This is a genomic window from uncultured Rothia sp. (assembly GCF_916715725.1).
Classification (GTDB): domain Bacteria; phylum Actinomycetota; class Actinomycetes; order Actinomycetales; family Micrococcaceae; genus Rothia.
In genome coordinates this window covers 57,672-115,342 of the sequence record NZ_CAKAPD010000007.1, presented here as the reverse complement: position 1 = coordinate 115,342, position 57,671 = coordinate 57,672, and the positions used below count along the sequence as shown (strand labels likewise).

Sequence of the window (57,671 nt, the reverse complement as noted above, 5' to 3'; positions counted from 1 at the left end):
TCAGGATCTTGTGGGGGCCGAGGCGCTTACCGGTGGCAAGGTATTCGGCGGCGAGGTCGCAGGCGCCCGCGTCGAGGATGGCGGGTTCGGGCGAGTGGAGCAGGTAGCGGTTCTTATCCAGCGAGTCGTGGCTGGATCCTGAGCCGCCTGCCCAGACGGTGACCCTCTGCAGGGCGGGTGCGCCGCTGAAGTAGACGGTTTCGGGGTTGTGGGCGATCATGAGCTGGCGCAGCTCGTGGGAGTTGGCGTTGAAGCGAACCATACCCACGCCGGTGTTGAGAGCGGCACGCACGCTCATGAGGGCTGCGCCGGGGTATTCGAGGCTTCCGGTGAGCATGCCGAGTACGCCGCGGGTGTACTTGTGGGAGTGTTCGTCGGGTACTTCGATAAGCTCGCGGTAGTCTTCGCGCTCGAGGACGCGCAGGGCAGGCTTGTGGGAGTTGAGGGCTTCGGGAACGCCCAGGTCGTAGAGTTTGATGTCTCCGGAGTGGACGCTGTGGCAGGTGCCTGCCGGTAGCTTGTGGCCGATGAAGGTGACGGTGCGATCGGCGCGCAGGGAGGGTTCGTGCACGGTTCCGCGGTTGTTGTCGACTCCGGAGGGGGTGTCTACGGCAAGGACTGCGCCGAGCTTACCGTCGAGCTGCGCTGCACGGAGTACGCCCAGGTATTCGCCGGCGCTACCGCGTACGGCACCGCTGGAGCCGGTACCGAGGATGCCGTCAAGTACGAGGTCGTAGCTCTTCAGGTGTTCCTGTGCTTTGGCAGGGTCGAGCACGCGGGTGCCTTCGCCACCTTCGCGGGCGATGAGTTCGAGGTTCTTTTCACTGGGGTCGAAGATGACGGCGTCAACGCGGTGGCCCTTGACGCTAAGACGGGCGCCGGCGTAGATGGTGTCTGCGCCGTTGTTGCCCGGACCGATGAGCAACAGGATTTTGGCGTTGTCCTTGCCGCGGAGCAGGTCCTGTGCTTCGGCTGCGACGGCGTCTGCGGCGCGTTGCATGAGGTAGCCGTCGTAGTCGGCGGCTTCGATGTAGGGCTTTTCTGCTTCGCGTACCTGGGAAGCAGTGTAGATGAGCTTCATTGCTGTCTCCTTGGGTGGCACCGTGCGGGCCTTAGGGGTTCCCTTGTGGGGTGTTGGTGTGGCTCTGCGTTAGTCGTCGGTGTCGTCGGCATTTTCACCGGCGATGACGCTGAGTCGGTAGCTTTCGGGGTTGAACTTTTGCAGGTGCGCCAGTTCTGCATCGCTGAGGTATTCGGCGGTTGCAATGGCGATGGCCATGGGTTCGTCGTGGGTCAGCGAGAGGTGAATGCGGTTGATGCCAAGTTCTTTGGCTCGGCGGGCGATGGTGCCCTGAATGATGAGGTAGGGCTGACCGCTTTCGGCGGTGGCGACTTCGCAGTCTTGCCAGTTGAGTCCGGCGGGTGCTCCGAGTACTTTTGCGACGGCTTCTTTGGCAGCAAATCGTACGGCTTGGGAGCGCACGTTCCGGGTGCGTTCGTTGGGGGTAAAGACGCGGCGAACGAAGGCTGGTGTTTCGGTGACGATTCGTTCGAATCGTTCGATGTTGACGGTATCTACGCCGATTCCCATGATCATGAGCTTCACCTTCTGCGCTAGGGGTGGTGCCGCGTCCTGTTTGCGGTTTCTCTTGTTTTAAGTCTAGCGAGATTCGTTTCTTTTGGGCGGTTTACCGTCAAATATGACGCCCGGTTGATGCCTGTTTCACAGTGTCCTATTTTTGTTGGACCATCCATGAATAACCGAGTGGTTAAACGACAAGGGCGGTGGTCGAGTTCTCTAAGAACTCAACCACCGCCCTTTCGTTATCGCTGAGGCGATTTCCGAGGAGGTTACTTCAGAAGGATTACTCCACGGTCACGGACTTTGCGAGGTTACGCGGCTGGTCAACGTCCAGGCCCTTAGCTTCTGCCAGTGCGCATGCGAAGATCTGCAGGGGTACGGTCGCCAGCAGAGGCTGCAGCAGCGAGGGGCATGCCGGGACGGTGATGAGGCGGTCTGCGTAGGGCTTGACTGCCTCGTCGCCTTCCTCGGCGATGACGATGGTGAAGGCGCCGCGTGCGCGCACTTCCTGGATGTTGGAGACGACCTTGCCGTGCAGGGAGTCGCGACCGTTTGCGGAGGGAACCACTACGATGACCGGCTGGCCTTCATCGATCAGTGCGATGGGGCCGTGCTTGAGCTCGCCTGCTGCGAAGCCTTCAGCGTGGATGTAGGTGATTTCCTTGAGCTTGAGCGCGCCTTCCATTGCGACGGGGAAGCCCACGTGGCGGCCGAGGAAGATCACGGAGGATGCATCCTTCATTTCGACGCCCAGTTCCTTGACCTGGGTGTCGTTGTCGATGACCTTCTGAATCTTTGCGGGCATGTTCTGCAGCTCGGCGAGGATCGAAGCGATTTCGTCCTTGTACTTGTTGCCGCGCAGCTGTGCCAGGTACAGGCCGAGCAGGTATGCTGCGGTGATCTGTGCCAGGAATGCCTTGGTGGATGCCACTGCGATTTCGGGGCCTGCGTGGGTGTACAGCGCAGCGTCGGATTCGCGGGGCAGGGTCGAGCCGTGGGTGTTGCAGATGGAGATAACCTTTGCGCCCTGTTCGCGTGCGTGACGCACAGCCATCAGGGTGTCCATGGTTTCACCGGACTGCGAGAGCGCCACGATGAGGGTCTTCTCGTTCACGATGGGGTCGCGGTAGCGGAACTCGTGTGCGAGCTCAACCTCGGTGGGGATGCGGCACCAGTGCTCGATGGCGTAGCGTGCCACCTGGCCTGCGTATGCTGCGGTACCACATGCGACGACGATGATCTTGTCAATCGAGCGAAGCACCGAGTCGTCGATGTTCAGCTCGTCGAGGGTCAGGTTGCCGTTCTCGTCGAGGCGGCCCATGAGGGTCTGCTCAACAGCTGCGGGCTGCTCGTGGATTTCCTTCTCCATGAAGGAGTTGTAGCCGCCCTTTTCGGCTGCTGCTGCGTCCCACTCGATGTGGAAAGGCTTGCCCTCTGCGGGGTTGCCTTCGAAGTCGATGATGGAGTAGTCGGTGCCGGTGATGGTCACGATCTGGTCCTGACCCATTTCAACGGCTTCCTTGGTGTAATCAATGAACGCGGAAACGTCAGAGCCGAGGAAGTTCTCGTTTTCGCCCAGGCCGATGACCAGCGGGGAGTTGCGGCGGGTTGCCACAACGCGGTCCGGGTGGTCGGCGTGGATTGCCAGGATGGTGAATGCACCTTCGAGGCGGTTGGATGCTACGCGTACTGCCTCGGTGAGGTCACCGGTGCCGAGCTTGTTGTAGATGCTTGCGATGGTTGCTGCAGCTACCTCGGTGTCGGTCTGAGATGCGAACTCTACGCCTTCGGCGAGCAGTTCAGCACGCAGTTCTGCGAAGTTTTCAATAATACCGTTGTGTACGACGGCGAGGCGGCCGTTGTCGACAACGTGGGGGTGAGCGTTGTTGTCAGTGGGTCCACCGTGGGTTGCCCAACGGGTGTGACCGATACCAATCTGGGAGTCCGGCAGGGGGTGTTCCTTGACCTCGTTCTCAAGGTTCAGGAGCTTGCCTGCCTTCTTACGGAATACGATGCCGTCGGGGCTTACAACTGCCACGCCAGCAGAGTCATAGCCGCGGTATTCCTGGCGGCGCAGACCTTCGAGGACCACATCGTACGCGTTGTGATCAAACTTGTTACCGTCCGGAGCAGTGTCCAGACCTACATATCCTACGATTCCACACATGCTATAAGTTTATCCCACAAGTATCCGAATATGCGCACGGTGAAATACCGTTATGCATCACGTTTAATGTGGCTTTCCTAGCTTTTTCGGGTTTTGCCCTTTTCTTTCCATAAATTTATTTCTTCGGACAAACCGTGAGGATAGGTATTTTCCCCGCGGACTGAAAGTTCGTACACTTAGATAAATGAGCACCGCACCGTATTTTTCTGGCGATGACCGTTTCATGCATCTTGACCGTTCCCGTTGGTCGCACCTAGCCGATGAGATTTCTGTCCCCCTCAGCGCTGAGGAGATTGAGTCTCTTCGAGGTCTGGGTGAAACTGTCGACCTTGAGGAGGTGCAGCGTATTTATCTACCTGTTTCTCGTCTTCTGAATCTGTATGTGACGGCTGCGTCTTCGCTGAACCATATGACGAATGATTTTCTGCATGTGTCTCAGCGGCGCGTGCCGTTCATTATTGGTGTGGCGGGTTCTGTTGCGGTGGGTAAGTCGACGACGGCTCGTATTTTGCAGGCTCTTTTGAGTCGTTGGCCTTCTACTCCGAAGGTTCAGCTGGTGACTACGGATGGTTTTCTATACCCGAATGCTGAGCTTCAGCGTCGCGGCATTATGCACCGTAAGGGTTTTCCTGAGTCGTATGATCGCCGTGCTCTGTTGAATTTTGTGTCTCAGGTGAAGTCTGGTGCTGAGCGTGTGGTGGCGCCTAAGTATTCGCACCTGTATTACGACATCATGCCGGATGAGCATATTGAGGTCACGGCACCGGATGTTCTGATTCTTGAGGGTTTGAATGTTTTGGCGCCTTCTCAGGCTGAGGGTCCGGAGACTTCCGATCTGACACTGAGTGATTTCTTTGATTTCTCTATTTATGTGGATGCCCGCACTGAGGATATTGAGCGCTGGTATGTAAATCGTTTCTTGACGCTGCGTTCCTCGGCTTTTGCTAATCCGGAGTCCTATTTCAAGCGTTATGCGGAGCTGAGCGATGAGCAGGCGGTTGAGGTTGCGACCGGCATTTGGAAGAGCGTGAATGAGCCGAACCTGGTGCAGAATGTTTTGCCGACTCGTGCTCGTGCGCATTTGATTCTGCAGAAGGGTGCCGAGCATACCGTGGAGCAGGTTCTTCTGCGTAAGAATTAGAGGCTTTTTGGGCTTTTAGTGTTCGTGTGCGACTTTTAGCCACTCGTGTCACGCATTTGTGGTGCATTCTAGAAGAAGGCGCCGGAGGCTCCACTCCCTCGCGGGGTGGGTTTAGGCTTCCGGCGCTTTTTGTATGCACCGTTACGCAGCACGATTAGGAGTTATTGTGAATTCCCCGCACCGCACATCCGATTCTCAGGCCTCTTGTGAAAATTCTGTGGTGAACCGCCGCACTCTTTTGGGCGCCGCTTTGGGCGTTGGCGGTACCGCTTTTTTGGCGGCCTGTGGTTCGCAGGGTCAGGGTGCTTCTTCTTCGCCGTCAGCTTCTTCTGCATCTTCTGCAGCTTCTTCCTCAGCTGCCTCCTCGCCCTCGGCGGCAAGCGCTTCGGCTTCTGGTATCCCTTCTCCCACCAGTGTTGCCTCTTCGACTGTTCCCTCCCCCACCGCTTCTGCGAGCGCTTCGGCGTCTGCTAGCGCCTCGGGGTCGGCAACGCTTGCTCCCGCTCAGCCGAGTGTTGAGGCTCAGCCGGACTCGCTGCGTTGTCTTGTGAATAAGATGCGTCCCTTTGCGCAGCTGGATTGGGAGCCGAGTGATCTGGTGGAGTTCTACGGTCATCAATTGCGCGCTGAGGCGGCAAAGGCGGCGGATTCGATGATTGATGCGGCGGCGACCGACGGCGTGACTCTGCTTGTGTCTAGCGCGTATCGTTCGTATGCGGTGCAGCAGCAGACCTATCAGTATTGGGTTTCGGTGAACGGTCAGCAGGTGGCGGACCAACTGTCGGCTCGTCCCGGCTATTCGGAACATCAGACAGGTTTGGCGATTGATTTCGCTTCTCCTGAGGGGTGCCGCCTGGAGGAGTGTTACCGCGATACGCTGGCTGGCCAGTGGTTGGCGAAGAATGCTCCGCGTTACGGATATATTTTGCGTTTCCCTGATGGCCGTCAGTCAGTGACTGGCTATCGTTTTGAGCCATGGCATTACCGTTATGTGGGTGTGCAGATTGCTCAGGAGTATGTGTCTTCGGGTGCGAAGACTTTTGAGGAGTTTATCGGTACGGGTGCGGCGCCCGATTATGCAAGTGCGAACTAGGCTCTGGGCTAAGCTTTCGGCTTTGCCAGGTGCGCCGAGTGGTGATGTGTATCGTCTTTCTAGATTCTGTGCCGGAAATAAATAGGCACAGTAGATGCATATTTTTTTGCGTACGCACCTTGTAAATCCGCGGTTTTTCGTAGGTTTCAGAGATTTTTACTCACCTTTATGTGACCTAGACCTTAAGTATTGGGTGCCACAGAACCACTGTGAAGAAAAACACATGCTTTACAACGAAAATTTTCTCAGAATATGGCATTTTCTGAGCTGAAAAGGCGCTATTCTATATCTCATGCTTAAGGGTTTTAAAGATTTTCTGATCCGCGGTAACGTCATCGACCTCGCAGTTGGTCTGATCATGGGTACCGCCTTCACCGCTGTGGTGAACGCACTCGTCCAGTCCGTCCTGATGCCCGCCATCTCGATGCTGGTGAAGTCCCCCAACTTCGACGAGTTCCTGGTCTTTGACCAGATCAAGGTTGGCGTGTTCCTGACCGCTGTTGTTAACTTCATCCTAATCGCAGCTGCTGTGTACTTCGCAGTTGTTCTGCCCGTTCAGAAACTGACCGAGCTGGCAGCAAAGAACAAGGCTGAGGAAGAGGAAGAAGAGGAAGAGACCGAGATTGCACTCCTCAAGGAGATCCGCGACGCTCTGGCAAAGAAGTAATTTCTCTGCTCTCTAACACTAACTTTCGAACCCCCGTATCCCCTGTGGATACGGGGGTTTTCCGTATCCTCATCCCCCTCCCCCGCCCAAGATAACGAAGAAGGGCTGGGCAGGTGTTACCTTCCCAACCCTTTCTCTATCCTCCACTGCGGTCTTCGCACCGGAAGAATACGTTTAGAGTGCCAGTTCCTTAGCCACAACGTCAGCCAGCTGCTGAGCAACTTCGTCAGCCTGCTCCTGGGTTGCAGCCTCAACCATCACGCGCACCAGAGGCTCGGTGCCGGATGCACGCAGCAGCACGCGGCCGCTCTCACCCAGTACGCCTTCAGCCTCGCTCACAGCGGTAGCGAGCGCCTCGTTGGTCTTGACCGCCGCACGGTCAACGCCCTTGACATTGATCAGGCGCTGCGGGGTGGGCTGCATGCGGGATGCCAGCTCGGAGAGAGTCTGACCGCTACGAGCCACCTCTGCGGCCAGCTGGATGCCGGTCAGCACGCCGTCACCGGTGGTTGCGTAGTCGCTCATGATGACGTGGCCGGACTGCTCGCCGCCGAGGTTGTAGCCGTGCTCGCGCATGGACTCGAGGACGTAGCGGTCGCCAACAGCGGTACGGCCGAGGGTAATGCCGTGCTCACGCAGGTACAGTTCCAGGCCCAGGCTGCTCATCACGGTTGCGACGAGGGTGTCCTTTGCGAGCTTGCCTTCGCGTTTAGCGGCAACAGCCAGGATAGCCATAATCTGGTCGCCGTCTACCAGGTTGCCCTTCTCGTCAACTGCCTGGCAGCGGTCAGAGTCGCCGTCGTGTGCGATACCGAGGTCTGCACCGTGCTCAACCACTGCTGCCTGCAGCTTCTCGGGGTGGGTGGAGCCCACGCCGTCGTTGATGTTGGTGCCGTTGGGCTCCACAGCCAGTGCGATGACCTCTGCGCCCAGCGCCTCGAAAGCTGCCGGGGACGCCGCGTATGCTGCACCGTTTGCGCAGTCCAGAACAATCTTCTTGCCAGCGAGGGGCTTACCCTCGGGCAGGGTGGAGACCAGGTGCTTCACGTAAGCCTCGGTACCGTTTTCCAGGGGCTTGACGGTACCTACAGCACCACCAGTCGGGTAGCGGAAGGACTTCTCGCGGTAGACGCGCTCAATAGCGTCCTCAACGGAGTCTTCCAGCTTCTGACCACCACGTGCCAGGAACTTAATACCGTTGTCCGCTGCGGGGTTGTGCGATGCAGAAATCATCACGCCGAAGTCAGCTCCGGTGTGAGCCACCAGGTACGCTGCTGCGGGGGTGGGGACGATACCTGCGTCCAGCACGTCAACGCCTGAGCTAGCGAAGCCAGCCTTCATCGCAGAGACAATAAAGTCTGCAGAGGATCGGGAGTCATTTGCGATCACGGCACGGGGGCGTACGCCCTCTTCTACCGTGTCAAAGCCCAGAACAATAGAAGCCGCCTGCGCGAGCTCCATAGCCAGGGCGGGAGTAATTACATCGTTTGCCAGACCGCGTACGCCGTCGGTTCCAAAAAGTCGTTCAGTCACCCTTTTATTTTACGATGCGCATAACTCTCCTCAGGCGTATACACTGCATTTTCTTCAGAATCAGAAAGTGATTTTCAGCGGCTACATATGTGCTTCATAGCTAATGTTTCTGTAGACGCGTAAAGGCGCCTGCTCTCCGTTCCCAGAGCGGGAAAAGAGAAGCAGGCGCCTTTATAGTGCACGCTGTTTGGCGGTTATATCGCCACAGGGTTGAGTTGTTGCTCGCCCCTACCTATCAACGCTTACTTAACGACCGGGAAACCGTCGGGAGAGTCGCCGGACTCGTCCTCGAAGACGTCAGATGCGGAGCGAACAATCAGCGAATCGAGCTCGCCGACAACTGCCTCATCCTTGGAGGGGTAGTCGAACTGGGAGAGCACGTAACGCATTGCTTCCAGGCGTGCGCGCTTCTTGTCGTTGGACTTGATAACGGTCCAGGGGGCGTCACCGGTGTGGGTATAGAAGAACATTGCTTCCTTCGCCGCGGTGTAGTCGTCCCACTTGTCCAGGGATGCCAGGTCGGTGGGGGAAAGCTTCCACTGGCGGACCGGGTCGGTACGGCGGGAGGTGAAGCGTGCGAGCTGCTCTTCGCGGGTGACGGAGAACCAGAACTTGATGATGTGGATACCGGAGTTCACCAGCATGCGCTCCAGGTCCGGAACTTCGCGCATGAACTCGAAGTACTGTGCCTGGGTGCAGTAGCCCATAACGCGCTCAACACCGGCACGGTTGTACCAGGAACGGTCCATCAGGACGATTTCGCCGCCGGAGGGCAGGTGCTTGATGTAGCGCTGGAAGTACCACTGGGTCTGCTCGATATCGGTCGGCTTCTCCAGTGCCACAACGCGAGCGCCACGGGGGTTCAGGTGCTCGGTGAAGCGCTTAATGGAGCCACCCTTACCTGCTGCGTCACGACCCTCGAAGATGATGAGGATCTTCTGACCGGTGGACTTAGCCCAGAGCTGCAACTTCAGCAGCTCGATCTGCAGGGCGCGCTTTTCCTTCTCGTATGCCTTGCGGCTGAGCTTGGTGTCGTAGGGGTAACCCTTCTTCCATGCCTGCGAGGTTTCGTCGTCCTTCTTACCGCCGAGGGCACGGGTAAGGGAAGCCATTTCGTCCAGCTCTGCCGAGTAGTCTTCAACGACGGAGGTGCGGCGTGCCTGGGGCTTCAGGGCTTCCTTAATGGCTTGTTTCTTCTCAAAACCGGTGTGTGCGTGTGCGCCTTCAGCGGTGTGCTGGTGGGCTTCAGTCTGAGGAGCCTCCACAGCCTTCTCTTCGGGCTGGGTGGAGGGATTCTGCTCTGCCATGAGTACTCTTTTCTTCCTGTCTGCTTTGACTCTTTAACTCTACCGGTGTGCTCTTCGATGAACAAACGTAACAGTTACATGCACCCTATAACCTTGTAACGCTCACGGTGAGTAGATACGCAAAACGCCCCGATTCTCCCGAGGGAGAAGCGGGGCGTAACGCTTCGTGAAAACCAGCGATTAACGCTTGGAGAACTGCGAAGCCTTGCGTGCCTTCTTAAGACCAGCCTTCTTACGCTCGATGACGCGTGCGTCACGGGTCAGGTAGCCAGCCTTCTTCAGTGCGGGGCGGTTGTTCTCGCGGTCGATCTCGTTCAGTGCACGAGCGATACCCAGGCGCAGAGCACCTGCCTGACCGGAGGGGCCACCACCGTTGATGCGTGCGATGACGTCGTATGCACCCTCAAGCTCGAGGAGCTTGAAGGGCTGGTTGACGTCCTGCTGGTGCAGCTTGTTGGGGAAGTAGTCTTCCAGGCTACGGCCGTTGATGGTCCAGTTGCCGGAACCGGGCACAACGCGAACGCGTGCCACTGCTTCCTTGCGGCGACCAACTGCTGCGCCTGCAACGGTCAGTGCCGGACGTGCTGCCTTAGCCGCTGCGGGGGCAGCGGACTCCGAGGTGTAGCTGGTCAGCTCTTCCTCGACTACGATCTGCTCTTCGTTCTGAGCCACGATTTCTCCTATTGTTTCTTCGTAGGCCCGAATTACTGGGCGACCTGGTTGAATTCGTAGGTCTTGGGCTGCTGTGCCGCGTGCGGGTGCTCGGGGCCAGCGTAGACCTTCAGCTTCTTGAGCTGCTGTGCAGCAAGCTTGTTCTTGGGCAGCATGCCCTTAACAGCCTTCTCAACCGCGCGGACGGGGTTGGTCTCAAGCAGCTCTGCGTAGTTCACGGACTTCAGACCGCCGGGGTAACCCGAGTGGCGGTATGCACGCTTCTGCTCGAGCTTTGCACCGGTCAGGGCGACCTTCTCAGCGTTCACGATGATAACGAAGTCACCGGTGTCAACGTGGGGAGCAAAAGTCGGCTTGTGCTTACCGCGCAGCAGGATAGCGGTCTGGCTTGCGAGGCGGCCGAGAACGACGTCGGTGGCGTCAATGACGTGCCACTGGCGCTCGACTTCGCCGGGCTTGGGAGTATAAGTGCGCAAAATATTGGCCTTTGTCTCGAAATGTACATACGGCGCTTAGTTGGGTATCGCGCCTTTTACTTACGTGCATGACGAACACCCGGGTGAGGACCGAGCTGCCGCCCGTTCTGCCCGTACTCTAGACCGCCTTAACGTCCTGCAACTAGACAGCGGTTAGAGCGCGCTCGGGTAGAACACGCACAACATATCAAGACTATACAGGACGTCGAGTGCTTAATCCACCGCTGAAGCCTTAAAAATAGGGCTTTTTTACCTTAAACACATTTTAAATTCCATCCGTGTAATTCACCCGTGGTAGTTGCACTCCCCCGCGACGCTTTGCGGAGCATGCGCAAGATGACGAGGCTCAATATGCACAGGGCGTTAAGCACTCTGTGCTTCGTGCTCTTCGCGCTTTGCTCGAGCACGCTCCGCCTGCGCGCCGTAGAGCTCCGGCGCAGGGTAGTAAATCTCAGCCAGAGCGAGCGCATGCGGAGGCGCCAGAGTCAGCGAAGCCTCGCGTCCCGGGTTCTCAATCCGTTCACGCAACCAGGCAGTGTCGCGTTTGCCCGTACCGTAGAGAACCAGGGCGCCGACGAGTGAACGCACCATATGATGGCAGAAGGCGTCAGCCACCACGCGCACCTCAATCAGCCCGCTTTCAGTGCGGGTAAAGCTCAGCTCCCGCAGCTCACGAATCGTAGTCGCCCCTTCACGCGGCTTGCAGAAGGAGAGAAAATCGCGCAGGCCGAGTAACTGCTGCGCCGATTCATTCAGATCAGCACAATCCAGGTGCTCGGGCACCGCCCAGGTGTAGGTGCGGTGCAGAGGGTTAAGACCGTCCGCCGCGCCATCTGCAATGCGGTAAACATAGCGGCGGCCGGTGGCTGAGAAGCGCGCATCAAAATCGAACGGCACTTCGCTCGCGCGGTGAATCTGAATAGCGCCCTGCAAAATACCGCGAACGTTCTTCGGCAAATTCAACTGCTCTTCCGCATCGTAGAGGCATCGTTGAAGAGCCCCGGTGAGGCGGCGTCCCAGAGCGGCCGTCGGGTCGTCCTCCCCCGTTCGCCCCTGCAGGCGGGTCCAGTCCTCATCACTCAGATCGCAATGCAGGGTCTGTGCTTCCGCATGCACACCGGCATCGGTTCGGCCCGCGACCACTACACGGTGGGGTGCACGCAAAATCAGTTCAAGGGCGTTCTCAATGATTCCCTGCACGGTGACCAGGTTCGGCTGGGCAGCCCATCCGCTGAAAAGGGAACCGTCGTAGGCGCAATCAATGCGCACGCGGTGCGTAGCGATGAAGAGCTGCTCTTCGTGATTCTCTAAAGCAGTAGCGTTATGCATTGTGTGCCTTTCAGCAGTAGCGGACGGTTGAAGACTACGGACCGGCTCTTGGATAGCGAATGCGCAAAGAACCGTGTCCTCTTAAGTATGCAGATACACCAATCCGCCGCCCACAGCAGTGGACGGCGGATTGACGTATTTTAGGCTTAGCCTATATCAGCTAGATTCCGTATTACTCGGAAACCTTCTGTGCTGCTGCGCCACCTGCGGGGGCGTAACCTGCAGCCTCTGCCGACTCAGCGGAGTCGAACCAGATCTCAGCCTTGGTGCTGGAGTACCAGCGGGAACCGGGCACGTGGTACTTCATGGAATCGGCGTTACCCTTAACCTCGAAGCCCTCGGGAGCCTCGCCGGACTCCAGGGGTGCGTGGGAACCTGCGGGCAGGCCCTCAGCTGCTTCAGCCTTGGGAGCCTCAGCTGCCTTCTCAGCAACCTTGGTTGCCTCAGCAACTGCACCCTTGGTTGCAACGGGCTCCATGACGAGCTCGATGACTGCCATGGGAGCGTTGTCACCCTTACGGTTACCGATCTTGATGATGCGGGTGTAACCACCGGGGCGCTCTGCCATTGCCGGAGCAATAACGGTGAAGAGCTCGTGCACGACGGACTTGTCGGTAATGGAACGCAGCACGCGACGGCGAGCAGCCAGGTCGCCCTTCTTACCGAAGGTGATGAAGCGCTCTGCCACCGGACGCAGGCGCTTTGCCTTGGTCAGGGTGGTGGTGATGCGCTTGTGCTGGAACAGCTGCGCCGACAGGTTGTTGAGCATGTGGCGCTCGTGGGTCGGGGAACCGCCGAGGCGGGGACCCTTAGTGGGAGTAGGCATAGTTAAATCTCCATAGTTGCGTTCCCTAACGCCCCAGCAGCGGAGCCTCTTAGGGAATCAAGTTTGACTGATCCCGGTGGAACCGGGTGAACTATTCGGTCGAAATTATTCGCCGGAACCGTCTTCGTCATCAAGCGGGCGTGCAGCAGGCTCGAAACCGGGAGGGGAGTCCTTCAGAGCCAGGCCGAGCTCGATGAGCTTTGCCTTGACCTCGTCAATGGACTTAGCACCGAAGTTACGGATGTCCATCAGGTCAGCTTCACTGCGGGTCACGAGCTCACCCACGGTGTGGATGCCCTCGCGCTTGAGGCAGTTGTAGGAGCGGACGGACATGTTCAGGTCCTCGATCGGCAGTGCCAGATCAGCGGCCATGGACTCGTCGGCGGGCGACGGGCCAACTTCGATACCCTCAGCTGCAATGTTCAGCTCACGTGCCAGGCCGAAGAGCTCGACCAGGGTGCTGCCTGCAGAAGCAACGGCGTCACGCGGTGCGATGGCTTCCTTGGTTTCGACGTCCAGGGTCAGGCTGTCGAAGTCGGTGCGCTGCTCAACACGGGTCGCGTTCACGCTGAAGGTAACCTTCAGAACCGGGGAGTAGATGGAGTCAACCGGAATACGGCCAATCTCGCCATCGCCGACCTTGTTCTGAGCTGCAGTCACGTAGCCGCGACCGCGCTCGATAACCAGCTCAGCGTTGAAGTTTGCCGAGGCGTTCAGGGTTGCCAGGTGCAGTTCCGGGTTGTGGATCTCCACGCCAGCGGGAACCTCGATGTCGCCTGCGGTCAGTTCACCTTCGCCCTGCTTGCGCAGGTAGGCCACGACGGGCTCGTCGTTCTCAGAAGAGATGGAGAGCTTCTTGATGTTCAAGATGATCTCAGTGACGTCCTCGGTCACGCCGGGAACGGTGCTGAACTCATGCAGTACGCCATCAATGCGGACGCTGGTAACAGCGGCGCCGGGGATGGAGGACAGCAGAGTACGGCGGAGGGAGTTACCCATGGTGTAGCCGAAACCGGGCTCCAGAGGCTCGATGGTGAAGCGCGAGCGGTTGGGCGCTACGACCTCTTCAGTCAGAGTGGGGCGCTGTGCAATAAGCACTTTGTTTCCTTTCGGTGAGCTCCGCTATATGAGCCCACAGGTTGGGGAAAACATATCTTAGGAAGCAGACGGGTGTCTGTGCTCTCCGGGTACAACTCCGTGGAGTGTACCCTTCGAGGGATTAGGTCAGGGACCTAATTAGACGCGGCGGCGCTTCGGGGGACGGCAACCGTTGTGTGCAACGGGGGTAACGTCCTGGATCGAACCGACCTCGAGGCCTGCAGCCTGCAGGGAGCGGATTGCGGTTTCGCGACCGGAACCGGGACCCTTGACGAACACGTCAACCTTGCGGACGCCGTGCTCCTTGGCGCGGTTTGCAGCAGCCTCAGCAGCCAGCTGTGCGGCGTAGGGGGTGGACTTACGGGAGCCCTTGAAGCCCATGTCGCCAGCGGAGGACCAGGAGATCACTGCACCGGTGGGATCGGTGATGGAGACGATGGTGTTGTTGAAGGTCGACTTGATGTGAGCCTGACCAGCAACGATGTTCTTGCTAACCTTGCGGCGGTTGGTCTTACGAGCTGCCGCAGCGCGAGTCTTGGGAGGCATTTTTGATTCTCCTACAAAGGTTTACTTATACGTTGGTCGGATAGAGATATCCAACAGAGCAACGTGTCTTACTTCTTCTTACCTGCGACGGTACGCTTCGGGCCCTTACGGGTACGTGCGTTGGTCTTGGTGCGCTGACCGTGAACCGGCAGGCCGCGGCGGTGGCGCAGGCCCTGGTAGGAACCGATTTCAACCTTACGGCGGATGTCAGCTGCAACCTCGCGGCGAAGATCACCTTCAACCTTGTAGTTGCCTTCGATGAAGTCACGAAGTGCCACGAGCTCCTGGTCGGTCAGGTCCTTGACGCGGGTGTCAGGGTTGACGCCGGTAGCAGCGAGGGTTTCGTGTGCACGGGTCTTGCCCACGCCGTAGATGTAAGTGAGAGCAACTTCCACGCGCTTTTCGCGGGGAATATCAACTCCAGCGAGACGTGCCATACTGGCTTCTCCTTGTTGTTTTCCAGAGGTCTATAGCATCACTGCCCGGGTTGTTCTGACCCGGTCCCCGGCCTCTGAGTCCGGAGGTATCCGAAGGCGCCTCGTTGGCGTTGCTTCGGAGCGGTGCCTATGACAATTCCGCCCTCTTATAGGGCGGCTATGAAGTCAGCTGCTAGGGATTAGCCCTGGCGCTGCTTGTGGCGCGGGTTTTCGCAGATCACCATGACCACACCGTGACGGCGGATCACCTTGCACTTATCGCAGATCGGCTTAACGCTCGGCTTGACCTTCATCGCATTCCTTTTGATTGCAACTTGATTACTGGCGAGATAAGAGGTTCCCTCACTTACGTTGGGGAACTGCGTTATCCCTTTGAACACGATTTAAACGCCGCCAGGGGCGACGTTTATCTCGGTTTTACTTGTAACGGTAGACGATACGACCTCGGGAAAGGTCGTAGGGGCTCAGTTCCACTACTACTCGGTCCTCAGGCAGGATGCGAATGTAGTGCTGACGCATCTTGCCCGAGATGTGTGCGAGAACCTTGTGGCCGTTATCCAGCTCAACACGGAACATCGCGTTGGGCAGAGCTTCAACCACAGAGCCTTCAATCTCGATGACGCCGTCTTTCTTAGCCATATCCTCCGCTAACGTCGGTGCCCGTCGCAGGTGCGGCGGGCAAATGTATCTTCTGTTTGTGAGCTCACCGCGGTGAGGTGCTGGGGCGTTTTAAGGCGGACTTAACACTGGCACAAACAACCAACTGTTAACTCTACGGCAAAGAGCAGGGAAAAACAACCGTGATTTTTATGACATCAGGCACTTAAGGTTTAAAAGGAAGAAGCCCCTCCCCCACTCTTAAGAAAGCCTTAAGGACTTCCTTGTGTGGGAAAGGGGCACCGTTTATCGGTCAAAGCTCAGTTGCTTAGTCTTCCTTAGCGGCAAGCTGACCGCATGCGCCATCAATGTCAGAACCGCGAGTATCACGAATAGTCGTCGGAATACCGTGGGCGCGCAGACGCTCCACAAAGTTCTGCTCAACGCCCTTACGGGACGCCGTCCACTTCGAACCCGGAGTCGGGTTCAGCGGAATCGGGTTCACATGCACCCAACCGCGTCCGCGCTGCGCCAGCTTCTTACCCAGCAGATCCGCGCGCCAACCCTGATCGTTAATGTCACGAATCAGCGCGTACTCAATGGAAACGCGGCGGCCGGTCGTACGGTAGTAGTCGTACGCAGCGTCCAGAGTCTCGTCAACCTTCCAGCGCTGGTTAATCGGGATCAGCTCATCACGCAGCTCATCATCCGGAGCGTGCAGAGACAGCGCCAAGGTAATGGGCAGCTTCTCCATCTCGAACTTGCGAATACCCGGCACCAGACCCACGGTCGACATAGTCAGACCGCGAGCAGAAATACCCAGGCCCTCGGGCGAAGGGTCAATCAGGCGGTGCACAGCACCCATAGTTGCCTTGTAGTTAGCGAGCGCCTCGCCCATACCCATGAACACAATGTTGGAAACACGCAGCGGACGAGTATCCTCAGAACCGCCTTCTGCTTCTTCCAGGCCCTTCATCTGCTTCAGATAGCGGGCACCAGCTACGACCTGCTCCACAATTTCTGCGGTGGACAGGTTACGGGTCAAACCCTGCTGGCCGGTTGCACAGAAGGGGCAGTTCATGCCGCAGCCAGCCTGCGAAGAGATACACATGGTCACGCGGTTGTCATAGCGCATGATGACGGACTCGATGAGCGCACCGTCAAAGAGGCGGTGTACAACCTTCAGGGTGTCGCCGCCATCAGCTTCCAGAGTGCGGACCGGGGTCAGAAGCTGCGGCATAGCCTGCGCAACCATCTGCTCGCGGTCCTTAGCCGGCAGGTCAGTCATCTCAGCAGGGTCAGTGACCAGACGCTCAAAATAGTGCTTGGACAGCTGAGAAGCACGGAACGACTGGTAGCCCAGTTCCTTCAGGAACTCACGGCGACCAGCCATATCAAAGTCAGCAATATGCTTGGGCGGCTTCGCACGGCGCGGCGCCTTCAGAGTAATCTGTCCGGGCTCGGGGCGGGTACTAGAAATTTCAACCGGCACCTTAGTCGAAGCCGATGCAGTAGCCTCGCAGCTGTTGAGAGTTTCGCTCATGGAGCTTCTTCCTTCTGATGTAATGCTTTCGGATGCGTCATCGCGCATCGAACCGGGTTCACCGGTTTCTTCGGTGGAGGCGGGTGCCCCTCCCCTATGCCTCGGGGTGGGATTAGGCGGGGATGGGCACGGAGGTTACGCCGAAGCGAGCCAGTTCGCTTGCACCGCCATCTTCTGCGGTCAGAACCCAGATACCTTCGCTGTGCACGGCAACGGAGTGCTCCCACTGGCAGGCATCGGAGCCGTCAACGGTTACAACGGTCCAGTCGTCGGAGAGCACCTTGGTCTCGATGGAGCCGGTGACGAGCATCGGCTCGATAGCGAAAGCCATGCCAGGCTTAATCTTCGGGCCCATGTCACGCACAGCATAGTTCAGCACGTCCGGTGCCATGTGCATCTGGGAACCGATGCCGTGGCCCACGTAGTCTTCAATAAGGCCGTACTTATCGCCGTATTCTTCGGTCACGTACGCCTCGATGGCAAGACCAATTTCGCCGACCTTCTTTGCACTAGCCAAAGCGGCAATACCATGCCACATCGCCTCGTGAGTGACGGCAGAGAGCTCTGCGCGGGCTTCGCTCACATTGTCACCAACCAGCACAGTACGTGCCGAGTCACCGTGCCACTGGCGGTTGGTGGCGGGGTCGATAACGTACGCGCCGCCGTCGATAGAGAGGATGTCGCCGTCCTTGAGCACGTAGTCGCCGGGGATGCCGTGAACGACCTCGTGGTTGACGGAGGTGCATACGGTTGCCGGGTAGTCGTAGTAGCCGTAGAAGTTGGAGGTGCCACCCAGTTCCAGCATGGTGCGTTCAAAAGCGGCGTTCACCTCTGCGGTGGTTACGCCGGGGCGAGCTGCCGCCACTGCCGCATCGAGCGCGCGGCTGGTGATGACGCCTGCACGAGCCATCTGCTGAAGCTGTGCATTGGTTTTAATTTCGACTCGTGCCATTCTGGCTCCTTAGGTATAGGGGGCGGTGCGCCCAAGCTTAGAACTCTACAGACAGCACTGTACCCCCGCAAGTCTTTGTGATGCATCATGCACCTCAAATTGCGGGGGTACAGCAGAAGATTACTTCAGAGCGTCGAGGATGCGCTCGGTGACTTCAGCAATCTCGCCGAGGCCGTTAACTTCCTTGACAATGCCGCGTTCGCGGTAGATTGCGATCAGCGGTGCGGTCTCTTCTTCGTAAACCTTCAGGCGGTGACGGATGACCTCTTCGTTGTCATCGGTACGACCCTGCTCTGCTGCGCGGTTGAGCAGACGCTCGACGAGTTCGTCGTTGTCTGCTACCAGCAGGAGAACGCGGTCGATCTTCTCGCCCTTGGCTTCGAGGATGGAGTCCAGCTCGTGCACCTGGGAGGTGTTGCGGGGGTAGCCATCGAGCAGGAAGCCGTTGACGACGTCGCTTTCCTCCAGGCGTGCGCGCACCATGTTGTTGGTGACGGAGTCGGGAACCAGGTTGCCGGAGTCGATGTACGACTTCGCTTCCTTGCCCAGCTCGGTCTCTTCCTTGATGTTCTTGCGGAAGATATCACCGGTGGAAATCGCGGGAATCTTCAGCGCTTCAGCGATCTTGACGGCCTGGGTGCCCTTACCTGCACCGGGAGGGCCGACGATGAGCAGACGGTTCATCGGAGCAGTCCTTCGTAGTTTCGTTGTTGGAGCTGAGCGTTGATCTGCTTGAGAGTATCAAGACCAACACCCACCACGATCAGCAGCGAGGCGCCGCCGAACGGGAAATTCTGGTTTGCGTTGAATAGGATAAGCGCTACCAGGGGAATCATGGAAATTACACCCAGGTAAAGTGCGCCAGGCAACGTAATTCGGTTGAGTACGTAGCTGAGGTAACGCTCGGTGGGCTTGCCGGCACGAATACCGGGGATGAAGCCACCGTACTTCTTCATATTGTCCGCTACTTCCACCGGGTCGAAGGTGACCGCCACGTAGAAGTAGGCGAAGCCAATAATCATGAAGAAGTAGAGAGCAATGTACAGCGGGTGGTCGCCACGCACCAGGTATGCGTTGATCCAGTTAACCCAGTCCGGCGGGGTGGAGCCGTTGGTGGGGGTGTTGAACTGGGCAATCAGACCGGGCAGGGTCAGCAGAGAGGAGGCGAAGATCAGCGGGATCACGCCGGCCATGTTGACCTTCAGCGGGATGTAGGTGCTGGTTCCGCCAATGGTGCGTCGACCAATCATGCGCTTTGCGTACTGCACGGGAATACGGCGAACGGACTGTTCCACGTAGACCACGGCGAGCATGACCAGCAGGCCAATACCGCAGACAGCCGCGAAGATACCCCAACCGTGGGTGCGCTGGATGGAGCCCAGAGCGCTCGGGAAGGAGGACGCAATGGAGGTGAAGATCAGCAGGGACATGCCGTTGCCGACGCCACGCTCGGTAATCTGCTCGCCCATCCACATGATGACGGTGGTACCCGCACACAGGGTGACGATAATCAGCAGGATGTGCAGTACGTCGTCCTGGGGGATGATGCCCGGGCAGTTACCCAGCAGAACGCCAGAGCGTGCCATCGAGACGATGGTGGTTGCATTCAGCAGAGCAAGAGCGATGGTCAGGTAGCGGGTGTACTGGGTGAGCTTTGCCTGACCCTGCGCGCCCTCATCGTGCAGCTCCTGGAATCGCGGGATGACCACGCGTAGCAGCTGGATGATAATGGACGCGGTAATGTACGGCATCACGCCGAGGGCAAAGATCGAAAGCTGCAGCAGTGCGCCACCGCTGAAAAGGTTGACGATATCGTAGACGCCACCGCTTGTAACATTGGCGTTCAGACACTGCTGTACATTTCCGTAGGAAACGCCTGGCGCGGGGATGAAAGTGCCCACGCGGTACAGCACAATCATTGCCAGGGTAAACAGCAGCTTACGCCGCAAATCGGCGGTCTTAACGACTCGCCCGAATGCGCTCAGCACATGTCCTCCTGTAAGTCTATGGGGCGCCCATCCCTCTCAAAGAGTTTTAGGGCGCAGTAAACACATCTTCCAGTCTATCGTGTTTGGAGCGGGTAACGATAACTCCCTAGCAGATTATGTAGCTTTTATATTCTCTTAGCGTGATTTTTGAACACAAAATGTGGCGCACACCAAGCGTTCAAATATGCGAATACAGGAATATAGTCCTGTTGTGAATCTTTTCAAGCAGCAAAAAGCCCCCGCCGTACAGCGTACGGACGGGGGCTTTCTCGTCTTGAAGACTACTTAACGGTTACAGAACCGCCAGCTGCCTCGATCTTCTCGATAGCGGAAGCCGATGCCTTGTCGACAACAACGTTCACCTTGACGGAGATTTCGCCGTTGCCCAGAACCTTCACGAGCTCGTTCTTACGAACGGCACCCTTAGCAACCAGTGCCTCGACGGTGACGTCGCCACCGTTGGGGAACAGGTCCTGGATGCGGTCCAGGTTAACAACCTGGTACTCGGTGCGGAAGGGGTTCTTGAAGCCGCGCAGCTTCGGCAGGCGCATGTGCAGCGGCAGCTGGCCGCCTTCGAAGCCTGCACGAACCTGGTAACGTGCCTTGGTACCCTTGGTACCGCGACCTGCGGTCTTACCCTTGGAGCCTTCACCGCGGCCAACGCGGGTCTTTGCCTTGTGGGCACCCGGTGCCGGGCGCAGATCGTGAATCTTGATAGCTTCTGCCATCTTTACTTGACCTCCTCAACCTTCACCAGGTGAGCAACGGTGTTAACCATGCCAACGGTGACGGGGTCAGCAGTGCGGACTACCTTGTTGCCGGGGCGCTTGAGGCCCAGGGAACGCAGGGTGTCGCGCATGTTCTGCTTCTGACCAACATAGGACTTGACCTGGGTGATTTCCAGCTTTGCGTCGCTGGGCTGAATACGCTTGGCCATTACTACGCACCTGCCTTTTCAGACTTGGTGTTGCGCAGGTAGCTGGGGATAACCTCATCGGTGGGCAGGCCACGGCGGGCTGCCACTGCCAGGGGCTCCTCGAGCTCCTTGAGTGCTGCAACAGTTGCGTGAACGATGTTGATCTGGTTCGAGGAACCGAGCGACTTGGACAGCACGTCGTGAATGCCTGCGCACTCGAGTACTGCACGCACGGGGCCACCTGCGATAACACCGGTACCAGCGGTTGCCGGGCGGAGCATCACAACGCCTGCAGCTGCCTCACCCTGCACACGGTGCGGGATGGTGCGGCCTTCGATGCGGGGAACGCGGAAGAAGTTCTTCTTTGCTTCCTCGACACCTTTGGAGATTGCTGCGGGAACTTCCTTAGCCTTACCGTAGCCAACGCCGACCAGGCCGTTACCGTCACCAACGACGACCAGTGCGGTGAAGCTGAAGCGACGACCACCCTTGACGACCTTGGAAACGCGGTTGATGGTCACAACGCGCTCGATGTACTTGTCCTTCTCCTCCTCGCGAGCGCGGTTGTTACGGCGCTCACCACGGCCACGACGCTCGCCGCGGTTGTTGCGGCGCTCCTCGCGCTGGTTGGAGGTCTCAGCGGTTTCAGCTACTACTGCTTCGCTCACCTGAGTTTCCTTTACGTTCTGCTCGCTCATTAGAGTGCAAGACCTCCCTCGCGTGCACCGTCAGCAACGGCTGCAACACGGCCGTGGTACTTGTTACCACCGCGGTCGAACACGACTGCCTCAACACCAGCTGCCTTGGCACGCTCTGCAACGAGCTCACCAACGCGCTTTGCCTTAGCGGTCTTGTCCAGGTCAGCTGCACGCAGCTCTGCTTCCATGGTGGAAGCGGATGCCAGGGTTACGCCCTTGACATCGTCGATAACCTGAACGAACATGTGACGGGTCGAACGGGTGACGCACAGGCGCGGACGCGCAGCGGTACCCGAAACGTACTTGCGGATGCGAGCGTGACGACGTGCACGCTGCGCTGCCTTCGACTTGATAGCCATGTTTACTTACCAGCCTTTCCGACCTTGCGGCGGATGTGCTCACCTGCGTAGCGAACACCCTTACCCTTGTAGGGATCGGGCTTACGCAGACCACGAATGTTTGCTGCAACCTGACCAACGAGCTGCTTGTCGATACCCGACACGGTCAGCTTGTTAGCACCCTCCACTGCGAAGGTAATGCCCTCGGGAGCGGTGATGTTGATCGGGTGGGAGTAGCCCAGAGCGAACTCCAGGTCGTTACCCTTCGGGGTCACACGGTAACCGGTACCAACGATTTCCAGCTTCTTCTCGTAGCCGGAGGTAACGCCGATAATCAGGTTCTGAATCAGGGTACGAGTCAGACCGTGCAGCGAGCGAGACAGGCGCTCGTCGTTCGGACGAGATACAACGATCTCGTTTTCGTTCAGTGCCACGGTGATGGGGGAAGCTACCTTGTGGGAGAGCTCGCCCTTGGGGCCCTTAACGGTGACCAGGTTGCCATCGACCTTAACCTCAACGCCGGCGGGAACCGAGATGGGGAGACGTCCAATACGTGACATTATTCTCTTCCTTTCTCTTCTAACCGACTACCAGATGTAAGCGATGACTTCGCCGCCCACGCCCTTCTTCGCAGCCTGCTTGTCAGTGAGCAGACCCGAAGAGGTGGACAGGATTGCGATGCCGAGGCCACCCAGAACCTGGGGCAGGTTGGTGGACTTTGCGTAGGTACGCAGGCCCGGCTTGGAAATACGACGCACGCCAGCGATGGAACGCTCGCGGGACGGACCGTACTTGAGGACGAGGGTCAGGGTCTTGCCGACCTTTGCATCCTCAACCTTCACGTCGGCGATGTAGCCCTCAGCCTTCAGGATCTCAGCAATGCGAGACTTCAGCTTGGAGTAGGGCATGGATACGGTGTCGTGGTATGCGGAGTTTGCGTTACGCAAACGGGTCAGCATATCTGCGACCGGATCAGTCATAGTCATTGTGGGCTTTTGCCCTTCCTCGTTGTGGTTTCCCTACCCCGCGGTAACGGGGTCTGGACCTACAACGTAGTCGTTAGTTGGTCTTGAACGGGAAGCCCAGTGCCTTCAGGATTGCACGGCCTTCTTCGTCGGTCTTCGCGGAGGTCACCACGGTGATGTCCATACCACGCACGCGGTCGATCGAGTCCTGATCGATTTCGTGGAACATGGACTGCTCGGTCAGACCGAAGGTGTAGTTACCGTTACCGTCGAACTGGCGGTCCGAGAGGCCGCGGAAGTCGCGGATTCGGGGCAGTGCCAGGGTGACGAGGCGGTCCAGGAATTCCCACATGCGGTCGCCACGCAGGGTGACGTGTGCACCAATGGGCATACCTTCGCGCAGCTTGAACTGTGCGATGGACTTCTTAGCGCGGGTAACAATCGGCTTCTGACCGGTGATTGCGGTGAGATCGCGGATTGCGCCGTCCATGAGCTTTGCGTCGCGAGCTGCCTCGCCAACACCCATGTTTACGACGACCTTAACGATCTTCGGGGTCTGCATGACGTTCTCGTACTTGAACTCTTCCTGCAGAGCGGGAACGACGACCTCAGCGTACTTGGTCTTGAAGCGGGGGGTGATCTTGGTTTCGGTCATTAGATGTCCTTACCCGAACGCTTAGCAACGCGCACGCGAACGGTGCGCTCCTTGCCGTCACGCTCTACAGTCTCGAGGCGGAAACCAACACGGGTCGGCTTCTTGGTCTCGGGGTCAACAATCGCAACGTTAGAAACGTGGATCGGTGCCTCAACCTTCTGAATGCCGCCTGCTGCGCCGGTCAGGGGGTTAGCCTTGGTGTGCTTGGTGACGACCTTAACGCCCTCAACAATCACGCGGTTTTCCTTGGGGAGAACCTTCAGAACCTTGCCCTGCTTGCCCTTATCTGCACCGGAAATAACCTGAACCAGGTCGCCGGACTTGATCTTAGCCATGAATTAGAGCACCTCCGGAGCCAGCGAAACGATCTTCATGAACTTCTTGTCGCGAAGCTCACGACCCACGGGGCCGAAGATACGGGTACCACGGGGATCACCATCAGTGTTCTTCAGGATCACTGCGGAGTTCTCGTCGAACTTGATGTAGGAACCGTCGGGACGACGGGTTTCCTTCTTGGTGCGGACGACGACTGCCTTGACAACGTCACCCTTCTTTACGGTACCGCCGGGGATTGCATCCTTGACGGTTGCGACAATGATGTCGCCAATGCCTGCGTAGCGACGCGAGGAACCACCGAGAACACGGATGGTCAGGATTTCCTTCGCACCAGTGTTGTCGGCGACCTTCAGTCGCGACTCCTGCTGAATCATATTTCTCCTGTCGTCTCGCCGGTTCCGACTCGCTTTAGGCGCGAGCCAGCCTTGCGGAACATTTTTACGGGATTGGTTGACGCCCCGGGCCCCATCTCTGTGGAAGGGGTTAGCGGAAACGCCTGGGGCAAACCCATGCCAGAAGCATTTGGACCCGCATGAAGCGGGCGTATCCCACCCGTAAGTAGCGGCATTATGCACTGGCACGAGAAGCCCGTGGTTGCGCGGCTATTTGGATACAGCCACACAGTCTTAACACTGTACAGGAAGCAGGTATGTAGCGCAAGAGTTTGCTGACTATGATTTCGGTCTCCCCCACCCTATCTCTGGAAATAGTCGGGTTTAGGGACTAAAAACCTCATATCCCACATCACCCTCGAGCGAGAAGGTCTCTTATTTGACACTTAAAGCAGGAGGCCCCTTCGTGTAGTTCCTGACGCATAAGAAACTGAAGGGGCCTCGAGAAATCTACCAAACAATGTGTCAAACAAGGATGGTAGATATTTATATTTTACTACGTTTTAATATGCCTCCACGACAGACTTGCCGCGGGGCTGGCGGGAGATTACCGCGGTTCCGCTCCTTACACAAACATGCATACGACGCGAGAGCACAGCAGACACGACATTGGCGACTCAGCCGCTCTTCACTCATCATCTAGGGCATATATACTTTCGCGATACCGTCACGAGCGATAGGGCGAGGAGGTTCTCCCGGTCGAGTCTCTTCTGCAGCCTCGTAGTATTCGCCAGAGTTTGCATCCAGCACGTAGGGAACCTCAGCTGCGGGGTAGTCTCCTGCTTTATCGACAGCAATAACACTCCCGTCCTTCAGCAGAACCTGGTGGTTTATGCGGGTGGGGGCCACCTGCGCAATCTCAACAATGGTTCGATTGAGCGTATTAATGACGGTAATAGTTCCACCACCAGCGACTGCCGCCTCCCCCTTGCCACCGAAATCAGCAACATAGAGCAGGTGACGTTCTGCATCGAGCAAGATATCGGTGGGCATTTTTCCGAAAGGAAGATAATCGAGGCGTTCGCCTTCAAGACTCAGAACGTATAGACCGCCGTTCTTACCCTCGCGCCCTTGCGCAGAGACATATAGTTCACCGCGCGACGAGTCAATCTCCACGCCGTGTACACCGACTGGAGTATTGGTATCTTCCCCTCCAATTACGGGTAGCCTGCGCACGAGCTCCCAGGTATTCATATCCACAACCCAGATTTCATCTCGCATAATATTCGGGATGTACAGGAGGCTACGGGTTTCATCCGCTACGGGCCCTAGTAGCATGGCGGGACTTTCCCCTTGAAGGGCGCTAACCTTACGCTCCCCTTCTGCGTTGGGCGCAGAAATCACCTGGTAGCCACCCATGCCGGTAACGAGCACGGCACCGTTGGGTGCGACGTATAGCTCGCGCGGAGTCAGCATCTCTACTCCTAGAGCGAGAGAATCCCATACGAGCGATAGGTCCTTTTGGGAGTATGCGGTGACCGAGTTTGTGCGGGTTCCTCCGGTCCAGAGAAGCCCCCGTTCATTGTCTGCGGCTAACCCATAGGCAGCTTGAGCCTGGAAGAGGTGTGCTAGTTCGGGGTTATTTTCCGGGATAACGGGCAGAGTAGCCGTCTTCTCAATCTGCAGGGTATCCGCGTTTATGCGAGCAATCGTGGCGCAGAGAGTGCCGTGGGTCTTTGTGTGGTTATAGCTTCCACTTACAAAAAGAACGTTCTCTTCTGGGTTGCATGCCACTTGATATTGGCCAGCAAGTCCCGCGGAACGATCCACGGAAAAACGCTTGGCATCCGGCACGTTCTTCTGCTCTTCTCCTGCGACAGGGGGAACCATAGGCATCTCCAGAGTTGTGTAGTTTGGAGGCTAGCTCACCTTATATTTTGCGGGCTTAGCATCCGGAGCTTTCTGCTGTACATCTTACGCTTTGCCCACCATTTTTGAGGCTTTTCTAGCGCAGTCAATGCACTGCGTCTTTCATCCTCAAGAGGCCCTATATTGGCATCCTGAGCTGTTTCCCCCTCCAGCTCTGAGCGGGGCAAATTTACCCCATAAAAGCTTTACAATCTAAACATAATTAGCATGAAAGACATATATCTAGAGCTATCGGTATCTTCTAGAACTAAAAGACTTATATCGAGTCGACCAGAGCCATAGATTTTGTAATATTTCTTCACCTCTGACCCCCTCAAAACAGCGTTCTGAAAAAATCTGCTTAAAAATTTAGAAATTAAGGGTTGTTTTTTCAAAAATCAAGTTTTTTAGCAAAAATCGCGATTCAAGGTGCGAAAATCAGCGAGATGTACCATAATAGAAGAGACGCATGCGTCAAACAAGAGGTTCGGTCCTTATCGGACAGATTTCTTGGGTCCCTTTTTCCTCGCTAATCCGTTTGTCTAGGGACCGAACCTCGCTTTGACACTAAACCCGCACTTCGGTGCGGGTTTTCTTCGTATTTGAGGTGTTAGAATCCCGCACTTCATTCTTCAGGCTGTTAACTCGTCAAATAAGGGCGGGCGAGCGTAAAGGGTGCGCTTCACCCTTCCTCCGCTTCTCTTCCGCTCTCCCCCGCTGCTACTCCTGATCCTGGTCTAGGCCTTCCGCTCGAATACAGACGTATAGGCAAAACGAAAGGGGCGGTACCCATCGGTTCGATGGATACCGCCCCTTTCAGTGCGTATCGGCAGTTTCAGAGAGTCAATCGGGTTCTTGAATATCTAGCAGATCCCGCTCTACCTCTTTCGCTACCACCAAGCGGTAGTATCGTGAGCTGCCGTGGGGTACGGGCTATGCCTTGCGGCGACGTGCTACCAGCACGGTTGCGCCAACGACCAGGGCAAGAACGCCGATTCCTGCAGCAACGACAACGCCCGAAGCACCGGTGTTAGCCAGCGAAGACTTCGAGGAGCTCGAAGCGATGGAGCCGTTGTTGGAAGATGCTACGTTCTGCGACGAAGAGCCGGAGGTCTTCGGTGCAGTGCTGTCCTTCTTCTGAGCCTCAGACTTCAAAGAATCCGCGGGAGCCTTGGACTGATCCTTAGCGTTTTCCTTTACCTGCTCCTTGGAGTCTGCCGGTGCGGAAGGCGCCTCAGAGGGGTTAGTTACAGGTGCATTAGCCGATTCGGATGCCTTCGGTGCAGGTGCCTGGTTGTCGATGCTGAAGGTGTATTCTGCAGCCACACCACCGCGTACGTTATCGTTCTCTGCCAGGGAACCGGAGAGCAGGTAGATAGCAACGCTATCGCCGGTCTTCAGCTCTTCAGTCAGGTTAGAGTTTGCCACGGTGGGGCGGTCGATGGTTGCGGTGAAGTTACCGTTTTCGTCCGCCTTGATGTATGCCCAGATGCCTGCGCTATTGCCTTCAACGCCTTCGAGCTTGGGCTCTTCCTTCGGAGAAATAGCGCCCTTATTCAGCTTGACTGCGATAACGGAGCCCTTACCGTCCAGAGTCTTGAACCCTTCACCGCGGAAGGTCAGCTTCTGGCCATCCCAGGTCTTGGGGAAGTAGACCTTAGCGCCGTCCTTGTACTCGTGTACAACTTCGTTGGACTCTGCACTCTCGGAGGGTGCCGGGGTGCTGGGTTCGGGCTTAGCAGACTCGCTCGGAGCCGGAGTGGTCGGCTCAGGCTTAGCAGACTCGCTCGGAGCCGGGGTGGGCTGTTCGCTATCCGGCAGGCTCAGCTTAGTGCCGGCAGGGTAAGTGGTAGTCACGCCAGAAGGAGTAGCAGCGACCTGGGTGGTTTCTGCCGGTGCGCAGGTCTCAGCGGTGTCTGCCTTCTTCTCTGCAACAGTTGCGGAGAGCGCTTCACCACCGCGAGGAGTGTCACCTTCAACAATGGAGCCGGAGAGCAGGAAGACCGACACCTTGTCGCCACTCTTCAGGTTTTCCGTCAGGTTGGAGTTCTCGGTGGTCGGGTACGGCAACTCAGCGGTGAAGTTACCGTTCTCGTCTGCCTGGATGTATGCCCAAACACCTGCGCTGTTGCCCTCAACACCGTTGAACTTCGGCTCTTCCTTAGCGGAGATACGACCCTTGTTCAGCTTGACAGCGAGCACGGAGCCCTTCGAACCGTCCTGGGTCTTGAAACCTTCACCACGCAGCTTCAGGGTTTCACCGGTGGTCCAGTCCTTCACAGCGTAGAGCTTAGCGCCGTCAGCGTAGGTCTTCACCAGTTCTTCAGAAGCAGTCTGCACTGCCGGCTTTGCGGTGGTTTCAACGGTGGTGCTGATCTTCACCATGACGCCGGGGGTAATCGGGGAATCTGCGTTGTCCTTGCCCTTGGGCTCGGTGCTAGAGGTGCGGTATTCGCCGGTGGTCTTATCGATGGTGTAGTTCGTTTCAATGGCGGAAGCGCCTTCGATGCTACGTGCTACAGCGTATACGCTACCGTCTGCAGTGACCAGAACATCATTCGCACCGCTAGTTGCGCCGGTGGACACCTGAGACACAACGGTGCCGGTGCGTGCGTCAACAACGCCGACGTTGCCGGTACCGTAATCGGTCACGTACAGCAGGTCACGGGCTTCGTCGGAGGCAAGGGCGAGAGCCTGAGAGCCGAAAGGAATGGTCTTCTTGTAGGCGCCGGTTTCCAGGTCGTAGACGGTGATACCGGAGTTAGTGCCCTTACGGTCACCCTGGGAGCTGACGTAGATTTCCTTCAGAGACTTGTCGATGGTGACGTCAGAGGCGTTCAGGTCGGCTTCAGCATTGTCCTTGTGCAGCTGAATGGTCTTCTCAACCTCGTAGCTCTTGGTGTCGATTACCTTCACGGTGCCGGCACTCAGGGAAGGAACGTAGAGCTTGCCATCGGCGGAGTCCACGTGCATGTTCATTGCGATGTCCGATTCGCCCTTGGCATCGGTGAATTCAATCTTCTTGACCAGAGCGTGCAGGGTGGTGTCGAAGACGCTAATGCCGCCGGAGCCAGAGACAAAGACCTTGCCGCTGGAGGGATCGATGCGTACCTCGCGCGGGTGGTTGACCTCGCCTTCTGCGCTGCTCCAGATAATCTTGTTGGTCGCGGGATCGAAGACAGATACCTTGTTGACGCGGGTCTGGGTCACCCATACGTATCCGGTTGCCTCGTCGTAGGCGATACCGTAGGGAGATTCGATCTGCTTACCGGTCGGTGCGGTAGCACCACGAGCGGTGAAGTCAGTGGTCGGGAACTGGTAGACAGTGGAGAGGCTCGGGGTGGATCCAACGTTCCAGGTGCCGACGCCACCGGTCAGTACCGGCGGGCGGCCGGAAGAGAAGGAGGTGTAGAGGGAGGAGGTTGCCGCAGAGTATGCCAGCTGGTACTGGCCGGGCAGGCCCTGGTACTGGGTAGCGCTCACTGCGATGTGGCGGCATTCCTCAGCAGAGGTCTGGGAGTTTCCTCCGGGGACGGAAGCGGAGACGTTTGCCGCAAAGGTAGCGGGAACCGCAGCGAAAGAACCTGCGACAACGGAAAGTGCGCCAGCAATGGCGAGCAACTTACGTGAAGGCTTGGGTGAAGAAGTCATGCTGATCCTCGATGATATGTAGTGGTACTTCTCCAAAGGTCGTGCAACCTCCGGAAGATGCATAGCTAACCCCCTAATGATTAGGCAAGGCTAGACTAAGCAACTATAAAGTTGATAATAAGTGCCTCACTAGGTTATTTTCAAGCAGATTTTATCAGCGCCCACGCTTCTCACGATTCTTTTAGTCACCGTCGCTGTCCTCCCTAAAGCCCCGTATACCCGCTCCACAAGGGGATTTCTTCCTCCAGCTCAAGCTAGGTGGCTCTTTGATAGCCCTGTCCGGTAAAAGTAACCACTTTTCTGTATGACATCTTCAAAAGTTTTATAACAAATATTTATTCGGCATTTCATGACTTCTATCGTTGATTCTGCAGCTCACAGAACTTCCCGCTGAGTTCTCCCGAATAAAGGTTAAACGCAAAGGAGCCCTCTCCTACCTAGGTAGGAGAGGGCTCCTTTTATTGCTCTAGCAGAGAGTCATTAGAGGGCTTACTTAGCCTTCTCGATGATCTCCACGATACGCCAGCGCTTGGAAGCGGACAGCGGACGGGTCTCTGCAATCAGAACGAGGTCACCGATACCAGCAGTGTTCTGCTCGTCGTGTGCCTTGATCTTGGAGCTACGGCGAACGACCTTGCCGTACAGTGCGTGCTTCACGTGGTCCTCGACCTCGACGACAACGGTCTTGTCCATCTTGTCGGAGACAACGTAGCCGCGGCGGGTCTTGCGGTAGCCGCGCTCTTCGTTCTTTACTTCACTCACTTGGACTCACCTTCAGTTGCGGGACGAATACCGAGCTCGCGCTCACGCAGCACGGTGTAGATACGTGCGATGTCGCGCTTGATAGTGCGGCGACGACCTGCGTTAGCCTGACCGGTGACTTCCTGGAAGCGGATGTTGAAGAGTTCCTTCTTCGCTTCGCTCAGCTTTGCAGCCAGCTCTTCGTTGGAGAGCTCTGCGAGCTTATCGATGCTCAGGTCCTTGGATCCTACTGCCATCTCGCTTATTCACCACCTTCGCGGCGACGCACAACACGTGCCTTCATCGGGAGCTTGTGGATTGCCAGGCGCATTGCCTCGCGAGCCACTTCTTCGGACACACCGGAGAGTTCAAACATGACTCGACCCGGCTTGACATTTGCGACCCACCACTCGGGCGAACCCTTACCGGAACCCATACGGGTTTCAGCGGGCTTCTTGGTCAGCGGACGGTCGGGATAAATGTTGATCCAGACCTTACCGCCACGCTTGATGTGACGGGTCATTGCGATACGTGCAGCCTCAATCTGGCGGTTGGTCACGTATGCGGGCGACAGGGCCTGAATGCCCCACTCACCGAAGCTAACCTCGGTGCCGCCCTTTGCGAGACCATTACGCTTGGGGTGGTGCTGCTTGCGGTACTTTACTCGACGGGGAATAAGCATTTATGCCTCACCGTTCTCTGCAGTCTTGGCCTCGACCTTTGCCGAAGCGTTCTCGTTGCGGCGCTCGCGACGAGGACCACGGTTGCCCTGGCGGCGGCGGTCACCATCGCGGCGGTTGCCACGGCGGTTGTTTGCTGCCTGCTGAGCTGCCAGCTCCTTGTCGGTCAGGTCGCCCTTGTAGATCCAGACCTTCACGCCGATGCGACCGAAGGTGGTCTTAGCCTCGAAGAAGCCGTAGTCGATGTTCGCACGCAGGGTGTGCAGGGGCACACGGCCTTCGCGGTAGAACTCGGAACGGGACATTTCAGCGCCACCCAGACGGCCGGAGCACTGGATACGGATACCCTTTGCGCCTGCACGCTGTGCGGACTGGATTGCCTTCTTCATTGCACGGCGGAATGCAACACGCGATGCGAGCTGCTCTGCGATGCTCTGTGCAACCAGCTGAGCGGAGAGGTCGGGGTTAGCAACCTCGAGGATGTTCAGCTGAATCTGCTTGTTGGTGAGCTTCTCGAGCTCGCCGCGGATGCGGTCTGCTTCTGCGCCACGGCGGCCAATCACGATACCGGGACGAGCGGTGTGGATGTCCACACGCACGCGGTCACGGGTACGCTCAATCTCGACCTTTGCAACGCCTGCGCGATCCAGGTTCTTAGCCAGCAGCTCGCGGATCTTTACGTCCTCGCGGACGAAGTCAGCGTAACGCTCGCCGGGCTTGTTGGAATCAGCGAACCACTTGGAGACGTGGTCAGTGGTGATGCCCAGTCGGAAACCGTTCGGGTGAATTTTCTGACCCATTTAGCGGTCCTCCTCCTTCTCCGGGGTAGCAACTACCACGGTGATGTGGCTGGTGCGCTTGTTGATTCGGTATGCGCGACCCTGAGCGCGGGGCTGAATGCGCTTCATGGTCGGGCCCTCGTTCACGAATGCTTCGCTGATGAACAGCTCTTCCTCGCGGAAGGGCAGACCCTGCTGGGTTGCCTTCTGACGAGCGTTAGCTACTGCCGAAGCAACGATCTTGTATACCGGTTCCGAAGCTGCCTGGGGGGCGAACTTCAGAATCGCCAGAGCCTCTTCCGCCTGCTTACCACGGATCAGGTTGACGACACGGCGGGCCTTCATAGGCGTAACGCGAACGAAACGCGCTGATGCCTTGGCTTCCATTGCCTATCTCTCTTTCGTCTATTGCCGAAAGGGAAACGTTAGCTTATCGGTGTGAACCGATTAGCGACGCTTGCCCTTACGGTCGTCCTTCACGTGGCTGCGGAAAGTGCGGGTCGGAGCAAACTCACCGAGCTTGTGACCAACCATCGACTCGGTGATGAACACCGGCACGTGCTTGCGACCGTCGTACACTGCGATGGTGTGACCGAGCATGTCGGGGATAATCATCGAGCGACGCGACCAAGTCTTGATTACGTTCTTGGTGCCCTTCTCGTTCTGAGCTGCAACCTTCAGGTAGAGGTGCTGATCAACGAAAGGGCCCTTCTTCAAACTACGAGGCATGTTTCAGGCTCCTTAGCGCTTCTTGCCAGTACGACGGCGACGAACGATGAGCTTGTCGCTTTCCTTGTTGGGACGGCGGGTACGACCCTCGGGCTTACCGTTGGGGTTAACCGGGTGACGACCACCGGAGGTCTTACCTTCACCACCACCGTGCGGGTGGTCAACCGGGTTCATGACCACACCACGGACGGTCGGGCGGATGCCCTTCCAGCGGTTACGGCCTGCCTTACCCCAGTTGATGTTGGACTGCTCAGCGTTGCCAACTTCACCAACGGTTGCGCGGCAGCGAACATCCACGTTGCGGATTTCGCCGGAGGGCAGACGGAGCTGACCGTACTTGCCTTCCTTAGCAACCAGCTGTACAGAAGCACCTGCGGAGCGAGCCAGCTTTGCGCCGCCACCGGGACGGAGCTCAACACAGTGAATCACGGTACCAACGGGGATGTTGCGCAGGGGCAGGTTGTTACCGGGCTTGATGTCAGCTGCGGGGCCGGACTCGACGATGTCGCCCTGAGCGAGCTTGTTCGGAGCGATGATGTAGCGCTTGGAACCATCGAAGTAGTGCAACAGTGCGATGCGAGCGGTACGGTTGGGATCGTACTCGATGTGTGCAACGCGTGCGTTCACGCCGTCCTTGTCGTGACGACGGAAGTCGATCAGACGGTACTGGCGCTTGTGGCCGCCACCCTTGTGACGGGTGGTGATGCGGCCGGTGTTGTTACGGCCGCCGGTCTTGTGAAGCGGACGAAGCAGGGACTTTTCCGGGGTGGAGCGGGTGATCTCGGAGAAATCAGCAACGCTCGAACCGCGGCGACCCGGGGTCGTCGGCTTGTACTTACGAATACCCATTTAGATATTTCTTCCTTCGTTAAAGTGGTCTCCGCGAGGCTTATGCCTGCGGACCGCCGAAGATGTCGATGGTGCCTTCCTTGAGGGTCACAATCGCACGCTTGGTGTTCTTGCGAGCGCCCCAACCGAAACGGGTGCGCTTGCGCTTGCCCTGACGGTTGATGGTGTTGACGGAAGCAACCTTGACGTCAAAGATCTTCTCGATGGCCTGCTTGATTTCCAGCTTGTTGGAATCGGTAGCGACCTCGAAGGTGTACTTACCTTCGTCGAGCTGACCGTAGCTCTTCTCGGAAACGACGGGAGCGATAATCACGTCGTATACAGACTTGGTGGAAACGCTCATTACTTAGCGCCCTCCTTCTTCTGAGCTGCAGCAACGAATGCGTCGAATGCTGCCTTGGTGAAGACCACGTCGTCAGAAACCAGCACATCGTAGGTGTTGAGCTGATCTGCGTACAGAACGTGGACGTTCTCCAGGTTACGTGCGGACAGAGCCACAACGTCCTCTGCACGAGCAATCACAAGAAGGATGTTCTTGCGCTCGGTGATAGCTGCGAATGCAGCCTTTGCAGCCTTGGTCGAGGGGGTTTCACCAGAGATGAAGTTCTCGACAACGTGGACGCGGTCGTGACGAGCGCGATCGGAGAGAGCACCGCGCAGTGCAGCGGCGATCATCTTCTTGGGGGTGCGCTGTGCGTAGTTACGCGGGGTCGGACCGTGAACAACGCCACCGCCGGTCATGTGCGGTGCACGGATGGAGCCCTGACGTGCGTTACCGGTACCCTTCTGCTTGAAGGGCTTACGGCCTGCACCGGAAACCTCGCCGCGGTTCTTGGTCTTGTGGGTGCCCTGGCGTGCAGCAGCGAGCTGTGCAACGACAACCTGGTGCAGCAGGGGCACGGATGCCTGCGCGTCGAAAATCTCTGCGGGCAGGTCTACCTTAAGGGTCTTAACAGCCATGATGTATTAGGCTCCCTTCACAGCGGTACGAACCAGAACAACGCCGCCCTTGGGACCGGGGATTGCGCCCTTGATCAGCAGGACATTGTTCTCTGCGTCCACACCCTGGATAGTCAGGTTCAAGGTAGTGTGACGTGCTGCGCCCATACGGCCAGCCATGCGCATACCCTTGAACACGCGTGCGGGGTAGGATGCGCCACCGATGGAACCGGGCTTACGGTGGTTCTTGTGCTGACCGTGAGACGCGCCAACACCCTTGAAGCCGTGACGCTTCATAACACCTGCGAAGCCCTTACCCTTAGTCTTACCAACGACGTCGACCTTCTGGCCTGCTTCGAAGAGCTCAACGGTCAGTTCCTGACCGAGGGAATACTCAGAAGCATCTGCGGTACGCAGCTCGACGAGGTGGCGACGGGGGGTAACACCGGCCTTCTCGAAGTGACCAGCCAGGGGCTTGGTAACCTTGCGAGAGTCGATTGCACCGAAACCGATCTGAACAGCTTCGTAGCCGTCAGTTTCCTGGTTACGGATCTGGGTAACAACGTTAGAATCAGCCTTGACGACGGTGACGGGCACAAACTTGCCGTCCTCGTCCCAGACCTGGGTCATGCCGAGCTTGGTGCCCAGCAGGCCCTTCACCTGGCGCTCGAATTTGTTAGTCATTAGATGCGATCCTCTACAGCTTGATCTCGATGTTTACGTCTGCCGGCAGGTCAAGACGCATGAGGGCATCAACAGCCTTGGGGGTCGGATCAACAACGTCGATCAGACGCTTGTGCGTACGCATCTCGAAGTGCTCGCGGCTGTCCTTGTACTTGTGGGGAGAACGAATAACACAGTAAACGTTCTTCTCGGTCGGCAGCGGCACGGGGCCAACTACAGTTGCGCCTGCGCCCTTTACCGTTTCGACGATTTTCCGTGCCGAAGAATCGATGACCTCGTGGTCATAGGACTTCAGACGGATGCGGATTTTCTGTCCCGCCATCTGTCGGACTCTCTTTCTTGATGTATTCCCTGTATCGGAGCTTTTGCCCCTTTGTTATAGCGCTTAAGGAACGCGATATATTCATCACGTGCGCCACTCAGAACGGACTGAATCCGGCTTTGCCGGGTTCCTCACCCCGTCTGAGTACCGACCCCCGAACTCGGGCGTGTCGCCTATTTTCTAGACAAACTCGTCCCGTCATCCTTCGGACCGGGTCATACGTGGGCCTACCTTTAGTGCAGGTAGACGCTTTGACAACGTCGTCAATTCTCTCAGAGATAGAGCCCTTATGCAATACGAACACAAGTTAAGTGCTTAAGAACACTTAACTATCTCTGTCAACCTGAGGGTACTCCCGCGATGCAACTCTCAGGGAGCTTTCAATCTACTTTCAGTAAGTTCCATGCGCTTTATTGCTCTTAATAAAGCTTTTAGGCCTAAAGACTCTCGTATCGTAGAAGTATCACTACAGCCTAAGGAGAAACCATGTCTCAGCCGACACAACCTCATCAGGCATCCTCTAGCTCTCACTCTTCATCTCAAAATCCCCAGCATGTTCAGCAGCCGCAGCAGGGTCTGGGTGTATATGTTCCCCCGTCTCTAGCGTATGTTCCCCCGTCCCTAGCGGGTGCGCATACTCAGCCTCCTGCACCGCGACGCCGAGTCAATGAGGATATCTTCCTCAATATTGTTCTGTACATTGGCTCGCTCCTGCTCATCGGCGCTGCGGGTCTTTTTGTCACCTCGGTAACTTCTTCTCAGGATGAAACGGCGATCTTCCGTGTCCTCGCAATGGCGCTTGGAGCAGTTATCTTCTACGGAGCTGGTCTGCTCACCTACCGTTTCGTGGAGCGCCTGCGGATTGCCTCTTACTCTTTTGCAGCAACCGGTCTTGCTTTTATTCCGCTAACCGGTGTTGCTATCTATGTCCTCAAGATTTGGACTGAAGGACGCTACATCTGGCTCCTCACTTCTCTGATTGGCACTGCCGCCATTGTTGGAGCCTGCGCCCTCATGCGTAACCGTGTGATGGCGTATCTGCTGATTTCGTTTATCGTTTCAGACTCGTTGGCAGCGACGAAGGTCGCGGCTCTACCTTTCGTTTGGTATTTCGTCTCGCTGACTGCAGTTGCTACTGTTCTGGGTTTGATTCTGCATTTTGCCCCGAACGCTGCCCCGAGGGGTATCCGCGAAGGTCTTGTTGATTCTTCCCGCATTTTTGTTCCGGCTACCGCCATCGCTATTTTCTTCTTCACCAACGATCTGAGCTACACGGACGCGGGTATTGCTTTTGCAGTTATGTCTGTGCACGCCATTCTGTTCACCTGGCTGAACGGCACGGCGGATTACTACGCCCAGGCACGAATCTACCCGATTGCGTCTATTCTCTCCTTCATCTTGGACTCGGATCACGGCCCGTGGTTCCCCAGTATTTTCTTTGTCTCTGTTCTGGTTGTAAACCTGATTTCTGCGTACATATTTATTCCTCGTCTGCAGAAGACCATTACTGGTTCTGCTCCTGCTTCCAATGAACAGCACGAGCAGGTGCAGAGCTCACCGGCTATCCCCTGGGCAAAGGAAGCTCCTCACCATCCCGCTCGCAAGATGGAGTGGCTGCCTGCCATTGATGCATGCGTCGGCGTGGCCTTCTCCTTCTTTGCTCTCATTGATGCTTTCTTCACTGCTCATGTTGCCGATAGCCCTGCATACGCAACACGCTGGAGCACTTTCCTGCCCTATGCAGAAGGTAATCAAGGCATCTTCCCCGCCCCCTGGGTTATTGGCGTCCTCTGCATTGTGAGCTTCTTGATCTACCGTAAGGCGATTCTGCCGCTGCTGCTGATGAGCTTTGTAGCGCTCATTCCTATTATTGGCATGTACGCCTCCCCCAGTAATCAGGGCACGTTCTATCTGTTCTTTGCCGCGGCAGTAGTCATCTATCTGGTCAGTGCTAAGGCCCCCGAGGCACGTACCGCCGGAGCAGTACTGAGCAACATTGGTTATGCCATTGGTATGATTCAGCTCTTCCTTGCTCTCATCCCCGAGATGCAGACTTCTGAGTCGCTTTTGATGTTTGCACTGGTCTGCGCCGCTATTGCACTGCTGACTTTTGTCCTCTCTCAGGGCGTTGCGGCTCAGGACCCCAGCTACCGTCTTGTAGAAATGTCGGTCTACCTCTTCTTGGGCGTTTTTGCTCTCTTCGTTGGGTACGTGTCTAACCACGTTGATGGCGGAGCACATGGTCGGTTCTGGGTTGGTTTCCCCCTCTTCTCGGGTGCCGTCCTCTTCTTGAGTGTCTTGAGCACTCTTATTCTGGCTCGCGCATTGAGGCTTTCGAGTGTTAGGTCCTTCCGCTCCACGCTTGTCTCTTTCATCCGTATCGCGTTCTACATAACCTTGGTCATCGCGACGATTGGCTCGCGACACTACCTGCTGTATGACTTGCAGAAGGAGTACATTGCTGTAGCACTGCCGGCACTCCTGACCGTCGTATATGGTGCGCTTGGTTTCTTCATGCCGGCTGGCTCTTCGATTCGTTCGGAGCTACTCACCGTTGCGCGTTTCCCCATCTGCTGGTCTGTCATTCTGCTCGCTATCAGCGGCAATATGAAGGAATCGCTCGTGGATTTCCTCGTACTTGCCCTGCTGGCGATCCAGGCACTGTGCAGCGTGCTGCTCTACGCATACTCCAAGCGAAGCTACGAGGCATACGCGGCAGCGATTTTCTTCACTCTTGGTTCTATCCTGAGCGCAGGCCGTTTCATTGGCGACTTTGATAGTCTTCTGTTCGCGGTAGCAACTCCGATTATCTTCATCACTGTATGGGTGCTTGCCCTCATCTTCAGGATTCCCCGCATGCAGATTGGTGCCTCCATTAGCATCACAACTTTCTGCATTGGTTCTCTATGGAATCTCTTCAACACGAGGGAAAGCACGATTGAGATGACTCTGCTGGGCTATTATGCTCTGCTCTCAGTTATCATCCTATTCGTTCTGAAGGTTACGCTCCCGGTTGAGATCTTCGGCGTGAACGCAAATGTTCGTCCGCGCATTGCTGTCCCGGTCGGTAATACGATGGTTGAACTGCCGATGCACGGCCCGTTGGGCGCCCCTTATGCGCGTTTCATGTCTCGCCGTCCCCTGACCCAAGCCATCTACGCTCCGGTCAATACGCTGCTGATGATTCCCGCTCTGGCGGTGCTGGGATTCTACACTCTCGTTGGGTTTGTTTTTGAACCTAAGCAGGTAGAATTCAACGCACTTCTCTGGGGTCTGGGCGCTCTGTCCTTCGTGTCTGTCACCAAGGCGAAGAACCTGCCGACCGTTTGTACCACGGCATTCAGCCTCTTCATCGCCCGTCTGGTCATTGATTACTCGAAGTCCAACCCCTTGAGCGTCATTCTTGAGGTTGCTCTCCTGATCCTGCTTGCGGTTGTAGCAGCCAAGGTCCTCAAGAACTTCATCGCGAAGAGGCCTGTAGATGAACAGGTATCGGATTCTCCTCTGTACTGGGCTTTGGGCCTGCAGGTATTCCTCACCCTGGTAACGTGGGCAGTTCCCGCTGACGGCCCGGATATCGTGGTGCTGGTCCTCGGCATCGCTCTGACTCTTCTGAGCGCTCTGCTACTCGACCGAGTCTGGACCTATATTGCAACCGCCCTGGTCACCCTCGACCTAGCGATTTTGCTCAACGGTCTGAACCCCCTGACCCTGCTGATTATCTCTATTCTGCTCATTGCCGGCGTTATCTGGCGCCTGCTGGTACGACAGAACAAGCAGGATGCTGTCGCACCCCAGCAGGATCCCGCTCAGGTTGTTGGCTACCCCCAGGGGCCCCAGGCTGAAGGTACCTACCCTCAGAACCAGGCGGCTAACGCTCAGGTACAGCAGCACCAGGTTGCTCCGCAGGGCTACCAGCCTAGTGACGGAGAAAATATCTAGCCTGCTGCAGGTATAGGTTCTGTTCCTACAGCATTCTGTAGTAGGATTACCTATGTCCCTTCCGAGGGGCAGTCATTCGATTTGCGGTTCCCAGCCTTCGGGCTGGGAACCGTTTTTCTTTGGCCGCAAATCCTATCCGCATCCGCAGTGTCTTTTTCGCGTCCTCTTGCCAGCTCCTTGAAAATGTGCGGGCGTCCAAGAAAGGCAAGCCATAACAGTATGCACGCTACCCTGTGCCCTGCTACAGATCTGAGACACAGGCGTGCGATACTGCTGCCACGGTAGGGATCCTCACCGATGCAGGTCCGGTATTCCCCCTATCTTTTGCGTGGGTTTCTATCATGCAGAAGCTCAAGAGCCTGCTGGAGGGCATCTATAGCGCTCAGAACGTGTTTTGCGAGGTCTCTAGTGGAAAAGTAAGCACTTGCTTCTTTGGAGCCTTCAGCAACCCGCAAAGGGCATAACAAAAGGACCCCCGCAGATGCGGGGGTCCTTGAGTATCGCTACCTGGTGGAGGGTTTCCCCTCCGGCAGATCTTTAGCGAATTGTCGTAAGTTTACGGCAATTACTTGATGATCTTGGTAACACGACCCGAACCAACGGTGCGGCCACCCTCACGGATAGCGAAGCCGAGGCCCTCTTCCATTGCGATGGGCTGAATCAGGGTAACGGTCATCTCGGTGTTGTCACCGGGCATAACCATCTCGGTGCCCTCGGGGAGGGTGATAACGCCGGTCACGTCAGTGGTACGGAAGTAGAACTGAGGACGGTAGTTGGAGTAGAAGGGGTTGTGACGGCCACCCTCATCCTTGGAGAGGATGTAGACGTTTGCCTCGAACTCGGTGTGGGGGGTGATGGAGCCCGGCTCCACGACAACCTGACCACGCTCAACATCGTCACGCTTCAGACCACGCAGCAACAGACCACAGTTCTCGCCTGCCCATGCTTCGTCGAGCTGCTTGTGGAACATCTCGATACCGGTAACGGTGGTCTTCTGGATCGGGCGGATACCAACGATCTCGACCTCGGAGTTGATCTTCAGGGTACCGCGCTCTGCACGACCGGTAACAACGGTGCCACGACCGGTGATGGTGAAGACGTCCTCGATGGGCATGAGGAAGGGCTTGTCCTTCTCACGCACGGGGTCCGGGATGTAGGTGTCGACTGCGTCCATGAGCTCCTCGACCTTAGCAACCCACTCGGGGTCGCCTTCGAGAGCCTTCAGTGCGGAAACGCGAACAACGGGAGCGTTGTCGCCGTCGAACTCCTGCGAGGAGAGGAGGTCACGGACCTCCATCTCGACGAGGTCGAGGAGCTCTTCGTCGTCAACCATGTCTGCCTTGTTCAGTGCAACCAGCAGGGTGGGGACGCCAACCTGGCGAGCGAGCAGAACGTGCTCGCGGGTCTGTGCCATGGGGCCGTCGGTAGCAGCAACCACGAGGATTGCGCCGTCCATCTGAGCCGCACCGGTAATCATGTTCTTGACGTAGTCAGCGTGGCCGGGAGCGTCAACGTGTGCGTAGTGACGCTTCTCGGTCTGGTACTCGATGTGAGCAATGTTAATGGTAATACCGCGCTGGCGCTCCTCGGGAGCGGAGTCGATCATACCGAAGTCGCGCTTCTCGTTCAGGTCCGGGTACTTGTCAGCCAGAACCTTGGAGATTGCTGCGGTCAGGGTGGTCTTACCGTGGTCAACGTGACCAATGGTACCGACGTTAACGTGAGGCTTGGAGCGCTCGAACTTAGCCTTAGCCAAGAGTGTTCCTCCTAGAACGATTGAAAACATGCACGCGGATCTTCGCTCCGGCGCATCCCGTTATAAAACGGTCTAGCGTCTACAATAGCGGATTACGCCGCAGAGATGAAACTGTTCATGCTCTCAATAATGGATTTAATTGAAAATTTTAGCGTGGGCCACAGGTTTTTGACCCGTGGCCCACGGGTGAGACGCGGAAATTACTCGCCGCGGCTCTTCTGGATGATCTCGTCAGCGACGTTCTTGGGAACCTCGCCGTAGCTATCGAATGCCATCGAGAACACTGCACGACCCTGGGTCTTGCCACGCAGGTCGCCAATGTAACCGAACATTTCGGTCAGGGGCACAATAGCCTTGATGATCTTAACGCCGGATGCGTCCTCCATGGAACGAACCTGGCCACGGCGGGAGTTCAGGTCGCCGATAACGTCGCCCATGTACTCCTCGGGGGTACGAACCTCAACGTCCATCAGCGGCTCGAGCAGGACCGGGTTAGCGCGTTTAGCGCCTTCCTTGAAGACCATCGAGCCAGCGATCTTGAACGCCATTTCGGAGGAGTCGACGTCGTGGTAAGCACCGTCGATCAGGGTTGCCTTCACGCCCACCATCGGGTAGCCAGCGAGGACACCGAACTTCATAGCGTCCTGGATACCAGCGTCGACCGAGGGGATGTACTCGCGAGGAACGCGGCCACCGGTGACCTTGTCCTCGAACAGGTACAGCTCTTCGCCATCCAGGGGCAGGGGCTCGAAGGAGACCTGCACCTTTGCGAACTGACCGGAACCACCGGTCTGCTTCTTGTGGGTGTAGTCGACCTTCTCGACTGCCTTCTTGATGGTCTCGCGGTAAGCAACCTGAGGCTTACCAACGTTAGCCTCAACCTTGAACTCACGCTTCATACGGTCAACGATGATGTCCAGGTGCAGCTCACCCATACCACCAATTTCGGTCTGACCGGTTTCTTCGTTCAGCGAAACGGTGAAGGTGGGGTCCTCAGCGGAAAGCTTCTGGATAGCGGTGGACATCTTCTCCTGGTCACCCTTGGTCTTGGGCTCGATAGCCACGAAGATCACGGGGTCGGGGAAGGTCATCGACTCGAGAACGATCGGGTGTGCGGGGTCGCACAGGGTGTCACCGGTGGTGGTGTCCTTCAGACCAATCGCAGCGTAAATGTGACCTGCGGTGATCTCCTCAACCGGGTTCTCCTTGTTGGAGTGCATCTGGAAGAGCTTACCGATGCGCTCCTTCTTACCCTTGGTGGAGTTCAGAACCTGCTGGCCCTGAGCTGCGGTACCGGAGTACACACGGGTGTAGGTCAGCTGACCGTAGAACGGGTGAGCTGCAACCTTGAACGCCAGTGCTGCGAAGGGCTCGTCTGCGGATGCCTTACGGGTCAGCCTCTCTTCCTCGTTGGAGGGGTTGGAGCCGACAACGTCCGGAACGTCCAGCGGGGAGGGCAGGTACTCGATCACAGCGTCCAGCATGGGCTGAACACCGCGGTTCTTGAATGCAGAACCACAGAGAACGGGGAATGCCTCGCCGGAGATAACCAGCTGACGGATACCAGCCTTGATCTCGGGGATGGTCAGCTCGCCCTCTTCGAGGTACTTCTCCATGAGCTCTTCGCTAGCCTCAGCAACAGCCTCAACCAGCTCAGCACGGTACTGCTCAGCCTTCTCAACCAGGTCAGCAGGAATCTCCTGAACCTCGTAAGAGGAGCCCATGGTCACGTCACCCTTGGCGTCGCCGGGCCAGACGTATGCCTTCATTTCGAGCAGGTCGACAACACCGAGGAAGTCGCTCTCAGCGCCGATGGGGAGCTGAACAACCAGCGGGCGTGCGCCCAGGCGGTCGATGATGGTCTGAACGGTGAAGTAGAAGTCAGCACCCATCTTGTCCATCTTGTTGACGAAGCAGATACGGGGGACATCGTACTTGTCAGCCTGGCGCCAAACGGTCTCAGACTGGGGCTCAACACCTTCCTTGCCGTCGAACACAGCAACTGCGCCGTCGAGGACGCGCAGGGAGCGCTCAACCTCAACGGTGAAGTCGACGTGACCGGGGGTGTCGATAATGTTGATCTGGTTGTCCTTCCAGAAGCAGGTGGTTGCTGCGGAGGTAATGGTAATACCTCGCTCCTGCTCCTGAGCCATCCAGTCCATGGTGGAAGCGCCGTCGTGGGTCTCACCGATCTTGTGGTTAATACCGGTGTAGAACAGAATGCGCTCAGTGGTGGTGGTCTTACCGGCGTCGATGTGCGCCATAATACCGATGTTGCGGACCTTGTTAAGGTCGGTGAACACGTCAAGTGCCACGTTATTCTCCCTAAATGAGATACTCCGAAAGCCTGCCGACTCGAATCGACTCGGCAGGCTCTAAACGGAGAATTACCAGCGGTAGTGTGCGAAGGCCTTGTTGGACTCGGCCATCTTGTGAGTGTCCTCGCGACGCTTCACAGCGGCACCGAGACCATTGGATGCATCCAGGATCTCGTTCATCAGACGCTCAGTCATGGTCTTCTCGCGGCGCTGCTTGGAGAAGCCAACGAGCCAGCGGAGAGCCAGAGCGGTGGAACGGCCGGGGCGAACCTCAACCGGAACCTGGTAGGTTGCACCGCCAACGCGGCGGGAGCGAACCTCGAGAGAAGGCTTGATGTTGTCCATAGCCTTCTTCAGGGTTGCGACCGGGTCAGAACCGGTCTTCTTCTCGACGCCCTCGAGGGCACCGTAGACGATGCGCTCTGCGACGGACTTCTTGCCGTCCAGCAGAACCTTGTTGATCAGCTGGGTGACCAGTGCAGAACCGTAAACAGGATCGTTTACGAGGGGACGCTTGGGAGCGGGACCCTTACGAGGCATTACTTCTTCTCCTTCTTAGCGCCGTAGCGGGAGCGAGCCTGGCCGCGACCCTTAACACCCTGGGTATCCAGAGCGCCACGAACGATCTTGTAGCGAACACCGGGGAGGTCCTTCACACGACCACCGCGAACGAGCACGATCGAGTGCTCCTGCAGGTTGTGACCCTCACCGGGAATGTATGCGGTAACCTCGACGCCGCCGTTGAGCTTGACACGAGCGACCTTACGCAGTGCCGAGTTCGGCTTCTTCGGGGTGGTGGTGTACACACGGGTGCACACGCCACGCTTCATGGGGTTGCCCTTCAGTGCGGGCGCCTTGGTCTTAACGACCTTGGGAGTCCGGCCCTTACGGACCAGCTGCTGAATAGTAGGCACGTTTTCTCCGTTGCTTGATCGGGTTCTTCGTTAGAAAATCCCGTGTAAACTTACTGGCCCCCATCACGCTGGATGGGTGCTCTCGGTTATCAGAAACGCTCGGATGCATATCCGGTTGGTTTCTATAGGTTCCTCGACATCTCGGCGAGTTCTCAGGGCTAAAATTCCCCACCGTCAGAGGTGAAAAAGTTTTTGGGCACGCTTAAAAATGGCATTTAGGCGTCAGCAAAAAGCAACGCCAAAGGACGGTATCCATACTGCCATTGATTCATCATGCCCGTGCCCTCGGGAAATATCCCGCGTAAACCCACCGGGGGTGGATCCTTGTGCACCGAGCTCAAGTACTTCGGATAAGACTATACAGGTTAAATCCCGCTTAATCTAGCGCCAGAGCTGGGAATCTTTGCTTTTAAGCCCCCATCTAAGGCTAAAAGCCAATGATTTGCCTCACTTAAATTACATCTTTGGGATTTACCACTCCCCTACTGTTCCCCACTGCCCCCTCTGCTTCCTTTGCCTCCTTGACACAATCTAACGCAGAAGACCGCCAAGAGCCCTCTCGACGGTTCTTGGCGGCATCAACAAATACGGGAGGCGAGCGCCTAGCTACACCCGCCTCCCGAAAGAGAGTATTCAGTTATAGGTCCGCTGAGGCTGCTGGGCTATGCCACTTGGAAGACTCGAGTCTGGCCCTCAAACGGGGTAATAGTCTTCGAGTTCTTCTTGGCATTGCCGTAGTAGCGGATGCGGTACTGCCCCTTAGGAGTATTAGCCGGCACCTTCCAGCGAACCGTCACCTGAGAAGCCGAAACGCCAATGCGCTTCCACTCAAAGAAGGTATCCGGATTGTTATCCGCGGTGTAGTACTTCCAGGTATTACCCACGCGACGCTCAATCACGAAGTAGCTACCGTCGTGATGCATGTTGTTATTCGGGTGAGCACCAGCAAAACGAGCCGTCACCTCTTCGCGGCCGGCAATAGCATCCTGGGGCTGCTGAGTGACCTGGCCGTAACGCATACCAAACATGGGGGTATCGTAGACGACCTTACCCTGCAGGCTGGCAACCGGGCGGCGATCATTCGGGCGATCGCCAATGCCCAACGGAGTGCCATTCTTCAGTGAAGTTCCGACAATGCTAATGGTCTGGCGGAACGCACTGGAGGTGTAACGGCCGAAGAGGGTCGCACCGCCTTCGTACTGCTGAGAGTCATACTCCTCAGGGGTCGTCACGTAGTGATCGTAGGCATTGGTGTAGCCCTGCAGAATAATGTGCGATTCAGGAACGCCGAAGAGCTTGGCGGCATCCTGGCGGTACTGCACACCCACCGCACCGGTGAACTCACCGGGCATACCCAGCAGGTAGTAGTCACCGAAACGCATAATCTGCACCGGATACTTTTCCTGAATGATCGTTCCATTTTTTGCGGAGAAGAGAATACCCTTCGGCTGCTGGCAACGCGTCTGCGCCGCACTCGGAGTGAACACCAAAGTACCCAGAATAGAAGGGCGACCTGAGCCTTCCTTATAGACAGCCCAACCACCGCCGCCATCCTCAGTAGAACCCGCGCCAAACGGAGTACCCAGGAAACCCTGACAGGTACGCTCATTATGCCCACTACCGGTGTACTTGGCATCCACGTTCATACCCGAGAAATTGAAGTACGAGATACGCGAATCCAGGCCCTTACCCACCGGAGTGCCCACACTCTTGAGCTGAGAACGCACTGCATTAGCCTGCTTCTCACCCTGAATCTTCACGTTCTTGAACTGATCATTAGTCGGGCCCTGACCCGGCTTCAGCCAGGTATTCGGAGAAACATCGCCAGCATTAGCATTTGCAAACGCCGCAACGAAACCATCACCACTGCCGGGAACATTGCGATCAACGCCGTGATCTTCAGTCTCCAGCAGGTACTCCGCATAACCCTTGTTATCGCTCGAAATCAAAGTGTTCTTCGAGGTCAAAGACGTCGGGTGAATCGCGAACCAATTCAGAACCGCACGAGTCTTACCATTACGCTCCAGGCGCAGAGTCATATTGGTCGGGTCAGTGCCGCCGGGAAGCTTAGAACGAAGCTCAGGAGAGTCCAGATTGAATGCCTCACGGGAGCGATTAACACCCACGCCAGTCAGCTTCGAAGAAGAAATCGTCAGGTTACCCGGAGCTAGATCCTTGGTCGCCTGGCGGATTGCCTTCAGCGAACCATCCACCTGGGCGTTGAAGGTGTCCTGATGGAAACCCAGAGTCGTAATGTTGTACAGGCTCTGATGCGTAATACCACCCGGAGTTGCGTGGGTGTGGGTCGCAGTAATCATAATGTTCGACTCATCGTATACGGAGCCAAACTCAGCACGAATACGCTTAACCAGTTCATCACGCAGCGACTGCCAGCTAGTCAGCGTATCGAGCACAACAATGAGATTGCGCTTACCCGAAGCGCGGTCCACAGCAATGAAAGCACGTGCGTACTGACGAGTATGTACGCCGCTGCCCTTCTGGGAAGAGTCGCCATAGCCCATGAAGCCGACTTCACCAGGCTCACCGGTAATATCCGCTGCACCCGCACCAACCAGGTAGGGGGTAGCGCTAGCACTCTGAGAAACAGGGGCCGCAGTTGCAACCTGACCTGCGGGAAGAATTGCAGAAGCAGCAATAAGGCAGGCCGCGCCAATACGAGCAAGAGAATGCGCAGGTGCCTTAAAACGTGAAAAAACAGAAGAGCGCTTTTGCTCCCCTGCAGACAAGGAGGAATTCTGTTCAGATTCGTGAAGCTGTGACGTTCCGGAAGACAGTCGGGTGCCGCCAGTAGTCACCCGTCCGGAAGAGAATGGAGTGATATGCATGCCTTCAAGAATAGAACCTAGTCAAAAGGCTTTCCAGTCGAATTGGCACTGTTCAAATGAAGAGTATTCATTCTTTTTATACCTCAAAGAAAAACGAGCAAATATTCTATTTATGCCAGCATTGGGGCGGATTGCGGGGAGTTTCGTCAGATTTGACCACCATCTAATTTCTTACCCAGTCAAGAAATTTTCCCAATTTGAAAATAATGCACTCCGATGATTTTTTTATAAATAAATTCGCCCACTAGGCAAAAAATATACAACCTTCACCTGAAGGATAAAGAATACTAAAGCACTGCCTAAAAGAAAGACTCTCCCCTCCCCCACCTATTCGATAAACAAAGAACGCGGATACCCGAGACAACTCGAGTATCCGCGTTCTTTATCAAGGACCAGGTCGGGGGTCTAAACTCCCAACCTAACCCTCACGGCAGAAGCCTTAGTCCAGACCACGACCGTACTCATCCAGCGAAACAGCCATAAAGCCGCCGTTGCCGTAAGTGTACACCTCGTTATCCATCTGGAATGCGCTCGGGTAACCACCGAAAGTATCCAGAGCTTGCATACGCTCAGCAGTAGCCTGGGCGCTAGGCTCAACCTCAATATCGTTGTAACGTGCCAGACCGGTACCAGCGGGAACCAGCTTACCGATGATCACGTTCTCCTTCAGGCCGAGCAGCGGGTCAGTCTTCGCCTCCATAGCTGCCTGAGTCAGGACGCGGGTGGTCTCCTGGAAGGAGGCCGCCGACAGCCAGGACTCGGTAGCCAGCGAAGCCTTGGTAATACCCATCATTTCCGGACGGCCAGCTGCGGGGTTCTTACCCTCAACCAGTGCCTTACGGTTAGCAGTCTGGAAAGCAATGTTATCAACCAGCTCACCAGGCAGCAGATCGGTATCACCGGACTCAATCACGGTCACGCGACGCAGCATCTGGCGAACAATAACCTCAACGTGCTTGTCGTGGATTTCCACACCCTGCGACTTGTACACGCCCTGAACCTCGCTCACCAGGTGCTTCTGAGCCTCACGAGGACCACGAATACGCAGAACCTCCTTCGGATCAACAGAACCGGTAGCCAGCTGATCGCCAACCTGAACGTAATCGCCGTTCTGCAGCTTAGAAGCTGCACGACGCAGAACAGTGTAGGACTGGGGCTCAGAACCATCATCCGGGGTCACCACAATCTTGTAGGACTTCTCGGTGTCCTCAATGGTCACGCGACCGGACACCTCAGAAATCGGGGCAACACCCTTGGGGGTACGAGCCTCGAACAGCTCCTGAATACGAGGCAGACCCTGAGTAATATCGTCAGCCGAAGCCACACCACCGGTGTGGAAGGTACGCATGGTCAGCTGGGTACCGGGCTCACCAATCGACTGAGCCGCAATAATACCAACAGCCTCACCAATGTCCACCAGAACGTTCGAAGCCATCGAACGACCGTAGCACAGTGCACACACGCCAATAGCAGACTCACAGGTCAGCACCGAACGGACGCGAACTTCCTTCACGCCTGCCTTGAAGAGCTTCTCAATGAGCTCATCCGAGACATCCGAGCCAGCAGCAGCCAGAACGTTGCCAGCCTCGTCCTTCACGTCAACCGCAAGGGTACGACCGTGAATCGAAGTCTCAACATCCTGGTGCAGACCGCCGTCCTCATCAACCAGAGGCAGAACCAGACCACGGCGAGTGCCACAGTCGTGCTCACGAACGATAACATCCTGCGAAACATCCACCAGACGACGGGTCAGGTAACCCGAGTTAGCGGTACGCAGCGCGGTATCAGCCAGACCCTTACGTGCACCGTGGGTCGCGATGAAGTACTCCAGAACCGACAGGCCCTCACGGTACGAGGACTTAATCGGGCGAGGCATAATCTCACCCTTCGGGTTCGACACCAGACCACGGATACCCGCAATCTGACGGACCTGCATCCAGTTACCACGTGCACCGGAGGTCACCATACGGTAAATGGTGTTCAGACCGCCGTGAGAGCTCAGGTTCTCACGCATAGCCTCTGCAACCACGTCGGTAGCCTCGGTCCAAACCTTAATCAGCTCCTGACGACGCTCTTCGTCATCGATGGTACCGATCTCGAAGTCGTCCTGAATTGCAGCAGCCTGCTTCTCGTAGCGTTCCATAATTGCAGGCTTCTCAGCAGGAGTAGCAATATCAGAAACAGCCACGGTCACGCCCGAACGAGAAGCCCAGTAGAAACCGGAGTTCTTCAGGTTGTCCAGAGCACGAGCCACAACATCCATCGGGTAACGCTCAGCCAAATCATTAATCAGGCTACCCAGGCCCTTCTTATCTGCCACACCGGAGAACCAGGGGTAATCCTTCGGCAGAGCCTGGTTGAACAGAACCTGACCAACGGTGCAGTCCAGCAGAACGGGGTCGCCAGGCTTGTAACCCTCGGGAGCTTCCCAGCCCTCAGGAGCAACAAACTGGTCACCATCAAGGAGAATCTTCACCTTGGTGTACAGCTCAATCTCGTGACGATCCATCGCCATCAGAGCCTCAGCCACCGAGGAGAATGCGTGACCCTCGTTCTTCTGACCATCGCGAGGAGTAGTCAGGTGGTACAGACCAATGATCATATCCTGCGAAGGAACAGCCACAGGGCGGCCATCCGACGGCTTCAGGATGTTGTTCGAGGACAGCATGAGGATACGAGCCTCAGCCTGAGCCTCGGGAGACAGCGGCAGGTGAACTGCCATCTGGTCACCATCGAAGTCAGCGTTGAACGCGGAGCAAACCAGCGGGTGCAGCTGAATAGCCTTACCCTCAACCAGCTTCGGCTCAAACGCCTGAATACCGAGGCGGTGCAGGGTAGGTGCACGGTTCAGCAGAACCGGGTGCTCAGCAATAACCTCTTCCAGGACGTCCCAAACCTGCGGGCGGAAACGCTCAACCATACGCTTAGCGCTCTTAATGTTCTGAGCGTGGCTCAGCTCCACCAGACGCTTCATAACGAAGGGCTTGAACAGCTCCAGCGCCATCTGCTTGGGCAGACCACACTGGTGCATCTGCAGCTGGGGACCAACCACAATCACGGAACGACCCGAGTAGTCAACACGCTTACCAAGCAGGTTCTGACGGAAACGACCCTGCTTACCCTTCAGCATGTCAGACAGAGACTTCAGGGGGCGGTTACCGGGGCCGGTCACCGGACGACCGCGACGACCGTTATCGAATAGCGAGTCCACAGCTTCCTGCAGCATACGCTTCTCGTTGTTCACAATAATCTCGGGAGCACCCAGCTCCAGCAGACGCTTCAAACGGTTGTTACGGTTAATCACACGACGGTACAGATCGTTCAGATCGGAGGTCGCGAAACGGCCACCATCCAGCTGAACCATCGGGCGCAGTTCCGGCGGAATAACCGGAACAACATCCAGGACCATACCCAGCGGGGAGTTGTTAGTGGTCAGGAAGGCGTTAACAACCTTCAGACGCTTCAGAGCGCGGGTCTTCTTCTGACCCTTACCGGTCTGAATAATCTCCTTGAGAGCCTCAGCCTCAGCCTCCAGGTCGAAGGACTCCAGACGCTTCTTAATAGCCTCTGCGCCCATCGCACCCTCAAAGTACAGGCCGTACTTATCAATCATGGAACGGTACAGTGCCTCGTCACCCTCAAGGTCAGCGACCTTCAGGTTCTTGAAGCGATCCCACACGCGATCCAGGTGCTCAGCCTCACGCTCGTAGCGCTTACGCACCGATGCGAGCTGACGCTCAGCGTTATCGCGCAGCTTGCGCTTCTCAGCAGCCTTGCCGCCCTCAGCCTCAATACGAGCCAGCTCCGCCTCAACCTCACGGCTGATAGCGTTCACATCAGCGTTCAGAGCAGCCTCAAGCTCCTGCTTCTCACGGTCGTGAGCAGCCTGCAGCATCGGCAGATCCTCGTGACGAGCCTCCTCGTCAACCTTAGTGATCATGTACGCAGCGAAGTAAATGACCTTCTCCAGGTCCTTCGGAGCCAGATCCAGCAGGTAACCCAGACGGGAAGGAACACCCTTGAAGTACCAAATGTGGGTAACAGGAGCAGCCAGCTCAATGTGGCCCATACGCTCACGACGTACCTTAGAGCGAGTCACCTCAACACCACAGCGCTCACACACAATGCCCTTGAAGCGCACGCGCTTGTACTTACCGCAGTAGCACTCCCAGTCCTTGGTGGGGCCGAAGATACGCTCGTCGAAGAGACCGTCCTTCTCGGGCTTCAGGGTACGGTAGTTGATGGTCTCGGGCTTCTTAACCTCACCAAAGGACCAACGACGGATGTCGTCGGCAGTGGCGAGGCCAATTCGCATCAAACCAAGCGAAGATTCGTTGGACATATCGGTCCTAATCTCTTTCTGTAAGTTTCTGAAGACTTGGGTTAGCGGGCGGGAACCCCACAACGCACGCGAGCGCATGCGAGGTTCCCCACCCTAGAAGGAGGCGGTGCTTATGCCTCGTCGACGGAGCTAGGCTCGTCGTGGGTCAGGCTCACGCCCATATCTTCTGCTGCCCGGAAGCCTTCTTCCTCCGAGTCGCTCATCTCAATAATCTTGCCGTCGGTGGAGAGCACCTCGACGTTCAGGCACAGAGACTGCATTTCCTTGATAAGAACCTTGAAGGATTCGGGGATACCCGGCTCAGGGATATTCTCGCCCTTCACGATAGCCTCGTAAACCTTCACACGGCCCGCCACGTCATCGGACTTGACGGTCAGGATTTCCTGCAGGGTGTATGCGGCGCCGTATGCCTCCAGCGCCCACACTTCCATCTCACCGAAGCGCTGACCACCGAACTGAGCCTTACCACCCAGGGGCTGCTGGGTAATCATCGAGTACGGACCGGTGGAACGAGCGTGAATCTTGTCATCCACCAGGTGGTGCAGCTTCAGGATGTACTGGTAACCAACCGAAATCGGGTCCGGGAACGGCTCACCGGAACGGCCGTCAATCAGACGTGCCTTACCGGAACGGTTGATCAGACGGTCACCATCGCGGTTCGGGTTCGAGTGGTCCATGAGGTCGAACAGTTCGTCCTCGTGGGCACCGTCGAACACCGGGGTTGCCAGGCGGGTCGGGCCGGATTCCTTCGGGAAGTTCGGCATGTGCTTGAGCCACTCGGGCTCGCCCTCAATCTTCCAACCCTGCTTAGCCAGCCAACCGGTGTGGACTTCCAGAACCTGACCAATGTTCATACGACCGGGCACGCCCAGCGGGTTCAGGATAACGTCCACGGGGGTACCGTCTTCCAGGAAGGGCATATCCTCGATCGGCAGGATCTTGGAAATAACACCCTTGTTACCGTGGCGGCCTGCAAGCTTGTCGCCGTCGGTAATCTTACGCTTCTGAGCCACGTACACGCGGACCAGCTGGTTCACGCCCGGGGGCAGATCGTCCTCGTCGTTGTTCTCGCGGTCGAAGATGCGGATACCGATGACGGTACCGGACTCACCGTGAGGAACCTTCAGGGAGGTGTCGCGAACCTCGCGGGACTTCTCACCGAAGATTGCGCGCAGCAGGCGCTCCTCGGGGGTCAGCTCGGTCTCGCCCTTGGGGGTGACCTTACCAACCAGGATGTCGCCAGCCTCAACCTCGGCACCAATGTGGATGATGCCGCGCTCGTCCAGAGCCGAGAGAACATCCTCGGACACGTTCGGGATATCGCGGGTAATCTCCTCGGGGCCCAGCTTGGTGTCGCGGGCGTCAATCTCGTGCTCCTCAATGTGAATCGAGGTCAGCACGTCCTCAGAAACCATGCGCTGGGAGAGGATAATCGCATCCTCGTAGTTCAGGCCTTCCCACGGCATGTATGCCACGAGCAGGTTCTTACCCAGTGCCAGCTCGCCGCCGTCGGTGGAGGGGCCGTCAGCAATAACGTCGCGGTATTCGACGCGCTGGCCTTCCTTCACCACAACGCGCTGGTTGTAGCAGTTACCCGGGTTCGAGCGGGAGAACTTCATGATCGGGTAGGTGGAGACAGAGCCGTCGTCGTTACGGACGATAACGGTCTTAGCGTCCACGGAGGAAACCACACCGGGCTTCTTCGCGAGCACGGAGTCACCGGAATCCAGTGCCGCGTACTTCTCCATACCGGTACCAACCACGGGAGCCTCAGACTCCAGCAGGGGCACAGCCTGACGCTGCATGTTAGCACCCATCAGTGCTCGGTTAGCGTCGTCGTGCTCCAGGTAAGGAATCAGGGCGGTAGCCACGGACACCATCTGGCGCGGGGAAACGTCCATGTACTGTACGGCACCGGGAGCAACCAGAACAGCTTCACCAGAGCCGTCACCCGCACGGCAGAGAACCTCGTTCTCAGCGAAGGTGCGGTCCGGGTTCAGCGGTGCGTTTGCCTGTGCGATAACGACAGACTTCTCATCGTCAGCGGTCAGGTAGCGGACCTCGTCGGTCACGCGGCCGTCAGTCACCACGCGGTAGGGGGTCTCAATGAAACCGAAGGAGTTGATGCGACCGTAGGTTGCCAGCGAACCAATCAGACCAATGTTCGGGCCTTCAGGGGTTTCAATGGGGCACATACGACCGTAGTGCGAGGGGTGGACGTCTCGAACTTCCATGCCTGCACGGTCACGGGACAGACCGCCCGGGCCCAGTGCGGACAGACGACGCTTGTGGGTCAGACCTGCCAGCGGGTTGTTCTGGTCCATGAACTGCGACAGCTGAGAAGTACCGAAGAACTCCTTGATAGCTGCCACGACGGGGCGGATGTTCACCAGAGACTGCGGGGTAATAGCGTCCACGTCCTGGGTGGTCATGCGCTCGCGAACCACGCGCTCCATACGGGACAGACCGGTACGGATCTGGTTCTCAATCAGCTCGCCCACGGTGCGGATACGACGGTTACCGAAGTGGTCGATGTCGTCGATATCGATCTTGAGGGAGATTTCCTCGCCGTCGCGGACACCGGGGATGCTGGTCTCGCCTGCGTGCAGAGCGCAGAGGTAACGAATCATCTGAGCGATGTCGTCCTGGCTCAGAACGGAAGCCTCGGGGGAATCCATGGGAACGTCCACGCCGAGCTTACGGTTCAGCTTGTAACGGCCAACCTTCGCCAGGTCGTAGCGGCGCGGGGTGAAGTACATGTTGTCCAGCAGAGCCTGGGCAGCTTCAACCGTCGGGGGTTCGCCCGGACGCAGCTTGCGGTAGATGTCCAGCAGAGCCTCGTCGCGGTCCTTAACGGAGTCCTTCTCCAGGGTTGCGCGGATGGAGTCGTACTGACCGAACTCAGCCAGGATCTTGGACTCGGTCCAGCCCAGAGCCTTCAGCAGAACAGTCACGGACTGCTTACGCTTACGGTCCAGACGCACGCCAACCTGGTCGCGCTTATCAATCTCAAGCTCGAACCATGCACCGCGGGAAGGAATCACGCGGGCAGAGTAAATGTCCTTATCGGAGGTACGGTCCGGAGCCTTCTCGAAGTAAGCACCGGGGGAACGCACCAGCTGAGAAACGACCACACGCTCAGTACCGTTAATAACGAAGGTACCGGCCTCGGTCATCAGGGGGAAGTCACCCATGAACAGAGTCTGCTGCTTGACCTCGCCAGTAGCGAGGTTCATGAATTCAGCCTTAATGTACAGCGGAGCCGAGTAGGTTGCGTCACGGTCCTTGCACTCCTCAACAGAGTACTTGGGGTCAGCAAACTCAGGCTCAGAGAAGGAGAGCTGCATAGTCTCCTGGAAGTCACGAATCGGGGAGATTTCTTCAAAAATCTCAGCCAGACCGGACTGAGCGGGGACAGAAGTGTCACCAGCAGCCTGCGCCTTTTCCAGACGCTCCGCCCAGCGCTCGTTACCCACGAGGCGGTCGAAGCTATCGGTCTGGATAGCAAGCAGGTTGGGAACCTTCAGCGGTTCGTTAATCTTCGCGAATGAAATTCGGCGCGAGACGTTCTCTGCGCCGTTAGCGGCGTCATGGTTAGAGGTGCTCGAAGCGACCAAAATGGGGATCCTTCCACAGACATGTCTGTTAGCAATCAGCCTCCCGGCGACATTACCGGCGACACGACAACCTCAGCCCCCGAATAGAACGGTGCTCGAAGCTATAGAGTCGGACGGAAAAACGTCACCTTCAGCCCGTGCCCACCGCTATATGAAGGCACAAAGGTTAGGGAAAGCGTAAATACTAACGATACAGGAAGAAATCCCTTCTGTCTACCACACCCTCATCAGGAGTGCAAACCTGCCACAGCGTGCACCTAGCATTCCACCACATTCACAGCCAAACCACCCATGGACGTCTCCTTATAGCGGTGAGACATATCCAAACCGGTCTGACGCATCGTCTCAATCACCTGATCCAACGACACACGGTGCGTACCATCGCCACGCAACGCCATACGAGCCGCGGTCACAGCATTCGACGCAGCCATCGCATTACGCTCAATACACGGAATCTGCACCAAACCACCCACCGGATCACACGTCAGACCCAGGTTGTGTTCCATCGCAATCTCAGCAGCATTCTCAACCTGCTCGGGAGTACCACCCATCACCTGCGCCAAACCGGCAGCAGCCATCGAGGAGGCACTACCCACCTCACCCTGGCAACCAACCTCAGCACCAGAAATCGACGCGCGCTTCTTATACAGCACACCCACAGCAGAAGACGCCAAGAAGAAATCAACAACCGCCTGATCACGGGCAGCCTGACCGCAATGGCGAATACCCTGCGTGTAGTTCATTGCGTAATGCAACACTGCCGGAATAATACCCGCAGCACCATTCGTCGGTGCAGTCACCACGCGACCGCCAAAAGCGTTCTCCTCATTGACCGCCAAAGCAATCAAGTTCACCCAGTCAATAGCGAACTCAGGAGACTTCGAAGGATCCTCCACCATCAAATCGCGATGCCACGCACCCGCACGGCAACGCACCTTCAGCGGGCCCGGCAAATAACCCACACGTGCCAAAGAAGAGCCAATGCACTCCTTCATCACGCGGTAGATATGCAGGATGCCGTCACGGACCTCCTGTTCAGAACGCAGAGAACACTCATTCGCCATCTTCAACTGCGCAATCGACAGACCAGACTCATTCGCCATCTCCAGCAGCTCAGCAGCCGAACCAAACGGATACGGAGGATTCATCAGCGACGCACCACCGGTCGCCTCCTCATAACCCTCAACAATGAAACCGCCACCAATCGAGTAGTAGGTGCGCTCCAACAGCAGCTGCTCACCCGCAAACGCCGCGATCTTCATACCATTCGTATGGCGCGGAAGAACCGTCAGAGGGCGCAGAGTCATATCCAGCTCACGGTACTTCACCACCGGGCCGTACACCTTCTGCTCCTCACCACCGGGCGCAGTCACACCGTAAGCAGAAGACGGGTAACCCGCCAGAGGCAGCGTACCGTCCACACTATTACGCTCAATCATCGCCTCAGACTCAGCGATATTGATCGTCTCCGGAACAAAACCGCACAGGCCCTTCAACGCAGCACTCATCGTGCCGTGACCAGCACCCGTAGCCGCCAACGAACCATACAGATCAACGTGCACACCCGTCACACGCTCCAGCAGGCCCTCATCAATCAGCTCCGCCACAAAACGGTTCGAAGCGCGCATCGGCCCCACCGTATGCGAGCTCGAAGGACCCACACCAATGCTGAACATCTCAAAAACGCTGATGTCATACGGCAGAGCCTCTGCCTTCTTCTGGGCGCTACTGGGTGCGCTCTGGTTAATAGCCACGTTCTGTCCTTCAAATAAAAATGTCTGTGCACCGCACCAAAAAATACGCACCCCTCAACGGAGGAACCACGCATCAATCTGCGGTCTATGCATGCGGACAATCACCCTTGACTGGCCGCTCTAATCCTAACGCACTTCAGAACCATCACAAACTAAGGCTCGGAACACTTCGCACCCTCCCCCACCCCTCAACCCCACGTTACAGTGCAGAAAAGGCGCCGTGCCCACACAGGACACGGCGCCTCTCCCCTACAGATTACCTGCAGAAAAACTCTTACTTCTCACGCTTGTAGAACGGCAGAGCCACAACATCAAACGGAGCACGCTTACCGCGGATATCAACATCCACAGTAGAACCAACCTCAGAGAACTCACGGTTCACCAGCGCCATAGCAATCGGGAAGCCCAGAGTCGGGGAAGGAATACCGGAGGTAACCTCACCAATCTCATTGCCCTCAGCATCCACCAGCTTAGAACCGGCACGAGCAGGACGCTTCGCCTGAGCCTTCAAACCAACCAGGATGCGCTTCGACTCGCTCTTAGCCAGCTCAGTCAGAGCCTCACGACCCACGAAGTTAGCAGCCTTCTTCTCCAGAGCAATCTCAACCAGGCGGCCCAGACCGGACTCAAACGGAGTAATCTCAAGACCCAGCTCGTGACCGTACAGCGGCATACCAGCCTCAAGACGCAGGGAGTCACGAGAAGC

Annotated in this window: 53 protein-coding genes (2 of these 53 cut by a window edge); 4 read left to right on the top strand and 49 right to left on the bottom strand. The window is 57.0% G+C overall.

Going from position 1 to position 57,671, the window contains the following annotated elements:
- The 3 genes from QZ822_RS05795 to glmS all read right to left on the bottom strand — a co-directional run.
- A protein-coding gene (locus QZ822_RS05795; RefSeq protein WP_294643239.1) for a bifunctional ADP-dependent NAD(P)H-hydrate dehydratase/NAD(P)H-hydrate epimerase crosses the window boundary here: on the bottom strand, positions 1-1,081 show its 5' portion. Its footprint begins 506 nt before the window's first position; the window shows 1,081 of its 1,587 coding nt (coding positions 1-1,081); it begins with the start codon at positions 1,079-1,081; its stop codon lies off the left edge, out of view.
- 69 nt (positions 1,082-1,150) lie between these two features.
- Positions 1,151-1,597 (bottom strand): holo-ACP synthase, encoded by a 447-nt coding sequence (locus QZ822_RS05790; protein WP_294643236.1) that lies wholly within the window; start codon positions 1,595-1,597, stop codon positions 1,151-1,153.
- Between the two features lie 268 nt (positions 1,598-1,865).
- Entirely contained in the window at positions 1,866-3,749 is a 1,884-nt protein-coding gene (glmS, locus tag QZ822_RS05785; RefSeq protein ID WP_294643234.1) for a glutamine--fructose-6-phosphate transaminase (isomerizing), read from the bottom strand.
- 184 nt (positions 3,750-3,933) lie between these two features.
- Between glmS and coaA the strand changes: the two genes are divergently transcribed.
- From coaA to mscL, 3 genes are all read left to right on the top strand, one after another.
- Positions 3,934-4,890 (top strand): type I pantothenate kinase, encoded by a 957-nt coding sequence (coaA, locus tag QZ822_RS05780; RefSeq protein ID WP_005505041.1) that lies wholly within the window; start codon positions 3,934-3,936, stop codon positions 4,888-4,890.
- Between the two features lie 220 nt (positions 4,891-5,110).
- Entirely contained in the window at positions 5,111-5,983 is an 873-nt protein-coding gene (locus QZ822_RS05775) for a M15 family metallopeptidase (RefSeq protein WP_294643232.1), read from the top strand.
- Positions 5,984-6,275: 292 nt separating this feature from the next.
- Positions 6,276-6,650: a large conductance mechanosensitive channel protein MscL gene (mscL, locus tag QZ822_RS05770; protein WP_044142316.1), complete on the top strand. Its 375-nt coding sequence runs from the start codon at positions 6,276-6,278 to the stop codon at positions 6,648-6,650.
- A gap of 174 nt (positions 6,651-6,824) precedes the next feature.
- Here mscL and glmM read toward each other — a convergent pair whose 3' ends face one another.
- The 37 genes from glmM to rpsJ all read right to left on the bottom strand — a co-directional run bounded on the left by glmM (position 6,825) and on the right by rpsJ (position 35,476).
- Complete coding sequence (glmM, locus tag QZ822_RS05765) at positions 6,825-8,183, bottom strand: phosphoglucosamine mutase (protein WP_294643230.1); 1,359 nt, start codon at positions 8,181-8,183, stop codon at positions 6,825-6,827.
- 242 nt (positions 8,184-8,425) lie between these two features.
- The gene (ppk2, locus tag QZ822_RS05760) at positions 8,426-9,490 is read right to left on the bottom strand and encodes a polyphosphate kinase 2 (protein WP_294643228.1); all 1,065 of its coding nucleotides are present in this window, start codon (positions 9,488-9,490) and stop codon (positions 8,426-8,428) included.
- Between the two features lie 180 nt (positions 9,491-9,670).
- Positions 9,671-10,162 carry a 30S ribosomal protein S9 gene (gene rpsI, locus QZ822_RS05755; protein ID WP_005505036.1) on the bottom strand — a complete coding sequence of 164 codons (492 nt, stop codon included), beginning with the start codon at positions 10,160-10,162 and terminating at the stop codon, positions 9,671-9,673.
- Between the two features lie 32 nt (positions 10,163-10,194).
- Positions 10,195-10,638, bottom strand: coding sequence for a 50S ribosomal protein L13 (gene rplM / locus QZ822_RS05750; RefSeq protein ID WP_005505035.1), 444 nt, complete (start codon positions 10,636-10,638; stop codon positions 10,195-10,197).
- 363 nt (positions 10,639-11,001) lie between these two features.
- Positions 11,002-11,967, bottom strand: coding sequence for a tRNA pseudouridine(38-40) synthase TruA (gene truA / locus QZ822_RS05745; protein WP_294643226.1), 966 nt, complete (start codon positions 11,965-11,967; stop codon positions 11,002-11,004).
- A gap of 172 nt (positions 11,968-12,139) precedes the next feature.
- Entirely contained in the window at positions 12,140-12,793 is a 654-nt protein-coding gene (gene rplQ / locus QZ822_RS05740) for a 50S ribosomal protein L17 (protein ID WP_005505032.1), read from the bottom strand.
- 105 nt (positions 12,794-12,898) lie between these two features.
- Positions 12,899-13,891 (bottom strand): DNA-directed RNA polymerase subunit alpha, encoded by a 993-nt coding sequence (locus QZ822_RS05735; protein ID WP_005505031.1) that lies wholly within the window; start codon positions 13,889-13,891, stop codon positions 12,899-12,901.
- 138 nt (positions 13,892-14,029) lie between these two features.
- Positions 14,030-14,437 carry a 30S ribosomal protein S11 gene (gene rpsK / locus QZ822_RS05730; RefSeq protein ID WP_005505028.1) on the bottom strand — a complete coding sequence of 136 codons (408 nt, stop codon included), beginning with the start codon at positions 14,435-14,437 and terminating at the stop codon, positions 14,030-14,032.
- 68 nt (positions 14,438-14,505) lie between these two features.
- Positions 14,506-14,874, bottom strand: coding sequence for a 30S ribosomal protein S13 (gene rpsM, locus QZ822_RS05725; RefSeq protein ID WP_005505026.1), 369 nt, complete (start codon positions 14,872-14,874; stop codon positions 14,506-14,508).
- A gap of 179 nt (positions 14,875-15,053) precedes the next feature.
- On the bottom strand, positions 15,054-15,167 hold the full coding sequence (rpmJ, locus tag QZ822_RS05720) for a 50S ribosomal protein L36 (RefSeq protein WP_004005257.1): 114 nt from the start codon (positions 15,165-15,167) through the stop codon (positions 15,054-15,056).
- A gap of 124 nt (positions 15,168-15,291) precedes the next feature.
- On the bottom strand, positions 15,292-15,513 hold the full coding sequence (gene infA, locus QZ822_RS05715) for a translation initiation factor IF-1 (RefSeq protein WP_005505018.1): 222 nt from the start codon (positions 15,511-15,513) through the stop codon (positions 15,292-15,294).
- Between the two features lie 286 nt (positions 15,514-15,799).
- Entirely contained in the window at positions 15,800-17,014 is a 1,215-nt protein-coding gene (gene rlmN, locus QZ822_RS05710; protein WP_294643224.1) for a 23S rRNA (adenine(2503)-C(2))-methyltransferase RlmN, read from the bottom strand.
- A 112-nt stretch (positions 17,015-17,126) separates the two neighbouring features.
- The gene (gene map / locus QZ822_RS05705; RefSeq protein ID WP_294643222.1) at positions 17,127-17,966 is read right to left on the bottom strand and encodes a type I methionyl aminopeptidase; all 840 of its coding nucleotides are present in this window, start codon (positions 17,964-17,966) and stop codon (positions 17,127-17,129) included.
- Positions 17,967-18,086: 120 nt separating this feature from the next.
- Positions 18,087-18,650 carry an adenylate kinase gene (locus QZ822_RS05700; protein WP_005505015.1) on the bottom strand — a complete coding sequence of 188 codons (564 nt, stop codon included), beginning with the start codon at positions 18,648-18,650 and terminating at the stop codon, positions 18,087-18,089.
- Positions 18,647-19,954, bottom strand: a complete 1,308-nt coding sequence (gene secY / locus QZ822_RS05695) for a preprotein translocase subunit SecY (RefSeq protein ID WP_070633781.1) — start codon at positions 19,952-19,954, stop codon at positions 18,647-18,649. The genes QZ822_RS05700 and secY overlap by 4 nt, the downstream gene beginning before the upstream one ends.
- A gap of 281 nt (positions 19,955-20,235) precedes the next feature.
- Positions 20,236-20,682, bottom strand: coding sequence for a 50S ribosomal protein L15 (rplO, locus tag QZ822_RS05690; protein WP_294643220.1), 447 nt, complete (start codon positions 20,680-20,682; stop codon positions 20,236-20,238).
- Between the two features lie 2 nt (positions 20,683-20,684).
- Positions 20,685-20,891, bottom strand: a complete 207-nt coding sequence (gene rpmD, locus QZ822_RS05685; RefSeq protein WP_004005265.1) for a 50S ribosomal protein L30 — start codon at positions 20,889-20,891, stop codon at positions 20,685-20,687.
- A gap of 2 nt (positions 20,892-20,893) precedes the next feature.
- Complete coding sequence (rpsE, locus tag QZ822_RS05680) at positions 20,894-21,538, bottom strand: 30S ribosomal protein S5 (protein ID WP_171840195.1); 645 nt, start codon at positions 21,536-21,538, stop codon at positions 20,894-20,896.
- Positions 21,539-21,567: 29 nt separating this feature from the next.
- Complete coding sequence (rplR, locus tag QZ822_RS05675; protein WP_005505006.1) at positions 21,568-21,927, bottom strand: 50S ribosomal protein L18; 360 nt, start codon at positions 21,925-21,927, stop codon at positions 21,568-21,570.
- A gap of 2 nt (positions 21,928-21,929) precedes the next feature.
- The gene (gene rplF / locus QZ822_RS05670) at positions 21,930-22,466 is read right to left on the bottom strand and encodes a 50S ribosomal protein L6 (RefSeq protein WP_005505004.1); all 537 of its coding nucleotides are present in this window, start codon (positions 22,464-22,466) and stop codon (positions 21,930-21,932) included.
- Between the two features lie 27 nt (positions 22,467-22,493).
- Positions 22,494-22,892, bottom strand: a complete 399-nt coding sequence (rpsH, locus tag QZ822_RS05665; RefSeq protein WP_049331925.1) for a 30S ribosomal protein S8 — start codon at positions 22,890-22,892, stop codon at positions 22,494-22,496.
- A 73-nt stretch (positions 22,893-22,965) separates the two neighbouring features.
- Positions 22,966-23,526 (bottom strand): 50S ribosomal protein L5, encoded by a 561-nt coding sequence (gene rplE / locus QZ822_RS05660; RefSeq protein WP_005505001.1) that lies wholly within the window; start codon positions 23,524-23,526, stop codon positions 22,966-22,968.
- Positions 23,526-23,861, bottom strand: a complete 336-nt coding sequence (gene rplX, locus QZ822_RS05655) for a 50S ribosomal protein L24 (RefSeq protein WP_005504988.1) — start codon at positions 23,859-23,861, stop codon at positions 23,526-23,528. Before rplX ends, rplE begins: the two co-directional genes overlap by 1 nt.
- Positions 23,862-23,864: 3 nt before the next feature.
- Complete coding sequence (rplN, locus tag QZ822_RS05650; RefSeq protein ID WP_005504986.1) at positions 23,865-24,236, bottom strand: 50S ribosomal protein L14; 372 nt, start codon at positions 24,234-24,236, stop codon at positions 23,865-23,867.
- Between the two features lie 657 nt (positions 24,237-24,893).
- On the bottom strand, positions 24,894-25,670 hold the full coding sequence (locus QZ822_RS05645) for a YncE family protein (protein WP_294625090.1): 777 nt from the start codon (positions 25,668-25,670) through the stop codon (positions 24,894-24,896).
- 1,365 nt (positions 25,671-27,035) lie between these two features.
- Entirely contained in the window at positions 27,036-29,753 is a 2,718-nt protein-coding gene (locus QZ822_RS05640; RefSeq protein WP_294643218.1) for an LPXTG cell wall anchor domain-containing protein, read from the bottom strand.
- 489 nt (positions 29,754-30,242) lie between these two features.
- A complete protein-coding gene (rpsQ, locus tag QZ822_RS05635; protein ID WP_012903053.1) occupies positions 30,243-30,515 on the bottom strand; it encodes a 30S ribosomal protein S17 in 273 nt (90 codons plus the stop codon).
- Positions 30,512-30,751, bottom strand: coding sequence for a 50S ribosomal protein L29 (rpmC, locus tag QZ822_RS05630; RefSeq protein ID WP_005504969.1), 240 nt, complete (start codon positions 30,749-30,751; stop codon positions 30,512-30,514). Before rpmC ends, rpsQ begins: the two co-directional genes overlap by 4 nt.
- A gap of 5 nt (positions 30,752-30,756) precedes the next feature.
- A complete protein-coding gene (rplP, locus tag QZ822_RS05625) occupies positions 30,757-31,176 on the bottom strand; it encodes a 50S ribosomal protein L16 (RefSeq protein WP_044150210.1) in 420 nt (139 codons plus the stop codon).
- A complete protein-coding gene (rpsC, locus tag QZ822_RS05620; protein ID WP_005504966.1) occupies positions 31,177-31,974 on the bottom strand; it encodes a 30S ribosomal protein S3 in 798 nt (265 codons plus the stop codon).
- Positions 31,975-32,340, bottom strand: a complete 366-nt coding sequence (gene rplV, locus QZ822_RS05615; RefSeq protein ID WP_005504964.1) for a 50S ribosomal protein L22 — start codon at positions 32,338-32,340, stop codon at positions 31,975-31,977.
- Positions 32,341-32,400: 60 nt separating this feature from the next.
- Positions 32,401-32,682, bottom strand: a complete 282-nt coding sequence (rpsS, locus tag QZ822_RS05610) for a 30S ribosomal protein S19 (RefSeq protein ID WP_004005282.1) — start codon at positions 32,680-32,682, stop codon at positions 32,401-32,403.
- Between the two features lie 12 nt (positions 32,683-32,694).
- Entirely contained in the window at positions 32,695-33,531 is an 837-nt protein-coding gene (rplB, locus tag QZ822_RS05605) for a 50S ribosomal protein L2 (RefSeq protein ID WP_005504961.1), read from the bottom strand.
- A gap of 40 nt (positions 33,532-33,571) precedes the next feature.
- Positions 33,572-33,874, bottom strand: coding sequence for a 50S ribosomal protein L23 (gene rplW / locus QZ822_RS05600; RefSeq protein ID WP_005504959.1), 303 nt, complete (start codon positions 33,872-33,874; stop codon positions 33,572-33,574).
- Positions 33,874-34,491 (bottom strand): 50S ribosomal protein L4, encoded by a 618-nt coding sequence (gene rplD / locus QZ822_RS05595; RefSeq protein ID WP_005504957.1) that lies wholly within the window; start codon positions 34,489-34,491, stop codon positions 33,874-33,876. The genes rplW and rplD overlap by 1 nt, the downstream gene beginning before the upstream one ends.
- A gap of 6 nt (positions 34,492-34,497) precedes the next feature.
- Positions 34,498-35,154 carry a 50S ribosomal protein L3 gene (gene rplC, locus QZ822_RS05590; RefSeq protein ID WP_219100842.1) on the bottom strand — a complete coding sequence of 219 codons (657 nt, stop codon included), beginning with the start codon at positions 35,152-35,154 and terminating at the stop codon, positions 34,498-34,500.
- Positions 35,155-35,167: 13 nt separating this feature from the next.
- Positions 35,168-35,476, bottom strand: coding sequence for a 30S ribosomal protein S10 (gene rpsJ, locus QZ822_RS05585; protein ID WP_004005287.1), 309 nt, complete (start codon positions 35,474-35,476; stop codon positions 35,168-35,170).
- A gap of 486 nt (positions 35,477-35,962) precedes the next feature.
- On the opposite strand from rpsJ, the gene QZ822_RS05580 reads away from it, so the two are divergent.
- A complete protein-coding gene (locus QZ822_RS05580; RefSeq protein WP_294643216.1) occupies positions 35,963-39,418 on the top strand; it encodes a Fe2+/Zn2+ uptake regulation protein in 3,456 nt (1,151 codons plus the stop codon).
- 565 nt (positions 39,419-39,983) lie between these two features.
- Here QZ822_RS05580 and tuf read toward each other — a convergent pair.
- From tuf to gcvT, 9 genes are all read right to left on the bottom strand, one after another.
- Positions 39,984-41,174, bottom strand: coding sequence for an elongation factor Tu (tuf, locus tag QZ822_RS05575; RefSeq protein WP_005508397.1), 1,191 nt, complete (start codon positions 41,172-41,174; stop codon positions 39,984-39,986).
- Between the two features lie 200 nt (positions 41,175-41,374).
- Entirely contained in the window at positions 41,375-43,489 is a 2,115-nt protein-coding gene (gene fusA, locus QZ822_RS05570; RefSeq protein WP_294643214.1) for an elongation factor G, read from the bottom strand.
- Between the two features lie 72 nt (positions 43,490-43,561).
- Positions 43,562-44,032, bottom strand: a complete 471-nt coding sequence (gene rpsG, locus QZ822_RS05565; RefSeq protein ID WP_005504941.1) for a 30S ribosomal protein S7 — start codon at positions 44,030-44,032, stop codon at positions 43,562-43,564.
- A complete protein-coding gene (gene rpsL / locus QZ822_RS05560) occupies positions 44,032-44,406 on the bottom strand; it encodes a 30S ribosomal protein S12 (protein WP_005504939.1) in 375 nt (124 codons plus the stop codon). The genes rpsG and rpsL overlap by 1 nt, the downstream gene beginning before the upstream one ends.
- 662 nt (positions 44,407-45,068) lie before the next feature.
- Complete coding sequence (locus tag QZ822_RS05555; RefSeq protein ID WP_294643212.1) at positions 45,069-47,153, bottom strand: neutral/alkaline non-lysosomal ceramidase N-terminal domain-containing protein; 2,085 nt, start codon at positions 47,151-47,153, stop codon at positions 45,069-45,071.
- 538 nt (positions 47,154-47,691) lie between these two features.
- Positions 47,692-51,594 (bottom strand): DNA-directed RNA polymerase subunit beta', encoded by a 3,903-nt coding sequence (locus QZ822_RS05550; RefSeq protein WP_294643210.1) that lies wholly within the window; start codon positions 51,592-51,594, stop codon positions 47,692-47,694.
- A gap of 110 nt (positions 51,595-51,704) precedes the next feature.
- Positions 51,705-55,211 carry a DNA-directed RNA polymerase subunit beta gene (gene rpoB / locus QZ822_RS05545; protein WP_200962785.1) on the bottom strand — a complete coding sequence of 1,169 codons (3,507 nt, stop codon included), beginning with the start codon at positions 55,209-55,211 and terminating at the stop codon, positions 51,705-51,707.
- 257 nt (positions 55,212-55,468) lie between these two features.
- Positions 55,469-56,965 carry an L-serine ammonia-lyase gene (locus tag QZ822_RS05540; RefSeq protein WP_294643208.1) on the bottom strand — a complete coding sequence of 499 codons (1,497 nt, stop codon included), beginning with the start codon at positions 56,963-56,965 and terminating at the stop codon, positions 55,469-55,471.
- A gap of 274 nt (positions 56,966-57,239) precedes the next feature.
- Positions 57,240-57,671 carry the 3' portion of a glycine cleavage system aminomethyltransferase GcvT gene (gene gcvT / locus QZ822_RS05535; RefSeq protein ID WP_294643206.1) on the bottom strand. Its footprint extends 687 nt past the window's final position, so 432 of the gene's 1,119 nt are visible here — the last part of the coding sequence; the start codon falls outside the window, past its right edge; the stop codon is at positions 57,240-57,242.

What these genes read in the sequence shown, in the direction of transcription:
- QZ822_RS05790 (WP_294643236.1), bottom strand. Translation starts at nt 1,597, where the DNA reads ATGATCATGGGAATCGGCGTAGATACCGTCAACATCGAACGATTCGAA.
- glmS (WP_294643234.1), bottom strand. Translation starts at nt 3,749, where the DNA reads ATGTGTGGAATCGTAGGATATGTAGGTCTGGACACTGCTCCGGACGGT.
- coaA (WP_005505041.1), top strand. Translation starts at nt 3,934, where the DNA reads ATGAGCACCGCACCGTATTTTTCTGGCGATGACCGTTTCATGCATCTT.
- mscL (WP_044142316.1), top strand. Translation starts at nt 6,276, where the DNA reads ATGCTTAAGGGTTTTAAAGATTTTCTGATCCGCGGTAACGTCATCGAC.
- ppk2 (WP_294643228.1), bottom strand. Translation starts at nt 9,490, where the DNA reads ATGGCAGAGCAGAATCCCTCCACCCAGCCCGAAGAGAAGGCTGTGGAG.
- truA (WP_294643226.1), bottom strand. Translation starts at nt 11,967, where the DNA reads ATGCATAACGCTACTGCTTTAGAGAATCACGAAGAGCAGCTCTTCATC.
- rplQ (WP_005505032.1), bottom strand. Translation starts at nt 12,793, where the DNA reads ATGCCTACTCCCACTAAGGGTCCCCGCCTCGGCGGTTCCCCGACCCAC.
- rpsK (WP_005505028.1), bottom strand. Translation starts at nt 14,437, where the DNA reads ATGCCTCCCAAGACTCGCGCTGCGGCAGCTCGTAAGACCAACCGCCGC.
- rpsM (WP_005505026.1), bottom strand. Translation starts at nt 14,874, where the DNA reads ATGGCACGTCTCGCTGGAGTTGATATTCCCCGCGAAAAGCGCGTGGAA.
- rpmJ (WP_004005257.1), bottom strand. Translation starts at nt 15,167, where the DNA reads ATGAAGGTCAAGCCGAGCGTTAAGCCGATCTGCGATAAGTGCAAGGTG.
- infA (WP_005505018.1), bottom strand. Translation starts at nt 15,513, where the DNA reads ATGGCTAAGAAAGACGGCGTCATCGAGATTGAAGGCTCTGTGGTTGAA.
- rlmN (WP_294643224.1), bottom strand. Translation starts at nt 17,014, where the DNA reads ATGAGCGAAACTCTCAACAGCTGCGAGGCTACTGCATCGGCTTCGACT.
- map (WP_294643222.1), bottom strand. Translation starts at nt 17,966, where the DNA reads ATGGCACGAGTCGAAATTAAAACCAATGCACAGCTTCAGCAGATGGCT.
- QZ822_RS05700 (WP_005505015.1), bottom strand. Translation starts at nt 18,650, where the DNA reads ATGAACCGTCTGCTCATCGTCGGCCCTCCCGGTGCAGGTAAGGGCACC.
- rplO (WP_294643220.1), bottom strand. Translation starts at nt 20,682, where the DNA reads ATGGCAGAAGCTATCAAGATTCACGATCTGCGCCCGGCACCGGGTGCC.
- rpmD (WP_004005265.1), bottom strand. Translation starts at nt 20,891, where the DNA reads ATGGCCAAGCGTATTCAGCCCAGCGACGCAAAGCTGGAAATCACCCAG.
- rplR (WP_005505006.1), bottom strand. Translation starts at nt 21,927, where the DNA reads ATGGCTATCAAGTCGAAGGCAGCGCAGCGTGCACGTCGTCACGCTCGC.
- rplF (WP_005505004.1), bottom strand. Translation starts at nt 22,466, where the DNA reads ATGTCACGTATTGGACGTCTCCCCATCTCGGTTCCCGCCGGCGTTGAG.
- rpsH (WP_049331925.1), bottom strand. Translation starts at nt 22,892, where the DNA reads ATGACTATGACTGATCCGGTCGCAGATATGCTGACCCGTTTGCGTAAC.
- rplE (WP_005505001.1), bottom strand. Translation starts at nt 23,526, where the DNA reads ATGACCGAAACCAAGATCACCCCCCGCTTCAAGACCAAGTACGCTGAG.
- rplX (WP_005504988.1), bottom strand. Translation starts at nt 23,861, where the DNA reads ATGGCTAAGATCAAGTCCGGCGACCTGGTTCAGGTTATTTCCGGTGCA.
- rplN (WP_005504986.1), bottom strand. Translation starts at nt 24,236, where the DNA reads ATGATTCAGCAGGAGTCGCGACTGAAGGTCGCCGACAACACTGGTGCG.
- QZ822_RS05645 (WP_294625090.1), bottom strand. Translation starts at nt 25,670, where the DNA reads ATGCTGACTCCGCGCGAGCTATACGTCGCACCCAACGGTGCCGTGCTC.
- QZ822_RS05640 (WP_294643218.1), bottom strand. Translation starts at nt 29,753, where the DNA reads ATGACTTCTTCACCCAAGCCTTCACGTAAGTTGCTCGCCATTGCTGGC.
- rpmC (WP_005504969.1), bottom strand. Translation starts at nt 30,751, where the DNA reads ATGGCAGTAGGATCCAAGGACCTGAGCATCGATAAGCTCGCAGAGCTC.
- rplP (WP_044150210.1), bottom strand. Translation starts at nt 31,176, where the DNA reads ATGCTTATTCCCCGTCGAGTAAAGTACCGCAAGCAGCACCACCCCAAG.
- rpsC (WP_005504966.1), bottom strand. Translation starts at nt 31,974, where the DNA reads ATGGGTCAGAAAATTCACCCGAACGGTTTCCGACTGGGCATCACCACT.
- rplV (WP_005504964.1), bottom strand. Translation starts at nt 32,340, where the DNA reads ATGGAAGCCAAGGCATCAGCGCGTTTCGTTCGCGTTACGCCTATGAAG.
- rpsS (WP_004005282.1), bottom strand. Translation starts at nt 32,682, where the DNA reads ATGCCTCGTAGTTTGAAGAAGGGCCCTTTCGTTGATCAGCACCTCTAC.
- rplB (WP_005504961.1), bottom strand. Translation starts at nt 33,531, where the DNA reads ATGGGTATTCGTAAGTACAAGCCGACGACCCCGGGTCGCCGCGGTTCG.
- rplW (WP_005504959.1), bottom strand. Translation starts at nt 33,874, where the DNA reads ATGAGCGTTTCCACCAAGTCTGTATACGACGTGATTATCGCTCCCGTC.
- rplD (WP_005504957.1), bottom strand. Translation starts at nt 34,491, where the DNA reads ATGGCTGTTAAGACCCTTAAGGTAGACCTGCCCGCAGAGATTTTCGAC.
- rplC (WP_219100842.1), bottom strand. Translation starts at nt 35,154, where the DNA reads ATGACTAACAAATTCGAGCGCCAGGTGAAGGGCCTGCTGGGCACCAAG.
- rpsJ (WP_004005287.1), bottom strand. Translation starts at nt 35,476, where the DNA reads ATGGCGGGACAGAAAATCCGCATCCGTCTGAAGTCCTATGACCACGAG.
- QZ822_RS05580 (WP_294643216.1), top strand. Translation starts at nt 35,963, where the DNA reads ATGTCTCAGCCGACACAACCTCATCAGGCATCCTCTAGCTCTCACTCT.
- rpsG (WP_005504941.1), bottom strand. Translation starts at nt 44,032, where the DNA reads ATGCCTCGTAAGGGTCCCGCTCCCAAGCGTCCCCTCGTAAACGATCCT.
- QZ822_RS05550 (WP_294643210.1), bottom strand. Translation starts at nt 51,594, where the DNA reads ATGTCCAACGAATCTTCGCTTGGTTTGATGCGAATTGGCCTCGCCACT.